Source organism: Nocardia nova NBRC 15556 (assembly GCF_001613005.1).
Classification (GTDB): domain Bacteria; phylum Actinomycetota; class Actinomycetes; order Mycobacteriales; family Mycobacteriaceae; genus Nocardia; species Nocardia nova.
In genome coordinates, this window is record NZ_BDBN01000018.1 from 56,872 (window position 1) to 114,174 (window position 57,303).

Annotated in this window: 55 protein-coding genes and 1 pseudogene (2 of these 56 cut by a window edge); 30 read left to right on the plus strand and 26 right to left on the minus strand. The window is 68.2% G+C overall.

The features are described 5' to 3' along the window. Positions 1-632, plus strand: partial view of a type IV toxin-antitoxin system AbiEi family antitoxin domain-containing protein gene (locus tag NN2_RS07690; protein ID WP_245658598.1) — the 3' portion only. Its footprint begins 22 nt before the window's first position; 632 of the gene's 654 nt are visible here — the last part of the coding sequence; its start codon lies off the left edge, out of view; it ends in the stop codon at positions 630-632. Continuing rightward, complete coding sequence (locus NN2_RS36150; RefSeq protein ID WP_082856803.1) at positions 622-1,371, plus strand: nucleotidyl transferase AbiEii/AbiGii toxin family protein; 750 nt, start codon at positions 622-624, stop codon at positions 1,369-1,371. The genes NN2_RS07690 and NN2_RS36150 overlap by 11 nt, the downstream gene beginning before the upstream one ends. A 163-nt stretch (positions 1,372-1,534) precedes the next feature. Here NN2_RS36150 and dhaL read toward each other — a convergent pair whose 3' ends face one another. The 5 genes from dhaL to NN2_RS07715 all read right to left on the minus strand — a co-directional run bounded on the left by dhaL (position 1,535) and on the right by NN2_RS07715 (position 6,376). Further along, positions 1,535-2,203 carry a dihydroxyacetone kinase subunit DhaL gene (gene dhaL, locus NN2_RS07695; protein WP_082856804.1) on the minus strand — a complete coding sequence of 223 codons (669 nt, stop codon included), beginning with the start codon at positions 2,201-2,203 and terminating at the stop codon, positions 1,535-1,537. Continuing rightward, positions 2,200-3,204, minus strand: a complete 1,005-nt coding sequence (locus tag NN2_RS07700) for a dihydroxyacetone kinase subunit DhaK (RefSeq protein WP_218022004.1) — start codon at positions 3,202-3,204, stop codon at positions 2,200-2,202. Before NN2_RS07700 ends, dhaL begins: the two co-directional genes overlap by 4 nt. Positions 3,205-3,320: 116 nt before the next feature. After that, positions 3,321-4,436, minus strand: coding sequence for a CHAP domain-containing protein (locus NN2_RS07705; protein ID WP_063011697.1), 1,116 nt, complete (start codon positions 4,434-4,436; stop codon positions 3,321-3,323). A gap of 19 nt (positions 4,437-4,455) precedes the next feature. Continuing rightward, on the minus strand, positions 4,456-4,938 hold the full coding sequence (locus NN2_RS07710) for a hypothetical protein (protein ID WP_063011699.1): 483 nt from the start codon (positions 4,936-4,938) through the stop codon (positions 4,456-4,458). Between the two features lie 25 nt (positions 4,939-4,963). After that, entirely contained in the window at positions 4,964-6,376 is a 1,413-nt protein-coding gene (locus tag NN2_RS07715) for an amino acid permease (RefSeq protein WP_218022005.1), read from the minus strand. A 184-nt stretch (positions 6,377-6,560) separates the two neighbouring features. On the opposite strand from NN2_RS07715, the gene NN2_RS07720 reads away from it, so the two are divergent. The 4 genes from NN2_RS07720 to NN2_RS07735 all read left to right on the plus strand — a co-directional run bounded on the left by NN2_RS07720 (position 6,561) and on the right by NN2_RS07735 (position 11,772). Beyond that, the gene (locus NN2_RS07720; protein WP_218022006.1) at positions 6,561-7,322 is read left to right on the plus strand and encodes an enoyl-CoA hydratase/isomerase family protein; all 762 of its coding nucleotides are present in this window, start codon (positions 6,561-6,563) and stop codon (positions 7,320-7,322) included. A 9-nt stretch (positions 7,323-7,331) separates the two neighbouring features. Next, complete coding sequence (locus NN2_RS07725; RefSeq protein ID WP_063011703.1) at positions 7,332-9,509, plus strand: acetate--CoA ligase family protein; 2,178 nt, start codon at positions 7,332-7,334, stop codon at positions 9,507-9,509. After that, positions 9,506-10,306, plus strand: coding sequence for a crotonase/enoyl-CoA hydratase family protein (locus NN2_RS07730; protein WP_063011705.1), 801 nt, complete (start codon positions 9,506-9,508; stop codon positions 10,304-10,306). The genes NN2_RS07725 and NN2_RS07730 overlap by 4 nt, the downstream gene beginning before the upstream one ends. Positions 10,307-10,401: 95 nt before the next feature. Further along, positions 10,402-11,772: an FAD-binding oxidoreductase gene (locus tag NN2_RS07735; RefSeq protein ID WP_063011707.1), complete on the plus strand. Its 1,371-nt coding sequence runs from the start codon at positions 10,402-10,404 to the stop codon at positions 11,770-11,772. A gap of 24 nt (positions 11,773-11,796) precedes the next feature. Here NN2_RS07735 and NN2_RS07740 read toward each other — a convergent pair whose 3' ends face one another. Both NN2_RS07740 and NN2_RS07745 read right to left on the minus strand, forming a co-directional pair. Next, the gene (locus NN2_RS07740) at positions 11,797-12,711 is read right to left on the minus strand and encodes a MurR/RpiR family transcriptional regulator (RefSeq protein ID WP_063011799.1); all 915 of its coding nucleotides are present in this window, start codon (positions 12,709-12,711) and stop codon (positions 11,797-11,799) included. Positions 12,712-12,876: 165 nt separating this feature from the next. Beyond that, complete coding sequence (locus NN2_RS07745; RefSeq protein WP_063011708.1) at positions 12,877-13,176, minus strand: hypothetical protein; 300 nt, start codon at positions 13,174-13,176, stop codon at positions 12,877-12,879. 306 nt (positions 13,177-13,482) lie between these two features. Between NN2_RS07745 and NN2_RS07750 the strand changes: the two genes are divergently transcribed. Next, entirely contained in the window at positions 13,483-13,737 is a 255-nt protein-coding gene (locus tag NN2_RS07750; protein WP_063011710.1) for a nickel-binding protein, read from the plus strand. Between the two features lie 115 nt (positions 13,738-13,852). On the opposite strand, the gene NN2_RS07755 is transcribed toward NN2_RS07750, so the two are convergent. Then, entirely contained in the window at positions 13,853-14,506 is a 654-nt protein-coding gene (locus NN2_RS07755; protein WP_174553933.1) for a hypothetical protein, read from the minus strand. Positions 14,507-14,525: 19 nt separating this feature from the next. Between NN2_RS07755 and NN2_RS37660 the strand changes: the two genes are divergently transcribed. After that, the gene (locus NN2_RS37660) at positions 14,526-14,699 is read left to right on the plus strand and encodes a hypothetical protein (RefSeq protein WP_167356733.1); all 174 of its coding nucleotides are present in this window, start codon (positions 14,526-14,528) and stop codon (positions 14,697-14,699) included. 203 nt (positions 14,700-14,902) lie between these two features. On the opposite strand, the gene NN2_RS07760 is transcribed toward NN2_RS37660, so the two are convergent. From NN2_RS07760 to NN2_RS07770, 3 genes are all read right to left on the minus strand, one after another. Then, complete coding sequence (locus NN2_RS07760; RefSeq protein WP_227462839.1) at positions 14,903-15,754, minus strand: carbohydrate ABC transporter permease; 852 nt, start codon at positions 15,752-15,754, stop codon at positions 14,903-14,905. Then, complete coding sequence (locus NN2_RS07765; RefSeq protein ID WP_063011803.1) at positions 15,755-16,609, minus strand: carbohydrate ABC transporter permease; 855 nt, start codon at positions 16,607-16,609, stop codon at positions 15,755-15,757. It abuts the gene before it with no gap. A gap of 116 nt (positions 16,610-16,725) precedes the next feature. Continuing rightward, positions 16,726-18,081 carry an ABC transporter substrate-binding protein gene (locus tag NN2_RS07770; protein WP_063011712.1) on the minus strand — a complete coding sequence of 452 codons (1,356 nt, stop codon included), beginning with the start codon at positions 18,079-18,081 and terminating at the stop codon, positions 16,726-16,728. A 217-nt stretch (positions 18,082-18,298) separates the two neighbouring features. Here NN2_RS07770 and NN2_RS07775 point away from each other — a divergent pair, with 217 nt between their 5' ends. After that, positions 18,299-18,682, plus strand: coding sequence for an Rv0313 family protein (locus NN2_RS07775; protein WP_063011714.1), 384 nt, complete (start codon positions 18,299-18,301; stop codon positions 18,680-18,682). Between the two features lie 51 nt (positions 18,683-18,733). Here the strand turns inward: NN2_RS07775 and NN2_RS07780 are convergent, their stop codons facing one another. Next, positions 18,734-19,225: an SRPBCC family protein gene (locus NN2_RS07780; RefSeq protein WP_063011716.1), complete on the minus strand. Its 492-nt coding sequence runs from the start codon at positions 19,223-19,225 to the stop codon at positions 18,734-18,736. A gap of 89 nt (positions 19,226-19,314) precedes the next feature. Between NN2_RS07780 and NN2_RS07785 the strand changes: the two genes are divergently transcribed. The 4 genes from NN2_RS07785 to NN2_RS37000 all read left to right on the plus strand — a co-directional run bounded on the left by NN2_RS07785 (position 19,315) and on the right by NN2_RS37000 (position 21,080). Next, complete coding sequence (locus NN2_RS07785) at positions 19,315-19,656, plus strand: ArsR/SmtB family transcription factor (protein ID WP_063011805.1); 342 nt, start codon at positions 19,315-19,317, stop codon at positions 19,654-19,656. Beyond that, a complete protein-coding gene (locus tag NN2_RS07790; protein ID WP_063011718.1) occupies positions 19,649-20,182 on the plus strand; it encodes an SRPBCC family protein in 534 nt (177 codons plus the stop codon). Before NN2_RS07785 ends, NN2_RS07790 begins: the two co-directional genes overlap by 8 nt. A gap of 142 nt (positions 20,183-20,324) precedes the next feature. Continuing rightward, positions 20,325-20,915 carry a GNAT family N-acetyltransferase gene (locus NN2_RS07795; protein ID WP_181063909.1) on the plus strand — a complete coding sequence of 197 codons (591 nt, stop codon included), beginning with the start codon at positions 20,325-20,327 and terminating at the stop codon, positions 20,913-20,915. A 12-nt stretch (positions 20,916-20,927) separates the two neighbouring features. After that, on the plus strand, positions 20,928-21,080 hold the full coding sequence (locus NN2_RS37000; RefSeq protein ID WP_156511259.1) for a hypothetical protein: 153 nt from the start codon (positions 20,928-20,930) through the stop codon (positions 21,078-21,080). Positions 21,081-21,099: 19 nt separating this feature from the next. Here NN2_RS37000 and NN2_RS07800 read toward each other — a convergent pair whose 3' ends face one another. Beyond that, a complete protein-coding gene (locus NN2_RS07800; protein ID WP_063011722.1) occupies positions 21,100-21,366 on the minus strand; it encodes a hypothetical protein in 267 nt (88 codons plus the stop codon). 63 nt (positions 21,367-21,429) lie between these two features. On the opposite strand from NN2_RS07800, the gene NN2_RS07805 reads away from it, so the two are divergent. Further along, entirely contained in the window at positions 21,430-21,570 is a 141-nt protein-coding gene (locus NN2_RS07805; RefSeq protein ID WP_156511260.1) for an Rv1535 domain-containing protein, read from the plus strand. 121 nt (positions 21,571-21,691) lie between these two features. Here the strand turns inward: NN2_RS07805 and NN2_RS07810 are convergent, their stop codons facing one another. Then, complete coding sequence (locus NN2_RS07810; RefSeq protein WP_063011726.1) at positions 21,692-22,123, minus strand: hypothetical protein; 432 nt, start codon at positions 22,121-22,123, stop codon at positions 21,692-21,694. 166 nt (positions 22,124-22,289) lie between these two features. On the opposite strand from NN2_RS07810, the gene NN2_RS07815 reads away from it, so the two are divergent. From NN2_RS07815 to NN2_RS07830, 4 genes and pseudogenes are all read left to right on the plus strand, one after another. After that, positions 22,290-23,318 carry an AraC family transcriptional regulator gene (locus NN2_RS07815; RefSeq protein ID WP_063011728.1) on the plus strand — a complete coding sequence of 343 codons (1,029 nt, stop codon included), beginning with the start codon at positions 22,290-22,292 and terminating at the stop codon, positions 23,316-23,318. Between the two features lie 57 nt (positions 23,319-23,375). Next, entirely contained in the window at positions 23,376-23,843 is a 468-nt protein-coding gene (locus NN2_RS07820; RefSeq protein WP_063011730.1) for a hypothetical protein, read from the plus strand. Further along, positions 23,843-25,429, plus strand: coding sequence for an FAD-dependent oxidoreductase (locus tag NN2_RS07825; RefSeq protein WP_063011732.1), 1,587 nt, complete (start codon positions 23,843-23,845; stop codon positions 25,427-25,429). The genes NN2_RS07820 and NN2_RS07825 overlap by 1 nt, the downstream gene beginning before the upstream one ends. Positions 25,430-25,482: 53 nt before the next feature. After that, positions 25,483-26,571: pseudogene (locus NN2_RS07830) on the plus strand (AMP-binding protein); the annotation flags it as partial. Positions 26,572-26,577: 6 nt separating this feature from the next. On the opposite strand, the gene NN2_RS07835 reads toward NN2_RS07830, so the two are convergent. Both NN2_RS07835 and NN2_RS07840 read right to left on the minus strand, forming a co-directional pair. Next, complete coding sequence (locus NN2_RS07835; protein WP_063011807.1) at positions 26,578-27,738, minus strand: acyl-CoA dehydrogenase family protein; 1,161 nt, start codon at positions 27,736-27,738, stop codon at positions 26,578-26,580. Positions 27,739-27,874: 136 nt separating this feature from the next. Beyond that, positions 27,875-28,525 (minus strand): TetR/AcrR family transcriptional regulator, encoded by a 651-nt coding sequence (locus NN2_RS07840; RefSeq protein WP_030516325.1) that lies wholly within the window; start codon positions 28,523-28,525, stop codon positions 27,875-27,877. A 174-nt stretch (positions 28,526-28,699) separates the two neighbouring features. Between NN2_RS07840 and NN2_RS07845 the strand changes: the two genes are divergently transcribed. After that, positions 28,700-31,588: a type II toxin-antitoxin system Rv0910 family toxin gene (locus NN2_RS07845; RefSeq protein WP_245658593.1), complete on the plus strand. Its 2,889-nt coding sequence runs from the start codon at positions 28,700-28,702 to the stop codon at positions 31,586-31,588. 85 nt (positions 31,589-31,673) lie between these two features. Here NN2_RS07845 and NN2_RS07850 read toward each other — a convergent pair whose 3' ends face one another. From NN2_RS07850 to NN2_RS07870, 4 genes are all read right to left on the minus strand, one after another. Beyond that, positions 31,674-33,113, minus strand: a complete 1,440-nt coding sequence (locus NN2_RS07850) for an FAD-binding oxidoreductase (RefSeq protein WP_063910711.1) — start codon at positions 33,111-33,113, stop codon at positions 31,674-31,676. Positions 33,114-33,175: 62 nt separating this feature from the next. Beyond that, a complete protein-coding gene (locus tag NN2_RS07855) occupies positions 33,176-36,061 on the minus strand; it encodes an AfsR/SARP family transcriptional regulator (RefSeq protein WP_245658594.1) in 2,886 nt (961 codons plus the stop codon). Between the two features lie 476 nt (positions 36,062-36,537). Continuing rightward, positions 36,538-37,296, minus strand: coding sequence for a Mut7-C RNAse domain-containing protein (locus tag NN2_RS07865; RefSeq protein WP_063011813.1), 759 nt, complete (start codon positions 37,294-37,296; stop codon positions 36,538-36,540). 79 nt (positions 37,297-37,375) lie between these two features. Continuing rightward, positions 37,376-40,648: an arabinosyltransferase domain-containing protein gene (locus NN2_RS07870; protein WP_063011736.1), complete on the minus strand. Its 3,273-nt coding sequence runs from the start codon at positions 40,646-40,648 to the stop codon at positions 37,376-37,378. A gap of 399 nt (positions 40,649-41,047) precedes the next feature. On the opposite strand from NN2_RS07870, the gene NN2_RS07875 reads away from it, so the two are divergent. Both NN2_RS07875 and NN2_RS07880 read left to right on the plus strand, forming a co-directional pair. Next, on the plus strand, positions 41,048-42,004 hold the full coding sequence (locus NN2_RS07875) for a TIGR03564 family F420-dependent LLM class oxidoreductase (protein ID WP_063011815.1): 957 nt from the start codon (positions 41,048-41,050) through the stop codon (positions 42,002-42,004). Next, complete coding sequence (locus tag NN2_RS07880) at positions 42,001-43,122, plus strand: CaiB/BaiF CoA transferase family protein (protein ID WP_082856807.1); 1,122 nt, start codon at positions 42,001-42,003, stop codon at positions 43,120-43,122. The genes NN2_RS07875 and NN2_RS07880 overlap by 4 nt, the downstream gene beginning before the upstream one ends. Before the next feature lie 108 nt (positions 43,123-43,230). On the opposite strand, the gene NN2_RS07885 is transcribed toward NN2_RS07880, so the two are convergent. Further along, the gene (locus NN2_RS07885; protein WP_063011738.1) at positions 43,231-44,277 is read right to left on the minus strand and encodes a ferredoxin--NADP reductase; all 1,047 of its coding nucleotides are present in this window, start codon (positions 44,275-44,277) and stop codon (positions 43,231-43,233) included. Positions 44,278-44,350: 73 nt separating this feature from the next. Here NN2_RS07885 and NN2_RS07890 point away from each other — a divergent pair, with 73 nt between their 5' ends. The 5 genes from NN2_RS07890 to NN2_RS07910 all read left to right on the plus strand — a co-directional run bounded on the left by NN2_RS07890 (position 44,351) and on the right by NN2_RS07910 (position 49,395). Further along, on the plus strand, positions 44,351-45,754 hold the full coding sequence (locus tag NN2_RS07890) for a class I adenylate-forming enzyme family protein (protein ID WP_063011739.1): 1,404 nt from the start codon (positions 44,351-44,353) through the stop codon (positions 45,752-45,754). After that, on the plus strand, positions 45,732-46,637 hold the full coding sequence (locus NN2_RS07895) for an acyl-CoA dehydrogenase family protein (RefSeq protein WP_063011819.1): 906 nt from the start codon (positions 45,732-45,734) through the stop codon (positions 46,635-46,637). Before NN2_RS07890 ends, NN2_RS07895 begins: the two co-directional genes overlap by 23 nt. Beyond that, the gene (locus NN2_RS07900) at positions 46,624-47,712 is read left to right on the plus strand and encodes an acyl-CoA dehydrogenase family protein (protein WP_063011741.1); all 1,089 of its coding nucleotides are present in this window, start codon (positions 46,624-46,626) and stop codon (positions 47,710-47,712) included. Before NN2_RS07895 ends, NN2_RS07900 begins: the two co-directional genes overlap by 14 nt. Position 47,713: 1 nt before the next feature. Further along, the gene (locus NN2_RS07905) at positions 47,714-48,493 is read left to right on the plus strand and encodes an enoyl-CoA hydratase/isomerase family protein (RefSeq protein ID WP_063011743.1); all 780 of its coding nucleotides are present in this window, start codon (positions 47,714-47,716) and stop codon (positions 48,491-48,493) included. Between the two features lie 89 nt (positions 48,494-48,582). Beyond that, complete coding sequence (locus NN2_RS07910; protein WP_063011821.1) at positions 48,583-49,395, plus strand: LLM class flavin-dependent oxidoreductase; 813 nt, start codon at positions 48,583-48,585, stop codon at positions 49,393-49,395. Positions 49,396-49,430: 35 nt separating this feature from the next. Here NN2_RS07910 and NN2_RS07915 read toward each other — a convergent pair whose 3' ends face one another. Continuing rightward, positions 49,431-50,180: an SDR family NAD(P)-dependent oxidoreductase gene (locus NN2_RS07915; RefSeq protein WP_063011745.1), complete on the minus strand. Its 750-nt coding sequence runs from the start codon at positions 50,178-50,180 to the stop codon at positions 49,431-49,433. Continuing rightward, positions 50,177-50,941 carry an SDR family NAD(P)-dependent oxidoreductase gene (locus NN2_RS07920; RefSeq protein ID WP_063011747.1) on the minus strand — a complete coding sequence of 255 codons (765 nt, stop codon included), beginning with the start codon at positions 50,939-50,941 and terminating at the stop codon, positions 50,177-50,179. Before NN2_RS07920 ends, NN2_RS07915 begins: the two co-directional genes overlap by 4 nt. Positions 50,942-50,994: 53 nt before the next feature. Between NN2_RS07920 and NN2_RS07925 the strand changes: the two genes are divergently transcribed. The 3 genes from NN2_RS07925 to NN2_RS07935 are packed head-to-tail and all read left to right on the plus strand — an operon-like array spanning position 50,995 to position 54,477. Next, positions 50,995-52,431, plus strand: a complete 1,437-nt coding sequence (locus tag NN2_RS07925; RefSeq protein ID WP_063011749.1) for a class I adenylate-forming enzyme family protein — start codon at positions 50,995-50,997, stop codon at positions 52,429-52,431. Then, positions 52,424-53,569: a thiolase family protein gene (locus NN2_RS07930; protein ID WP_063011751.1), complete on the plus strand. Its 1,146-nt coding sequence runs from the start codon at positions 52,424-52,426 to the stop codon at positions 53,567-53,569. The genes NN2_RS07925 and NN2_RS07930 overlap by 8 nt, the downstream gene beginning before the upstream one ends. Then, complete coding sequence (locus NN2_RS07935) at positions 53,566-54,477, plus strand: ArgK/MeaB family GTPase (protein WP_063011753.1); 912 nt, start codon at positions 53,566-53,568, stop codon at positions 54,475-54,477. The genes NN2_RS07930 and NN2_RS07935 overlap by 4 nt, the downstream gene beginning before the upstream one ends. A 17-nt stretch (positions 54,478-54,494) precedes the next feature. Here the strand turns inward: NN2_RS07935 and NN2_RS07940 are convergent, their stop codons facing one another. The 3 genes from NN2_RS07940 to NN2_RS07950 form a co-directional block, all read right to left on the minus strand. Further along, positions 54,495-55,313, minus strand: coding sequence for an SDR family NAD(P)-dependent oxidoreductase (locus NN2_RS07940; RefSeq protein ID WP_063011755.1), 819 nt, complete (start codon positions 55,311-55,313; stop codon positions 54,495-54,497). A gap of 172 nt (positions 55,314-55,485) precedes the next feature. Continuing rightward, positions 55,486-56,298, minus strand: coding sequence for an acyl-CoA thioesterase (locus NN2_RS07945; RefSeq protein WP_063011757.1), 813 nt, complete (start codon positions 56,296-56,298; stop codon positions 55,486-55,488). Positions 56,299-56,342: 44 nt separating this feature from the next. Beyond that, the gene (locus NN2_RS07950) at positions 56,343-56,996 is read right to left on the minus strand and encodes a TetR/AcrR family transcriptional regulator (RefSeq protein ID WP_063011759.1); all 654 of its coding nucleotides are present in this window, start codon (positions 56,994-56,996) and stop codon (positions 56,343-56,345) included. Positions 56,997-57,174: 178 nt separating this feature from the next. On the opposite strand from NN2_RS07950, the gene NN2_RS07955 reads away from it, so the two are divergent. Next, on the plus strand, positions 57,175-57,303 hold the start of the coding sequence (locus tag NN2_RS07955) for an acyl-CoA dehydrogenase family protein (RefSeq protein WP_063011823.1). The gene runs 870 nt beyond the window's last position; the window shows 129 of its 999 coding nt (coding positions 1-129); it begins with the start codon at positions 57,175-57,177; the stop codon falls past the right edge of the window.

Sequence of the window (57,303 nt, forward strand, 5' to 3'; positions counted from 1 at the left end):
GCCCTGTACTGCCGAGTGAGCTCTGGCGCGTCCCGCTGCGAACACTCCGGCCGCAGGACTTGACCGGTATCTATGCTCAGCCGCGTCCTGAGATCGCGCGGCTCGTGGATCGGGGCGTACTGCACCGCGTCGCGCACGGCTACTACATCGTCGTCCCGCCGGAGTACGTCGGCAGAGCCTGGCTGCCCGGCCTCGAGCCGGCTGCCGCGGGGATCGCGTCATCGATTTACGGCGCAGATCGGGCCATTGTCATGGGTGTCAGCGCGGCTCGCATGCTGGGCGCCGTGCCGCGTGCGTTGGCGACTGCGGTTGTCGCGGTTCCCAGCCAGCATCGGCCTATCTCGTTGACCGACCGTTCGGCTCACGTCCGGTTCGTCTGCCGTGACACCGACGTACTCGACGCCGAGCGCATCGACACATCCCTGGGCCCGGCGCTGGTTACAACGCCGGAACAGACTGTGCTCGACCTCGCCCGCCGGCCGCGGCTGGGTAATGCCGAGGGGGAGGTTCGTTCGGCGATCGAGACGCTCTACCGCCGTAGTGATTCGGCGATACTTACACAGCTGGCTGCGGACCAGCGTCTCGGTGCTGCGCTTCGACGTGTGGAGGGTTGGGTGGGGAATGGTAAATGACGAACTTGAAAGTGTCGCAGTTCAATTCGGCGTCTCCCCGGAGCAGGTCGAGCGCGACCACCTGATCTCTCATCTGCTGGCGGCGATCAGCCGAGGATTCGGTGATCGGCTACATTTCATCGGCGGTACCGCTCTGGCTCGTACCCATCTGGTGAACGGCAGACTCAGCGAAGACATAGATCTGGTTGCGTTGGACAACCGAACCGCACTGGCGGCGGAACTCGACGCCGCTTTGCCGCGATCAGTGGCGCGGACCTATGGACGGCTCGAATGGGTACCGCCGCTGAGCAATGTCCCGGATACTGGGGCGGCCAATCTTCGCTCCGCGTCCGGCATATCCGTCAAGATCCAGTTGCTGTCGCCACGCGGACGAGCGGTGTGGCCGACCGAGCTTCGCAGCCTCGAGCAGCGATACAGCGATGCGCCACCTGCGGAGCTGCTCGTGCCCACCTTGCCTGCCTTCGCCGCCGGTAAGACGGCAACATGGCACGATCGACGCGCTGCGCGTGACCTATGGGATCTCTGGGCGCTGAGCGACGCCGGCGCTATCGATAGCGTTGCGGGAGACTTGTACCGGAGGTGGGGTCCGACTGGTCGGCTCCCTAGTTCGCACCTGTTCGATCGTGCACCAGGCGAAGACGACTGGAATGCACAACTGGCGGGGCAGACTCGGTTGGCGATCAGCGCTGAGACGGCACTGCATACGGTGCGAGATGCCTGGGCTCGTATTGCGAAGTGACTCGGAAGCATCGGTTCTCCGAGCCATCTCGCCCGTCGTCCGACCGCGGATGAAGTGGCAGCCGCCCGTCCGGAGTCCGACTTGCGCATACATCGTTCGGCCGCTCGCGTCAGGGTTTCCGTTGCCGCCCGAATAGGCTCGGGAATTCGAAAATGGCTGTGCTTCAATGATTGCCTGGTGCCGGCAGGGATACCGCATCGAGCAGACGCTCGCGCTCCCCGTCCGACATCTCTGTTCCGGATACCGGCTCCGCGAGCACACACAGCAGCAGCGCCACGCCTACCGCGCCCGGGTCGGGGTGGCCGACGGCGCGTTCGCCGAGGTAACTCGCGCGACCGCGACGTGCCCGCAGGGTCGCCGTGGACAGGGCTCCGTCCACTGCGGCGCTTACCATCGCGGCGATATCGGCATCGCCATTCAGCGCCTCGGCGGCGGGAGCGAGCGCGTCGACCATGGTGCGATCGCCGACTTCCGCCTCGCCGACGCGCTGGATGGCGGCGAGACCGTCCTCGATACCGATCCTGAGGGCGTCGATATAGGAATCCGAGCGTGTCGCCCGGGCGCCGAGTGATTGGAACAGGAGTCCGAACAGCGGGCCGCTCGTGCCTCCGACCTCGTCGAGGAAGACCGCTCGCAGCGTATTCCACGGTGCGGGGGAGTCCGGTGCGGCGAGGCGGTCGGCGACCTCGGAGAAGCCCTCGCGCAGATTGACGCCGAAATCTCCGTCGCCGGTGATCTCGTCCAGCGTGGTCAGTGCGGGCTCGGCGGCGATGAACACCTCGTGCAGTCGGGCGACGGTGCTGTCGAGCGTCGTCAGTGCCTCGCTGGTCATCGTGCGGTGTCCTTCCAGGCGGGTGCGCCGGTCGGGGCGTGCCAGAGATCGAGCCAGCCGTCGGCGAGTTGGGTGAGGGTGATCGAGAAGCCGCTCATGTCCAGTGCTGCGACGAATGTGCCGACCTGGACCGCCGAGATTTCGCGACCTCGGGTGGTGAGGGTGCGCGCCGCGAGCTCGAGAACTGTGCAGAGTTCGAGTTCCGTCGTCGCACCGAGCCCATTGATCAACAGTAACAACGGCTTTCGAGGATCGCCGGGCAGTGAGGCGAGGATATCGGTGAGCATCCGGTCGACAAGTTCCGCGAGTGGTGGCCTGGTAATCGAGGTCGAGGCGCGTTCGCCGTGAATTCCGACCCCGTATTCGAGCTGATCCGGTTCGAGTTCGAAGGCGCGCGCCCCGGTATTCGGTGACGTGAGCGCCTCGGTGGCCACCGCGATACTGCGGCTGTGCTCGGCCACCTCGTGGCCGAGCGAGGTGAGCGAGGTGAGCGTGTCACCGCGGTCCGCGGCGGCGCCGAGGATCTTTTCGACAACGATGGTCGCGGCGGTCCCGCGTCGTCCCGTCGCCGTCTCATCCGATTCGGTGGCGACGTCGTCGTCGACGAGGACCCGGCCGACCTCGATACCGTCGGCGGCGAGCCGTTCGGCGGCGATGCCGAAATTGATCTTGTCTCCGGTGTAGTTCTTGACGATGTGCAGCACCCCACCGGCACGAGCGACGGCCTTGCTCGCCTCGTAGACCTGGCGGTTGTGCGGCGAGGCGAAGATCTTTCCCGGTACGGCCGCGTCGAGCATCCCCATTCCCACGAATCCGACGTGCATCGGCTCGTGGCCGGAACCGCCGCCGGAGACGAGGGCGACCCGCCGTGTCGGCGCACCGCGATCGTGGTGCACGAACAGTGGGTCGGTGGTTATCCGGACCCACGGGTTTCGGCGCACGAAACCTTGCAGCGAAACCTCGGGGCCCTGGCCTGGTTCGTGTAGGAACAGTGCGGGCACAGACATCCTCCTCGTCGATCGACGGCGCGATGTCCAGTATCACGGGGCCGGATGAAGTCGTGTTCCCAGGTGTTCGCTCGGACCGGCCACAGGCCCGCAATCGAGCGGCCTTGGGACTACGCCTCGACACCATTGTTCTGCGCCGGTGGATGAATGACCCCGTTCACGTAGCTGCTGCCCGGCGAGTACGTGTGCTCACGCACCGCGTCACCCGAATTGCCCTCGATCGTGTGAATCGTGCCGTTGGCATCGACCTTCTCGACCAGGCCGATGTGGCCGACTCCGTTCAGGACGATGAGGTCGCCCACCTGGGCGCGGGAGGCTTTGTCGGCGAGCCCGTGGCGTTGTGCGTCTGCCCAGATCGTGGGCACGCTGACGGCCAGCCCGTGACTGTCGGTGGCGGTCCAATTCAACGGGATGTGCGCCTGCTTCCAGGCCCAGGTGGCGAAAGCCGCGCACCACGGCCCGTCGATGTTGTAGGGCTTGCCCGGCAGGTGGTTGACGCCTGTTTCGTGGACGTTGAGCTGGCTCATGGCGGCCTGGATGGCGCCAGGGGCACCGGGCGCCAGCGGAAGCGGGACAATACTTCCCGGCCCTGCCGGCGTGCCGGGCGTCGACCACGGCGTCGCACCGGCGCTCGGCGTGCCGCCGGACGGATATGTCGCGGTGGGGCGGTAGGTGGGGACCGAGTTCTCGATGGTTCGCTTCTGGTGCTGGATCTGCCTCGCGGCAGACCCGACCTTGCCGTGCACATAGCTGACGGCGTCGAGGGCGGCGGTGATCAGGCGCAGTTCGTCAGCCGGTGCCAACGGTTGATGGCTCTCGTTCATCTTCGAGGCGTATTCGAGCGTGCCTTGGAGGCGGTGCACCTTGGCCATGCAGTCGGTGAAGGTCCCGTTCGAGGTGTCGAAGGTGGAGTAGTAGGCCTTACGGACGTCGTCGTTGTGGCCGCTGATCGCCACCTTGGCGGCGCGTATCTTCGCCAGCGTCGCGGCGTGGCTGTCGACCAGGGCGGCGTAGTCGTGTTTGTCGTCGAGTCCGTCGTGGAGCAGTCCTTGCTTGCCCATTTGGTACAGCAGGTCGGGCTGTTCGGACGGCTTTCCCGAGGCCAGCAAACCGATCGATCGGCGCAGCGCCGTCTGCACCGCGTCGAGAACGGCAATGAGGCCCTTGTGTGCTCCGGCCGGCGGAGTCAGGGTGATGTCGCTGAGTTGAAATGTGCTCGGGCTCATCGTGTTACCTGCGGGAGAGTCACGATCGGGGTCGGTCGGGGTGAGCGGCGCGCCACCTGAGCAACCCGGCGATCAGCGCGTCGACTTGGCTGCCCGACAGGATAACTGTGCCGCATCGCGCGGGTTCGGTGATCGAGAATCTGAGCTCGTCCTCCGATATCGCCGGTTGCTCGCAGCCGAGCAGCGGTGCTTCGGCCGCGATATACCCGTCGAGCATCGTCCCGATGTAGTAGGCGGGGTTGTCGTCGGGGCCGAAGGTGAGCCGACTGCCCAGCATGCGATCGACGATCGCGTGGATCTCGGGGATGACCTGTTCCGGCGGCCGGCCCGAATCGCGTGCGTGTTCCTCGATCATCGCAGCGAGCGGGCCGGTGGGATCGCTACTGGCGGAGACGATTTCATCGATACTGTGGCAGTTCCAGTCGATGTCGCCGTGCTCCATCCGGTCGGTGATTACCGACATCAGGCGGACTGCCAGGTCCTTGTCGGTGTGTCGGGGCATGCGGTCGGCCTTTCGGATACGGGTCTCACCCGCCGACGGTGTGGCTGGGCGTAGCGGAAGGGACAGATGTGGTTCGGCGATGTCGTTGATGGACCAACCCCGCGCATATCGCCGCTGCCGTCACGACTGTGGTCAGTGCCAGGGAGTTTCGCGTCGCGGAGGTGAAGGCCATGGCCGCCACGATGGTGACCAGCGCCGCGGCCACCAGATACGACAGGTAAGGGTGCCCCCACATTCGAACTCCGCGTTCGAAATCGACGTCGGCTCGCGCGTTGCGACGAGAGACGATTTGCGTGGCGCAAATGCAGAGATAGACCACGACGGCCACCGAGCCCGACGAGTTCAACAAGAAGGTGAACACCGCGCCCGTCGGCAGGAAGTAGTTGGCGCCGACCGCGACGAATCCCGCACTGGCGGCGGCGAGCACCGCCGCGACGGGCACGGCGGATGCTCCTGGGCGGCCGAGGAGCGCCGGCGCCTCCCCGCGCTGGGCCAGCGAGAACAACATCCGCGAGGACGAGTAGATGCCTGAATTGAGGCACGACAGTACGGAAGTGAGCACGATGAGATTCATCACCGTCCGCGCTCCGGGGAGCCCCAGTGTGGAAAGAACTGCGGTATAGGGACTCTCGGTGACCACGGCGGCATCCCAAGGCAGCAACGTGACCACGACGAGCACGGAACCCACGTAGAAAATCACGATACGCCAAGCGACACTGCGCATGCTGCGCCTGACCGCGCGGCCGGGATCGGCGGCCTCACCGGCGGCGATGGTGACCAGTTCGGTGCCGAAATAGGAGAAGAACACCGTCAGCACGGCCACCAGTACGGGGCCCCCGCCGCGAGGGAACAATCCGCCGTGTCCGAGCAGGTTCGTGGTGCCCGGTGAGCTGTGATGGGGCAGCAGCCCGAGAATCGCGGCACCGCCGATACCAATGAACAAGACGATCGCGGTGACCTTGATCAGCGCGAACCAGAACTCGAACCGAGCGAACGAGGTGACCGCGGTCAAGTTCACCGCGGTGAGGGCGGTCATGAAGCCCAGAGCGGCGAGCCAGGTGGGCACCGCGGGCGCGAGCTGGTGCGCGATCGCAGCGCCGGCGATCGCCTCGAAAGCCACTGTGACACACCAGTGGTAGGCGTAGAGCCATCCGACGGCGAGGCCCGCCCACGAACCCAGCTCCCGTGAGGCGTAGGCGGAGAACGAACCCGTGGCCGGGTGGGCGGTGGCGAGTTCGGCGAGCATCCGCATGACGAGCACCACCAGCAGTCCGGTGCACAGATATACGAGCACGATCCCCGGCCCGACGGCCGAAATCGTTGCACCACTGCCGACGAACAGTCCGGCGCCGATGACGCCGCCGATACCGATCATCGTCATCTGGCGGGTGCTGATGGCGCGTTGGAGGTTTTCCGACGTGGACAGCGAGGTGGGCACGGTGGCGCCTTCTTCCTGAACCTCTGGGCGGTGACCCAGGTAATCGCTTGCCCCCCTTATGAAACACGCCATTCCCACGGGATGCAAGAGAAGTTGCATAGAAACTGTTTTGTGCAACTATTGCTTGCAGCCGGCGTAGCCGTGCTCGAGCCGACGAAGGGACATACCGACCGTGACGACAGTGGTGACGACTCGATCCGACGATCTGATGACGCTGACCTTGAACCGCCCGGATCGACTGAACGCGGTCAGCGAGACGATGTACGAAACACTGATCGAGCAACTGACTCTTGCCGATTCCGCACCAGAGGTCCGCGCCGTCGTCATCACCGGCGCGGGACGCGCCTTCTGTGTCGGCGCCGACATGAAAGCCCACAGCTCCGGCACCCGCGACCGCTCCGACCGCGAGCGCTACCTGCTGCTGGCGCAGACAGTGTGTGAGCGGATACAGACGATGAACACCCCGGTAGTCGCCGCCGTCAACGGCTACGCGCTCGGAGCGGGCGCTGAAATCGCCGTCAGCGCAGACTTTCTCGTCGTCGCGTCGGATGCTCGGATCGGCTTCCCGGAGGTCGGCCTCGGCACCTTCGTGGGCGGCGGAGTCACACACCGCCTACCGCGGCTCGTGGGCCTGCGCCGCGCCACCGAACTGCTCTTGCTCGGTGAACGATTCAGCGGAGCGGACGCGCACGCGTGGGGTCTGGCGTATCTGGCGGTGGACAGTGGCAGCGTCGTCGCAGCGGCTCAGGCGCTGGCCGCCACGTTGGCCAGGAAAGCCCCGCTGTCTGTCGGCCGAATGAAACAGGCGCTGCGCCACAACGACTCTCTCGACGCGGCGCTCGAATCCGAACCACACCAGATTCTCGCGTTGATGCAGACGCGGGACTGGGCCGAGGGTGTCGCGGCTTTCACCGAGCGGCGCGCCCCCCGCTTCGAAGGAAAGTAGGAAAGCGCTGTGGTTCAAGCACATTCCGCATTGACCGCTGTACAGACCGCTCCCGCGCGATCGGCCCTCGCCCGCTTGTTCGAGCCGCGGTCGGTCGCGGTCATCGGCGCCTCCGCCGATCCTGGCAAACGCGGCTACCAGGCCGTTCGTGGACTTCAGGAGGCCGGTTACGCCTATCCGGTGTATCCGGTGAATCCCCGCGGCGGCCGCATCCTGGGTCTCGAGGTCGCGTCATCGATCGCCCAGCTTCCCTATGGCGTCGACGTCGCCCTCATCGCCCTGCCCGCCGCTGCCGTTCCCGACGCTCTGCGCCGTTGCGCGGCGGTGGGGATTCCCGCGGCGGTGGTGTTGGCCAATGGATTCGAGGAGACCGGTGCGGCGGGCGCGCAGGCGCAGACCGCATTGGCTCGAGCGATCGCCGAGACCGGCATCCGCGTCGTCGGACCCAACACGTCGGGCCTTCTCAACCTCGCCACGGGCGCGAATCTCGTTGGTGTACAGAATGTTCCGCCTGGTGCCATCAGCGTGATCACGCAGAGCGGGAATATGCTGCTGTCGCTGGTCAACGACCTTCGGACACTGCGGGGCACCGGAATCCACGCCTATGTCGGACTCGGCAACCAGGTCGATGTGAGCTACGACGAATGCCTCGCCGAACTCGCGCGTCATCCCGAAACCGGGGTGATCGCCATTCATATCGAAGGATTCACCGACGGGCGTGCGTTCCTCCGGTCCGCGGCGCAGGCGATCCGGGACACTCCCGTGGTGGTCCTTCGCGGTGGACGGTCGCAGGCCGGTCGGGCCACCGCGCGTTCACACACCGCATCCGTGGCCGGATCCGACGCTGTCGCCGCCGCCGTGCTGCGCCAAGCGGGCGTGGAATCGGCCGAACGATCCGACGAACTCGCTGTGCTCGCCAATGCCCTGGCCTCCACCCACCCGATGGCCCTCGGACGCGGCGTGGTCGTGCTGTCGGACGGCGGTGGACACGCCGCGCTGGCCGCCGACGCGCTGGCCGCCGCAGGTGTCGAACTCGCCGCCCTCGCCGACGACACCCGCGACGCACTGCGGCAACTCCTCGGCCCCGCGGCGGCGGTGTTCAATCCCGTCGATGTCGCGGGCGCCACGGACACCGATCCCGCTCTCTTCGCCGACGCGGTCGAGATCCTGACCCGTGATCCAGCGGTGGGGCTGGTGCTGATCGTCGGTATGTACGGGGGCTACCACCTGCGCTTCGATGCCGCACTGGCCGAGCAGGAGGCCGCCGCCACGGCGCGACTGCTGGAATGTACTGCCGCGCAGAAGGTTCCGCTGGTCGTGCACAGCTGCTACGCCGGTGAGCGGAATGTTCACCACGACCTGATGCGCGCCCGAGGGGTATCGGTGACCAGTTCCCTCGATCACGCGGCCCGTATCGTCGCGGCCCTGCGACGACGCGGCAGAATCCTGGCCACCGCAGCCCAGCGGTCGTCGTTCGCCCTGCCTCGTCCTGCACCGCGGCTGGTCTCGGATCGGCCGGTGCTCGACGAACCCTCCGCCAGAACCTTTCTCAGCCGGCAAGGCATCGATGTCGGCGAATGGACGGTGGCACCGACGATCGCCGACGTCGTCGTCGCCGTCCGGGAATACCGCCGGCCGTGCGCGTTGCGGATCGTATCGCCGGATGTGGTGCACAAATCTGACGTGGGTGGTGTGCGGTTGCATGTGGCGGCCGCGGACGCCGAGGCGACCGCCACGGCCATGATCGGGTCGGTGACCTCCGGCGTGCCCGGTGCGCGGATCGACGGGATCATCGTCACTCCGATGGCCGAGCCGGGCGTCGAGTTGCTCGTCGGCGCGATGCGTGATCCGGTCTTCGGACCTGTCGTCGCCTTCGGCAGCGGCGGGGTACTGGTCGAAGCACGGGACGACGTCACCTTCCGCGCCGCGCCGCTCACCGACGTCGAAGCCCTCGAGATGATCGAGGAAACCAGGGCGTCACGTCTACTCGATGGCCACCGCCACCTGGAAGCGATCGATCGGAAACAGCTGGCGCGCCTGCTGGTTCGCGTCGGCGCGATCGTCGCGGCGCACCCGGAGATCGCCGAACTCGATCTCAACCCTGTGATCGCTTCCGGCACTGCGATCCTTCCGGTCGACGTTCGCATCATTTTGTCCGACAACGACACCGAGGAGGCCGGACGGTGAGTGGGCCGGTGCGGATCGACCGCCGCGGTGACGTGGTGGTGTGGACTCTCGACAACCCGGCCACACGAAACGCGATCTCCGACCCCGAAACCATCGCGGCACTGGAGGACGCCATCGCCGAGGCCGACCATGATCTCGGCGTGCGCGTCGCCATTCTCACCGCGGCCGGCCCAGCGTTCTCTTCGGGAGGCAACATCAAGGACATGCGCGACCGGACGGGAATGTTCGGCGGCAGTCCGGCGGAGCTGTATCGCAATTACCGGCACGGCATTCAGCGCATTCCGAAAGCACTGTATTACTGCGAAGTTCCGACGATCGCGGCGGTGAACGGGCCTGCCGTGGGCGCCGGCTGCGACGTGGCGATGATGTGCGACATTCGGATCGCATCCACCGCCGCGACCTTCGCGGAAAGCTTCGTGCGAGTCGGCATCGTTCCCGGTGACGGCGGGGCATGGCTGCTTTCCCGCGCGATCGGCCCGGCCCGCGCTGCGGAAATGGCTTACACCGGCGAGCCGGTCGACGCGGCGACCGCGCTCGAGTGGGGCCTGATCTCCGCGGTTGTCGAGCCGGCGCTGCTTCTCGAATCGGCACACACCCTCGCGACGCGGATCGCGCGGCAACCGCCGCATGCGCTGCGGATGACCAAACGCCTGTTGCGTTCGGCCGAAAACCACAGTCTGGAAGGTATTTTGGATCTCTCCGCAGCGATGCAGGCCGCGGTCCACCACACCGCCGACCACGCCGAGGCCGTCGCGGCGATGCTGTCCCGCCGAGAACCCCGGTTCACCGGGACGTAGTCGATGATCCGTGAAATGTGTTGTTGCCGTTGCCTTCGGTGAACGCCTCAGCAGAGGTAAATGGCTCAGCGGACGCGAGTAGGAGAATCGGCGGGGTGCGAACCCTGGAACTGGTGGACGAGTTGGCGGCGATCGTCGGTCGAGCCCATGTGCTCACCGATCCGGACGTCGTCGCCGGACACGTAGTCGACTGGACCGGCCATTGGGTAGGGAGCACCTGCGCCGTGGTCCGCCCCGCCGACACCGCGGAGACCTCCGCGGTCCTGGCGGCCTGCCACCGGGCCGGGGTCGCCGTCGTTCCGCAGGGCGGAAATACCGGCTTGGTCGGCGGGTCCGTTCCGATGCGGGGCGAGTTGGTGCTCAGTACCGCTCGTCTCGACGAGATCGAGCGCGTGGACCCGATCGGCCGCACCATCGCCGCAGGTGCCGGCGTGACCGTCGCCCGAGCCCAGCAGGCCGCGCGCGCCCACGATCTCGACCTGGGAGTCGATCTGGCCTCGCGGGATTCGGCGACGCTCGGCGGGATCGTCGCTACGAATGCCGGCGGCATCCGCATGATCAAGAACGGCAACACCCGTCATCAGGTGCTCGGACTCGAAGCGGTGCTGGCCGACGGCCGAACAGTCCGTCGCTGGAAGGAATTGACCAAGGACAACGTCGGATACGACCTGCCCGGGCTGCTCGCCGGCTCGGAGGGCACGCTGGCGGTGATCACCCGCGTACTCATGCGGCTGGTCGTTCCGCCGCGGGAAACGCACGTTGCGCTCATCGGCGTCGGCACCGTCGGCGTCGCATTGCGCCTCATAGCCGAAATACAGCGTGCCGGAATCACAGTGGAGGCCGCGGAACTGATGACCCGGGCCGGTATCCATTTGGTCCGCACGCACTGCGCGCTTCGACCACCGCTCGCTGCCGACCCCGCGTACTACCTGCTGGTCGAGGTGTCGGGCCGGCCGGAAACCCAGGCAGCGCTGTTCGACGTGCTGGAAGCCGCCGGACCGAATGTGCTCGACGCGGCCGTGGAGCAGGGACCCGCGCATCGGCTCTGGCGGTACCGGGAAGGACACACCGAAGCGGTGAGCGCCGAATCATCCACTCCGCCGGTGAAACTCGATCTGTCCACCCCGGTGCGGGAAATCGAGCCGTTCCTCTCAGCGCTCGGCGAGGATCTCGCCGAATCGGCTCCCGCTGTGCGCGCGATCTGTTTCGGGCACCTGGGCGACGGCAACATCCACGTGAATCTTCTCGATGTCGCCGCCGACGACCGCGATGCGGTGACCGATACGGTGCTGCGGCGGGTGGCCCTCCACGACGGCAGCATCAGTGCCGAGCACGGAATCGGGCGGGCGAAGGCTCGATGGATCGGGCTCGGTCGCAGCGACGTCGATCTCGACATCATGCGGTCGATCCGAGCTGCCCTGGATCCGGCACGACTGCTCAACCCGCACATTCTTCCCGCGAAATGATCTTCATTCCTGCCGAGAAGTTGCTCAGCCGCGAGCAGACGTGGTCCCACTGCGGTAGATACCGAAACTGCTCAGCAGGTTCTCTTCCTCCAGCAGAGTCGATCGAACGCTGTGACCGAGGGTTTGGGCGACACCGGCGGCCAACGCCTGTGCCAAAGCGGTGAACGCGGTCATCGACCGGAGCACCGAGGCACTGGACGCATCGACGAGAAAACAATCGTGGGCGGTCGTCGCCAGCGGAGACCCGGCGTTATCGGTCAGCGCCACCACGTGCGCACCGCGGTCGCGTGCCCACTGCGCGGCGCGCACGGTATCGGTGCTGTAGCGATGAATGGAGATCGCGACGAAACAGTCGCCCGCACGCACGCGGCGCAGTTCGTCGGTGAGCGAGCCGGCCGCACCGTTGATGGTGTGCACATCCTCGCGCAGCATGCCGAGCAGATATCCGAGCAAGTAGGCCGGGGCATGAGATTTACGCAGACCCAGCACGTGGACGTGGGCATCGCGTGCCAGGTGTTCGACCACGCGGTGCCAGGTCGGCTCCTCGATACGGGCGAAGGTGCGGGCGATGTTCGCCTGATCCAGCGCTGCGGCCTGTTCGAGTACTCCGCTGCCGACGTTTCCGAGCTGCTCCATGCTGTCGAAGCGGCGCAGCAGTTGCGCCTGCTCCTGCAGATGTTCGCGGCACAGACGGATCAGCCCCGGGTAGCCCTGCAAGCCCAGGCCATTGGCGAACCGAACGACGGTCGCCTGGTTCACCCCGACCGCGGAGGCGAGCTCCGAGACGGTCATGAACGCGACGGTCTCGGGATCCGACATCACGCGCTCGGCGAGCTTGCGATGCGAGGGCGACATCGAATCCAGACGCCGGCGCAGTTCGGCCAGAAGTTCGTCGAAGCTCGCAGGGCCCGACGTCGACTGCTCACTTGTGGCGGCCATGGTCGCTCCATTCTCCGAACTGTCCGGAGGGTCGGCGGATCCGGACACCTGAACTCTAATGGGCCGCGGTGCAGCTATCGATCGCCGTTCGAGGCCGACTGCGGTCGCACCGCCAAGGTGGGGTCCGCCGGCGGGCTGGAGCGAAAGAGGTTCTGCCGCCGGGGATCAGGAGGCCGGCTTGGGCTGGGAAAGGTCCTTGATACCGGTGATCGCCGTGATGATGTTGTCGATGGTGGAGGTGCCGCCCTCGAGGGCCGAGCTGCCGGAGTCGAGCATGGCCGAGCCCGACGACAATCCGGCGGAACCGGAGGACGAACCGCTGTCCGCCGAGCCCGTGCTCAGCTGCGCGGGGGCGGTGGTGCCCGAGTCGGCCGAGGGTGCGGCCGCGGAGGCGATGGCGACCGGGCCGAAGAACAGCGCGGCGGCGGAGAGGGTGGCGGCAGCAAAGATCTTGCGAGAGACCATGTACGGGAGTTCCTTCCACAGATGAATAACGATGCCATCACGGCGCGTAACCCAAATATATGAAGGTGAAATGTGTAAATCCACTTTCGTTACTGTGTGAATGGTCACGGTTAACAGCTGGCGAACTGCGCCTTTCGTGCAGATCTCGGAATTGATCTTGCATTCTTTCCGTTAATTACATGATCAATTCTCCGGGCTTCCGGCCGATGCCTCGAATCGCGGTCCGCGGGCTGTCGGAGGGATCACGTGCGGCGTAATCTACGTCACATCGCCACTCGGCGTCGCCCACTCGACCAAGGAGTCCTGATGGTCCTCTTCATCGACGTGCACGAACATCTGCCCGAAGGCACGACGGTGCGGGACGTGGCCGCCGCTCATGCCGCCGACGTGGCGATCCAGGGAGATTACGGCGTGACGTACCAGCGCTACTGGGTCGACGAAGCGAGCCACACGGCGTTCTGCCTGGTCGATGCCCCGGACGCGGATACCGCGATCACCGTCCATCGCGAGGCGCACGGGCTCGTTCCCGACCGGATCTACCCGGTGGTCGAGGGCGACTGATCGTCTCCGCCGGAACGTCCACGCCCCGGCTCGGTCGGCCCGCGGCGTCCGAACGAATGCGGCTGAGATCGCCCGCGTCCTTGTGCCGACGCCCGGTACTTCGGATATCGGTGCGTCAGCGCCCGAAAACGTTCACTTCGATCTCACCGCCGAGGCGATAGCCCTCGGACAGATGCAGATTGTCGCCGCTCCAAAATCTGCCCGGGTCGTACCAATTCGGGCGCTTCTCCGGCAGCAATCCCATCGCTTGGTAGGTCAGGGCGACGATTTCCGCGCAGTAGGCGTTCTCCAGGCCGGCTTCGGTTTCGCGGTGCTTCGAACGCTTCGGTCGCGGTATCCGGCCCCGGAACCACCGGCCGGCCAGCGCGCTTGTCGAGGGAAAAGGCATGCCGTCCAGCCGTGCGACCGTCCGCAGGGCCGCATCCTCCATCTCGGGTGTCACAGGGCGATCGAGCTGGCGCAGCCAGGCTTGCTGCCCGTAATCATTGGTCCAGCGCAGGACCGCGGCCTGCAGGTCGTGCAGCTGGGCGCCGCGATGGTGGTTGCCGGACCAGACATCCGGCAGCGCCCGGCCGAGTTCGGCATGCCAGATGAGGGCCGGCAGGTCGTCGACGACCACCGCCATGCCGACATGGTTGACCGGGCTGTTGGTCAGGCCCCGGATCGCGCGATCGGCGCCGGAATGTCCACGGAACAACCACAAGTCGCCCGTCCGCGTGAGTTCGACCGCTTCATCCAAACCGATACTCGAGGGCGCTTCGCGTGGCACAGCGACTAGCCTAGGCCGTATGCGGTGGTGGAAAGTACTCGGCTTGGCAGGAGCCGCGGGTGTCGCGGCGACCGGAGTGGTCATCGTGCGCTCCGAGCGCAAGCGCCGGGCCTACACCCCGGATCAGGTCCGGGAGCGCCTGCACGCCCGCCTCGGCGACCAAGCCGAGCCGATCGGCGACGGCGAGGACTGATCCGGGACGGGAAGCGTTCGCCCGCAACAGTTTCCATTCCGTGGGCGCGCAGTGGTGAGCGAACTGTTCTTGTCGGAAGAAAGCCCCAGTTCGTAGGTCAGTAGTTACCGCCGGGCGGGTATTCGGAGAAGAACTGCTGCAGGAACGGGGTGGCGGCGTCGAGGCCCCACCGGACAGCGCCGAGTGGGCAATGGGTGACCAGGTCACCGCCCACCCAGTCCCGACATCGCAATCCCTCGCACGAACGACTTCTGCGCGAACGCGTAGATCACCAGCATCGGCGCCACCATCAGGATGGAGGTCGCCATGAGGATCGGCCAGTTGGTTTCGTACTGGCCCTGCAGGCGCACCAATCCCAGTGTGAGCGTGGAGATCTCGTCGCGCTGGATCATCACCAGCGGCCACAGGAAGTCGTTCCACACCGTCACCCAGGTGAGGACCGCGAGCACCATCACCGCCGGGCGGGCGTGGGGGAGCAGAACGCGCCAGTAGGTCTGCCAGACCGAGCAGCCGTCGAGAATGGCGGCTTCCTCCAGTTCGACCGGCAGGGTGATGAAGAACTGGCGCATGAGGTAGGTGCCGAAGGCGCTGCCGAACAGGCCCGGCACGATCATGGCCAGGGGGCTGTCCACCCAGCCGAAGGTGCGCATGAGGATGAACTGGGGGATGACGGTGACGGTCGCAGGGACCATCAGGGTGGCGAGGTAGGCGACGAACAAGACGTCGCGACCCTTGAACGGCAAGCGGGCGAAGGCATATCCGGCCAGCGAGCAGAAGAACACCTGACCCGCGGTGACACAGCCGGCGTAGAGCACGGTGTTGAAGAAGATCCGCCCGAACGGCATCAGGTCGAAGATGTCGCGGTAGTTCGACCACGCCGGGTGGGCCGGGAGGATGCTGGTGTCGGAGATGTTGCCCTGCTTTTTCAGCGAACTCGACAACGCCCACAGCAGCGGAAACAGCGCGCACCATGCCATCGCGACGAGCACCAGGTACAGCAGTATCCCGCGCCCGGTACGGCGGAGAACGGCACGATTCGCGGTCGCGGTCGCCACCTAGGCCTCGCTTTCGTAGGCATCGCCGCGGGTGAATCGCAATTGGAGCAGTGTCAATGCCAGCAGGATCGCGAAGATCACCCAGGCGAGTGCACAGGCGTAGCCGATGTCGTCGAAGGAGAAAGCGTTCTGGTACAGCATGATTCCGAGCACGTACGTGCCGGTTTCGGGACCGCCCTTGCCGCCGGTGAGGACATAGGCCTGATCGAACACCTGGAACGAGTTGATGACCGTGATGACGAACGCGAACGCCAGCGCGGGCCGGATCAGCGGCACGGTGATCGAGCCGAACCGGCGCACCGCTCCGGCGCCGTCGATACGGGCGGCCTCGTAGATGTCGGCCGGTATGCCCTGCATGGCGGCGAGCAGGACGACGGTGACGAAGGGGACGCTCTTCCACACACTGACCAGGCACAGCGAGACCATCGACCACCCGGGGTCGGTGAGCCACGGGACCGGACCGATGCCGATCCAGCCGAGGGCGGTGTTGAGCACGCCGTAGTCGGTGCTGAAGGTGAGCCGCCACACCACGGCCATCGCCACGGTCGAGGCGACCAGCGGCATGAACATGATGCTGCGAAAGATGCCGATACCCTTCAGTTGTCGATTCAGGGCCGCCGCGACGGCGATACCGATGGCGATGGTCGGGATCAGCGTGCCGACGGTGAAGATCACCGTGTTGCGCAAGGCCACCCAGAACAGTGGGTCGTGTGCGAAGAGCCGGCGGAAGTTGCCGATACCGATGAACTTCGGCGGACTGAACAGATCCCAGCTGTGCAGGCTCAGATACAGCGTGAACACCAAGGGGAAGGCCATGAACACCGCGACCGCGATCAGGTTGGGGGCGATGAACATTCGGCCCGCGGCGGCCTTGCGCCGGCTCAGCGGTGAGCGATGGTTGCTCACTGTGCCCGGTGAGGTCCGGGACACCTGCACCCCGTCGGCACAGCGAACCGCTGTGCGATTGTCGCTCACTGCGCCTCCAGGAGGTCGTTGATCTGCCGGGCGAGGCCGTGCTTGAACCACTCCGCGGAGGCGGCGCCGCGGAACACGTGGTCGTATCCCTGCTGGATCACCGCGTCGACACGTGGCCATGCGGGTGTGACCGGCAGGTTGTTGGCGTGGTCGCCGCCGTGGAACACCTCGAGGTTGTGCACCTTCGCATGTGCCTGCGCGAACCCGTCGGAGCCGAGCGCCGATTTCAACGCGGGAACGAACAGTCCCGATTTCGCGATGACCGCCTGACCGACCGGCCCGGTGGCGAATTTGACGAATTCCCAGGCCTGCTCCTTGCGCGGGCTGTCTGCGGCGATGGACAGGCCGGTGGTGCCGATATCGGACCGCGCGGCGGTACCGCGCGGGCCGACCGGTAGCACCGTGACGTCGAAATCGAGGTCTTCCTGGCCGGCGTAGGTGCTGTACATCCAGTGCCCGGACAACGCCATCGCGGCTTTGCCCTGGGCGAACATGTCCGACGAGGAAAGCGATTGCTGGAATTCGATTGTCGGCATCACCCGGTGCTTGGTGGACAGGTCGGTGTAGAACTGGACGCCCTCGATGAAGGCGTCGTTGTCGATGTTGGTGCGGGTCGGGTCGACGGACGGGGTGAACCATTCGATGCCGTTGTTCATCCCGAAGCAACTGGCGGAGTAGTAGACGGTCCAGGGATCCACGAACCCCCATTGGATGACGTCGCCGGAGCTGTCACGTTTGGTCAGCGCCTGTGCGGCGCCGAGGAATTCGTCGAAGCTCCAGGCATCCTCCCAGCGTGTGGGCGGAGGTGCGAGTTTGGCGTCGGCGAAGAGTTTGCGGTTGTAGTAGAGGAAGATTCCGGCCCACTGCTCGGGCAGCGCGTGCTGCGCGTTCTTGTAGCGGAACGTGTTGTACAGGGGCATCGAGCTGTCCTGCTTCAGCTCGGCCGCGTACACCGGGTCCTTGTCCAGGATCGTGTCGAGATTTTCGAAGATGCCGCGTTCGGCGAGGAAGGAATAGGACAGATCCCACGACATCAGCACGTCCGGGCATTTACCGCCCGCACAGTAGGTCAGGATCTGAGTCTGTGGATCAGGGCCGGACATCTGAGTCCGGATCTTGATGTCCGGGTGCAGCTTGCGAAACTCGTCGATGATCTCGAGCCGGACCTTCGCCTCGTCGGGTTTGGCCTGGAAGAAGAAGGTGAGCGCGTCGTCGTTGTCACCGCAACCGGCTATCGAGGGCGCGGCCGCCGCCGCCCCGGCCGCCGCCGCACCCCGCAGGAGCGTGCGCCGGTCGAACCTTCGAGTCGATGCCACCCGCGCCCCCGTTCGGCTGCAACAAGCGAACTTCATTGCAGAAGAACGTAATACCGCGGGGGCTGATTCGTCTGGAAAATACGCACGAGACCGGCCGCACGTGCCCTCCCGCTCGTGACCGGGCCGGGGCAGCCCGTGGACATGCGGGCAGATTCTCGACAATCCCAGGTGGGCAAACTCTGGTCAACCCCCTCGATGCCCACGCGCGGCATACTGGAGTCATAGCGCCGACGTCGTCCTCGGGAGGATCGAGATGGCAAACAACGGGCCTTTCGGGATCGATCCGGAAGAATTCGAGCGCGCTCTGCGCGAGGCGGAAGTCGAGTTTCGCGACCTGCTCGGTAAGGCCGCCGGATACCTCGACCGCAGCACCGTCAATTCGCTGACGTCGCTGTTCGGCCAGTTCGTTCAGCCGGATCGCGCGCGGACGCCGGAACCGGACGACGCGACGACCGGGGAGACCGGCAGCGGGGTGTGGGCCGTCTACAGCGTCGACGACGCCGGTGAGGCCCGGGTCGAGCAGGTCTTCCCGACCGAACTCGAGGCCTTACGCGCACATCGCGACAACACCGACGAACGCCGCAAGGTGCGATTCCTGCCCTACGGCGTCCCTGCCAGCGTGCTCGACCAGACCTGAGGGCGCAACGGCCGGCGGCGACCTTCCCGGGTGGCCGTCCCAGCGGTCTCCTCAGTGCGGCGTCGCCGCCGCATTCTCGACCGTCAAGGCGAGAGCCTGCGGGTCTTCGTCGGGTTGACCGGTGCCGGTGGTGATCAGGTCGTGCAGGCTCCGGTCGATGTAGAACGACCAGCCCTTGCGGCAGGCGTCGAAGCATTCGAACGCCGGGGTGAGGCCGACGTGGGTGAAGCGGAGTTCGGTGGTGTCGGCGCGGCGGGTGATCTCGAAACGGATTTCGGTGTCGTTCCATTCGGTCTGGTCGTCGACCAGGGTGAGCCGGGCGTCCAAAACGCGCCAGACGACGCGGTCGTGCGGGACGACCTCGGTGACCTCGATGGTGGCGCGATGCACGCCCGGAACCTCGTACGTGAAGACGTCTCCGGGCTTTTCGCTGCGTCCGGTGAGCGCTTTCGACCACCAGCCACGCACGTCGAGCACGGCGCCGAAGGCGGTTTCGGGGGTCCGGTCGACGGCGAAGGTCGTCGTGAAGTTCTGCTCGGTCATGGGGTGCTCCCTGAAGGGGTGGGTGAATCGGCCGCGATATTCAACCGATGGGTTGACAGTAGGTGCGGGAAGACGGAATAGTCAACCATGTGGTTGAGAATTCTTCGGAGCGGCTCGACGTGGTTTTCCACGCGCTGTCGGACTCCACGCGCCGCTCGATGCTGCGCACACTGGCGCGGCGCCAGTGCAGCGTGGGGGAGCTGGCTGCCCCGTTCGACATCTCGCTCGCGGCCGCGTCCAAGCACATCAAAGTGCTCGAGCGCGCGGGGCTGGTACGACGCAGCGTGCACGGGCGCACCCATCTGTGCCGGCTCGATCCGCACCCGTTGCGAGAGTGCGCCGAATGGGTGAACTTCTACGAGCGGTTCTGGAATCAGAGCCTCGACGCTTTGGAAGCAGCACTGCTACAGGAGGATTCGCGAGATGAGTGACTACGGGGAGGTCGTCGAACCGGGCACGGTCCGCATCGAACGGCTACTGCCCGGGCCCATCGAACGGGTCTGGGCGTATCTGACCGATATCGACAAGCGCGCGACCTGGCTGGCCGGCGGGCTGCTCGAACAGGTCACCGGCGGCCGGGTCGAACACATCTTCCGGATTCACGAGCTCACCGGCGAAGGCGATCCCGCCGCGGTGGCCGACCGCAGGCACGGCGAGGTGCTCGAATGGGATCCTCCGCATCTGCTGCGCCACACCTGGAGCAGCGGCGGCGGCCTCGCCGACTCGGAGGTGACCTTCGCGCTCGAGCAGGTCGCCGACAAGGTCCGTCTGACGGTCACCCACCGCCGGCTCCCGACCCGCGGCGAGATCCTCGATATCGCCGCCGGCTGGCACACCCACCTGGACATCCTGCACGCCAGGCTCGCGGCATCCGCACCGGATCCGTTCTGGCCGAAGTTCGATTCCCTTCGCGCGGAATACGAATCGCTGCTTCCGGATTCGTCGAATGACCGCTGATCTAGGCAACCGCAGGTGCCACGAGGCCGTAACCACCTTTGTCGCAACGCATCTGGTGCGCGCGAGCCGGTCGAGCGATGGCACGCCGTCGAGCTGGTTCCACACCGGTGCGCCCAGCGAGGAACTGAACGGAGTCCTCAGAGTGGGCGCTGCGATCCCGCACGAGATCGAGCAGTTGCGCACACTGTTCGACGGCGTACCGGCATGCTGGCATTTCTGGCCGGACGTCGATTCGCCGGAGATTCCGGAGCTCCTGCGGCGGCGCGGACTGGAGTTGTTCGAAACCGAGCCGCTGATGATGCTCGCCGATCCCGACCGAGCCGCGTACCTGGAACGCGGACGACCGGAGCCGATCGAGGACGTGGCCGGCGATGCCGGCCTCGCCGAGTGGGCGCGACTCTGGTCGGGTGTGACCGATGTCGACGATCTCGTGACCGGCCTGCGTGAGGGGATGGATCGGAGGTCCACCCGCTACCTGCTCTGGCGTGACGGCGGGGAGGTGCTCGGCTGTGCCGCCGTCGTCACCTGCGCCGCGGGCGCATCGCTCGAGCACATCGTGACCCGAGCCGATCATCGCGGAGAAGGCATCGGGACCGCGCTCACGCGGTATGCGCTGGCACTGGCCCTGGCAGCGGGTGCTCGCCGGGTCGTACTCACCGCATCACCGGACGGCGAAGGAATCTATCGACGCCTGGGCTTCGACACCGTCGGGCACGTCGAGCGCTATGCGTGATCGGCTGCCGCCGTGAGGCGGCTATCGCTGCCCGCAGTCCTGGCCGAAGCGATCTCCGGCCGGGAACTGACCGGTATCGGGCTGGTGCGCGATGTACGGCTCGCGGCGCAGTGGAACATCAGTACGGCCGCGCCCGTGCTCGTCGGCGGAATCTACGGCGGGTAGGCGCGTCCGAGGTGGGGAATCAGGCGTCTTCGAGGGCCTCGCCGATTTCGTGGGCCACGCGGTTGTGCTGGTTTTCCGCGAGCCAGTGCCCGCCGGCCAGTACCAGGGCGACGGGCCATTCGATGATTTCCGCGGCGGCCAGGGCGCCGAGTGCGCCGTAGTAGGCCAGTTGTTCGGGGCGGGGGATCGGTACACGGCCGAGCAGGGGGAGTTCCACCGCGAAACTGTGCGCGGCGATGACCTTGTCGACCGCGTTCCGGTGGCTGGTGTGCGTTTTGTCGGCCATATGTTGCCTTCCGGTCATGCGATATTCGGGGTCCCGACGCTTGGGTTCGCCACAGTGGCCGTCGTGAGGACAGCTGATGTAGGTGGCGGCCAGGATCCGTTGACGGGCGCGCTGACGCAGGTGCTGACCGTTCCCCTGCGTGAGTTGTACGCGGCGTTGTGGCGCCTGGGAGTCATCGACGTCGTCGGCGAATCATCGCGCTGACCGTTTCCACGCTACGCCGCGAGTCGAGGCCGACGACGGCACGTACGACGGCCGTCGACGCGCAACGAGAAGCGTGCGCCCACGGTCACGCGGAAGGCTGCTCGAGGTTCGCCGGCGCCGGTTACGCCTTGCTGGGTGCGCGGCGTGAGCGGGCCGCGGTCTTGCGGGCGGTCGTCTTTTTGCCACCGTCGCTGCGGCGGGCCGGTCGGTCACTGCGGGCCGGCTGCTTGCGCTGCGCGGCGGGAGCCCTGGTGGCCGACGACGGTTGCTGGTCCGGGTGCGAGGTGAGCCTCCGGAGTACGAGTGCGGTGCCGCCGACGCCCAGGAGCACGGGCCAGTCCACGACTCCCGTGGCTCCGATCGCCGCCAACGTGAGCGCGGCGGCCGGTGTCGAATGACTCCCGCTGCTCAGTCCGCTCCGCACCCCGGACACGACACCCTGCATCCCGCCGAGAACTCCGTTCACCGCGGCGCCGCCCACCGCACCGGCCGCGGATGTGGTCGCATCGGCCGTCCACGAAATCGCTTTTACCCCACCCTCGAGAAGGTCCATCGTCACTCCCTTTGAGTTCACCTTTTGGACATCTGCGAGCAAGCTGCAGTCTACTCGCGGCGGGCGGCCGCTCCGGGCGTAGCGACCGAGATGAAACATGCGCCCGGCACTCCTCGTGACGAGGGCGGTCGGTCATCACTCGGATCGTGATTTATCCTGGCGCGACATGAGCGATGTGATCCGAGCTGCCGCCCTGCGGGGTTTCGGGAGTGTGATCGAAGAGTGCGGAGGTGACCCTGCCGCGCTGCTCGCACATGTCGGAATCGAACCCGCGCTGCTTGACTCCGAAGACGCGCTCATCTCGCATCGCAGTCTGGCACGGCTGCTGGAACACGCATCCGCCGAATTGGATGTCCCCGACCTGGGGCTGAGAGTGGCCGAACGTCAAGACATTTCGATCCTCGGCCCGCTCGCGGTGGTCATGCTCCACTCGGCGACCCTGCGCGAAGCGGTCGAGAGTGCATCCCGGTTCATGTTCGTGCACAGCCCGGCGGTGTCGTTCACCCTGACCGATGATCCGGACGGGAATGCGGACGTGGCCGGTGTGCGGTACTCGCTGAGTGCGCCCCCGCCCACGCGTCAGGTCGTCGAAATGGCGCTGCTGGTGGCATATCGGGTAGGTCGACTCGAACTCGGCGCGGCGACGCCGCCGATCGGCGTGGACTTCCCGCATTCCCGGATCGCCCCGCCCGAGCGGTACGTGGAGTGTTTCGGGGCGCCGGCCCGATTCGGCCGTCGCACGGCCACCCTGAGATTGCCGGCCGAGGGGCTGGACTCCTCGCTGGCGGCGGCGAATCCGCTGCTGAGAAAGCTCGCCCTGGACTACCTCACTTCGCGCTACCCCGACCCGCAGCAGGTGTACGTCCCGCGGGTTCGTGGCTATCTCGACCAGGCTCTGGGCAGTGGGGCGATCGAGTTGTCAGCTGTCGCAGCCACTTTCGGTATTCACGCGCGAACTCTGCAGCGCAGGCTGGTGGCGGAGGGCACGTCCTACGCCGAGATTCTCGATGCGGTCCGCCGCGATGCCGCGCTACGCCACTTGATCGAATCCGACCTCGCCCTGTCCCGCGTGACCGCTGCGGTCGGACTGGCGGAGCAGTCGGCGTTGACGCGCTGCTGCCTGCGCTGGTTCGGCGCCACCCCGAGCGCCGTCCGCCGCGCGGGCGGCGTCGCCGAACCTGTCGTCCAGAGGTAAATCTCTGTCGTCGGTGGGCAATACCCCGCAGGTCGGCGAAACGCACACTTCCCTGTCATGGACAACACCCTCGCCCGGCGCAGCAGCGAAGAGTTACGCGCACTGTTTCGGACTGCGGCGTGCCCGGACCTCGCGGAGGTGACGGGACGTCTCGAGGCCGAGCTCGCCGGGCCGGCGCTCGTGCGTGCGCTGGCCCCGATAGCGTTCCGGCTCTTCGGTCTGGCGGACTGGTGGGGTAAGGATCTGCGACCAGCTCCCGCGGGGGACGGGCTGACGGGATACAACCTCGCCGGCCCGCGCGGCGAATCGGCCACCCTGCCGCTGCGCGCGACCATCGGTCCCTCCCGGCTCGACGGCGCGCCGGCCGTGGTTGTCAGCTATGCATCCGATGCCCCCTTCCCCTGGCGGCGGGTCGTCGACGATCTGCGCATCCTCGCGGACGGGACCGTGCTGGGCCTCACGTTCGGCCTGCCCTTCACGCCCCACGGCGGCTCGCCTTTCCTGCTGCGACGGGAGGTCCGGTGATGCGCGATTGGATCGTGATCGGATCCGGTTTCGGCGGCAGCGTCGCCGCGTTGCGACTGGCCGAGAAGGGATACTCCGTCACCGTTGTGGAGAAGGGCCGCCGCTACCGGGACGAGGACTTCGCCACGAGCGCATGGCAGGCTCCGCGCATGCTGTGGGCTCCGCGCATCGGCCTCAGAGGAATCCTCCAACTGCGGCCGATGAAGCACGTATCGGTGATCTGCGGGGTGGGCGTCGGCGGCGGGTCCCTGGTGTACGCGAGCACGCTGTACGTTCCGCACTCCGACGACTTCTACCGGCACGAGCAGTGGGCCGAGCTCGCGGATTGGCGAACGGTGCTCGCTCCGCACTACGCCACCGCCGAACGCATGCTGGGGGTGGTGGACTGTCACAGCGACGGTCGAAGTGAGCAGATGATGCGCGCCGTCGCGGCCGACCTCGGTGTGCCGGATGCCGTGCACCAGACCAGAGTGGGGGTGTATCTCGGCACTCCGGGCGAGACGGTGCCGGATCCCTTCTTCGGCGGTGCCGGACCGGAACGCACCGGGTGCCTACGCTGCGGCGAATGTCTGCTCGGTTGCCGCCACGGCGCCAAGAACAGCCTGGTCAAGAATTATCTCCACCTGGCCGAAGGGCTCGGGGTCGAGATCCGGCCCGAACGTACGGTCGTCGGTATTCGTCCGCTCGGCGCCACCGACGGCAGCGACGGCTACGCCGTCACCACCGAACGCTCCGGCGCGTGGATACGGCGTGACCGCCAGGTCGTGCACGCACGCGGAGTCGTGCTCGCGGGCGGAGCGATGGGAACGAGCGAACTGCTCACCAGAGCCCGCGCCACCGGTTCGCTACCGAGACTGTCGGACCGTGTGGGGCACCTCGTACGCACCAACAGCGAAGCCATCACCGCGGTCACCGCGCACGACCGCTCGGCCGATCTCGCCACCGACCTGACCATCACCATGAGTGTGCACCCCGACGAGCACACCCACGTCACCAACAACACCTACGCGGCGGCCGGTGACGCGCTGGCCTTGACCTTCGGCCCGTTCACCGGCGGCCGGCGGCGAACCCTGCAATTCGTGCGAGAGATCGCCCGGCATCCGTTCCGCTGGCTGAATCCCACACGCATCCGTGGCTGGTCCCGCCGCACCGTCGTCTTCACCGTCATGCAAAGCCTCGACAGCTCACTCCGGTTGCGTCCCAAGAGATTCGGTTCGGGGATGGCCACCGTCGTCGACGATGCCGGCACAGCCCCGGCGAGCTATCTGCCGATCGCGAACCGGTTCACCGAACTGGCGGCGCGACACATCGGCGGCTACCCCGAAAGCTCCGTCGCCGAATCGCTGATCAGCTCGCCCACCACGGCTCATATCCTCGGCGGCGCCGTGATCGGGCCCGACGCGAGCCGAGGAGTGGTCGACCGGTACCACCGGGTCTTCGGCTACCGCAATCTGCTGGTGACCGACGGGTCCGCGGTACCGGCGAATGTGGGCGTCAACCCGAGCCTCACCATCACCGCCATGGCCGAGGAGGCGCTGAGCCACATTCCGGCCAAACCCGCACTCCGAGAACCGGACTCGAACTAGCGGCCGTCACTCATCCCCGGGTAGAACGGGTCGACGTGGTACCGGCGGGGGCGCGGACCGTGGATGAGCTGATCGGCGCGGGCGATCGCCGGATGCCACCGGCGCCGGCGCGGCCGGGTGGTTTCATCATTCTCACCAGCGGTACCACGGGTCTGCCCAAGGGGGCGCCGCGCACCAAGGTGTCGCCGCTGGCGAGTGCGATGATCGCGGACCGTATTCCGTTCCCGCGCAAAGGCAGCGTGGTGATCGTGTCGCCGATTTTCCATTCGACCGGCTTCGGGACGTGGACGGTCGCCACCGCGCTGGGCAACAAGACGGTGCTGTTGCGCCGGTTCGATGCCGAGGCCACGTTGCGCGCGGTGAGCGAGCACCGCGCCGAGATGCTGGTCGCGGTGCCGACCATGCTGCATCGCCTGGTGGCGCTGGGCCCGGAGATCATCGAGCGTTACGACCTGTCGACGCTGAAAACCGTCGCGGTGGCGGGCTCGGCGCTGTCCCCGGAGCTGGCGACCCGGGTGCAGGACACCTTCGGCGACGTGCTCTACAACCTTTACGGTTCGACCGAGGTCGCGGTGGCGACGGTGGCGCAGCCGCACGAATTGCGCCTCGCCCCGGGCACGGTCGGTCGCCCGCCGGTGACGAGCAAAATCGCGTTGTTCGACGCCGAAGGGCACCGGGTGAGCGCCCGCAACGTCTCCGGTCGGGTGTTCGTGCGCAGTGGTGCGCCGTTCGAGGGCTATACCGACGGCCGTCACAAGCAGTTCATCGACGGTTACATGTCCACCGGCGATATGGGCCGGATCGACGAGCACGGGCTGCTGCACATCGACGGCCGCGACGATGACATGATCGTCTCCGGCGGTGAGAACGTCTACCCGCTGGAGATCGAGAATCTGCTCGCGGCGCGGCCCGATATCGACGAGGTGTCGGTCGTCGGCGTGGCCGACGAGGAGTTCGGAAAACGCTTGCGCGTCTATATCGTTCCAGCGCCCGGCGCCACCGTGGACGACGCGGAGGTCAAGGCGTACGTGAAGGCGAACCTGGCGCGCTACAAGGTTCCCCGCGATGTGGTCGTCCTGGACGAACTGCCGCGCAATGCCACCGGCAAGGTCTTGCGCCGGGTGCTGGAGGAGATGGACTGACGTTTCTCAGCTGTCGTAGCCGAAGAGCTTCGCCGCCAGATCCGTCATCACTTCGCTGGCGCCCCCGCCGATGCCGAGGATGCGCGCGTCACGGTAATGGCGCTCCACCTCCGATTCCCGCATGTACCCCATGCCGCCGTGCAACTGGACGGCCTCGTCGACGACGTGTTTGACGGCCGCGACGGCGGAATTCTTCGCCAGGCAGGCTTCGCCGACGACGAATTCGCCGGCCGTGGCGCGCACGGCGACCTGGCGGGTGAAGGTGCGGGCCAGCTCGATCCGGCGGCGCATCTCGACCAGCTTGTGCCGCACCACCTGCCGGGCGATCAGCGGCTTGCCGAAGCTCTCCCGACGCCGGACGTGGTCGAGGGTCAGATCGAGGCAGCGCTGCGCGATCGCGTACGCGTGCACCGCGATATTGACCCGCTCGGTGACGAAAGCCGCACCGAGCAGCGCGAATCCACCGTTCTCGGCGCCGACCAGATTGGCGGCGGGTACCCGGCAATCGGTGAAGGTCAGCTCGGCGGTGTCCGAGCACAACCAGCCCATCTTCTCCAGCTTCCGCGACACGCTGAAACCTGGAGTGCCGGTGTCGATCACGAGCAAGCTGATGCCGCTCGCGCCCGGTCCGCCGGTGCGCACCGCGGTGGTGACGAAATCCGCGCGTGTGCCGGAGGTGATGAACAGCTTCGCGCCGTTGACGACGTAGTGGTCGCCGTCGCGGACCGCGGTGGTGCGCACGGATCCGACGTCGGAGCCCGCCTCCGGCTCGGTCACCCCGAGCGAACCGATCAGGTCCCCGGAGAGGGTCGGGCGCACGTACCGGTCGATCAGGGTGGCGTCGCCGGCGGCGACGATGTGCGGCAGCGCGATCCCGTGGGTGAACAGGGCGGAGTGGCAGCCCGACGAGCCGCCGGCCTCGATGAACGCCTCGGTGGCGACGGTCATGTCGACGAGATCCCCGCCGTCACCGCCGTACGCCTCGGGCGTGCCGATGCCGTACAGTCCGGATTTCGCCGCGGCCCGGTGCAATTCGCGGGGCAGAGCCCCCTCGCGTTCCCACCGGTCGAGATGCGGCGCGACCTCGCGGCGAACGAAATCGCCCACCGCCTCGCGTAGCGCGAGACGTTCCGGCGTGCGGTAGGGGTCGGTGTAGGTGACAGTCATGATCACTCCTGAGATGTGCGGGATCGGATGCGCGCGTGAGGCTTTCGGGCGCTGGGCAGCGACCGGCGCCACCGCGGACAGGCGGTGGGACGGTGTATTCGGATGTCGTCGCGGGACGTCCCCGGACGGGTGTGGATCAGTCGATGGTTCCGGTGAGGATCGGCGCGACGGCGGCGCGGGCGACGCGTTCGGCCGCCGCGGGATCGGTCAGATCGATGGCATGGCTCGGTGTGGCCAGGTAGCCGATGATCAGGTGCACCAGGGCGTCGGCCTGGGCGTCGGGGTCACGGACCGGGATCTTGCCGTCCGCTTGGGCTTTGCCGATATTCGCGCGAATGGCGTTGAAGGCCAAGGTGATCGGTGACGGATCGCCCTGGCCGAGAGCCTGGATGAGTTCGGCTCGGCGCAGTGGGTCGGCATCGCGGAACAGGATGTGGTCGCCCAGTCCGAGCCCGGTGAGGAAGCCGAGCACCACCTGTTCGGTGGGATCGGTGACTTCGGTGAAGCGGTCGGCGAGGTCGGCGAGGATGCGGCCGATATCGCGAGCCAGCGCCCGTTCGAACAGCTGGTCCTTGCCGGTGTAGCGGCGGAACAGCGTCGTGCGGCCGACCCCGGCCTCGGCCGCGATGTCGTCCATGGTCGCCTCGCGGGTGCCGCGGCGCGCCAGGACTCGCAACGCGGCGTCGAGGACCCGCGCGTCCGTCGCGTCGTCGCTGGGCGCCGACTGCGGAAGCAGGGTCATCGCGCGGCTGAGCAGGCTGGACAGCGGCGCACCGGGTCTGGTCACGAGGTCATCTTGACACGTGGAACCACTATCCGTCTAATAGTTCCACGGAACTATTTCGCAAATAATAGTTCCGCCGATGGAAAGGGCTAGGTAGTGGCTGACGTGGGTCGACTTCCCCAGGTGATGCGCCAGGCGCGCGCTCGAGTACGTGCGGTACGCGCACTAGCCGACGCCGTGACGAGCGATCCGGCGATTCTGCGCGACATCGTCGGGGGAGTGCTGGGCAGGCCCGCCACGCCTCCCGCCGGCCCGGCCGTCTCCGAGGCGTACACCCCACCGGACGGGCTCGCGGACTTCGGCAAACGGGCCCACGCGAGCAAGCATCTCGACCGTCCGGTGGCCGAGGTCGCGGCCTATCTGACCGATCCGGGCCGGTTCGCCGAATGGCTGACCATGCACGCGGCCTTCCGCGGCGAGGCGCCGAGCGGTGTATACCCCGGATCGGAGTTCGCTCAGCAGGTGAAGTTCATGGGCATCCCGGCCGAAGTCGCCTGGACCGTGGTCGCGGTGGACGAGACCGCGCTGGTACTGCGCGGCGCCGGGCCGATGGGGTTGACCCTCGGCTTCTGGCTGACCGTGCGTGCCGAGGGGAACGGGGCGACCGCCTACTTCGACGCCGGGCTGTCGGGACAACCCGTCGACGGCCCGCTGGGTGCCTCGCTGGTGCGAAGCCTGTCGGAGGCCCTGCGGGAGTCACTGGACCGTGTGCCGGACCGTATCGCCGCGGCGGGGCCCTTCACCGGCGCGAAATCGGTGCGCAAACCCGTGCTGCACAAGGCGTCCGGTCGCACGATCGCACCGAATACTCCGGTTCTGGTCGGTGCCGGACAGCTGGTGCAGCATCAGCCGAACACCGCCGAGGACCCGGCGGCGCTGGCGGTGCGAGCACTGCGGCTGGCCGCGCGGGATGCCGGGGTGGGGCAGTCGCTGCTCTCGGCCGCCGACGCGGTGTTCGCGGTCGCCAGCGCCTCCTGGAAGTATCGAGATCTCGGCGCCCTGGTGGTGCGTTCGGTCGGCGCTGACGGAGCCGATACCGTGCAGTCCTCGACCTACGGTGGCGACGGTGGCCAGCTGCTGGTCAATGAAGCGGCACAGGCGATCGCCGACGGCACCTACGAGATCGTGCTGGTGACCGGCGCGGAAGCGGGCGCCACCATGGCCGCCGCGCAGCGCGCGGGCACCGAGGTGACGTGGCCGGAACAGGGCCCCGAGGTGGAGCCGACCCGTATCGCCGGGATCGACAAGGAGGCCAACAACGCCGCCGAAATCGCCGTCGGGCTGGGTGCGCCCATCTACATGTACGCGCTCATGGAGTCGGCCAACCGGCATCGGCTCGGCCGCGATCCGAAGCAGCATCTCGAGGCGATCGGCGAGCTGTGGTCGCGGTTGTCGGCGGTGGGCGCGGACAATCCGAATGCCTGGCTGCCGCAACGGTTCAGCGCGCCGGAATTGACCACACCGACCGCGGACAACCGGACGGTATCGGCCCCGTACACCAAACTGCTGTGCGCCAATTTGCAGGTGGATATGGCCGCCGGACTGGTGCTGTGCAGCGCCGCCGCTGCCGAGGCGGCCGGAATCCCGCAGGACAAATGGGTGTTCGTCCACGCCGGCGCCAGCGCGCACGACGAATGGTTCGTCTCCGAACGCGCGGAACTGGCTGCCTCCCCGGCGATCCGGGCCGTCGGCGCGGCTGCGCTCGAGCATGCCGGCCTGACCATCGACCGGATCGGTCCCGTGGACCTGTACTCCTGCTTCCCGGTCGCGGTGCAGATCGCGGCGCGTGAACTCGGGCTCGCCACAGACGATCCCGAACGCTCGCTCTCGGTGACCGGCGGACTGACCTTCGGCGGCGGGCCGGGCAACAATTACGGCACCCACGCGATCGCCACCATGGTCGCGCAGTTGCGCGCCGACCCTGATACCTTCGGGTTGAGCACCTCACTCGGCTGGTACGTCACCAAGCACGCGCTGGGCATCTATTCCGCCACACCGCCGCAGCGGCCCTACGCCCATCTGCGGCCGGTCGTCGACAATCCGCCCGCCCGTCCGGTCCGGACCGAGTACGAGGGACCGGCGGTGGTCGAGGCCTATACACTGCCCTACGGACGTGACGGCGAGCCGGAGGCGGTGATCATCAGCCTGATCGCCCCCGACGGCACGCGAGTGCTGGTGCGCAGCAACAGATCCGATCTCGTCGCCGAACTGCGCGACGGTGATGCGCTGGGCCGATCCGCCACGATCGGTGACGGCGATATCACCTTCGAGGGCACGCAACGCCACGAGTTGCCCGCGCCCCCACCGCCGCCCGTGCTGGTGGAGCGCCGCGGCCCCGTCATGATCATCACGATGAACCGCCCCGAGCTCCGCAACGCGGTCGATCACGCCATGGCCCTCGGGCTCGAAAAGGCCTGTGACGCGTTCGAAGCCGATCCGAACGTCCGCGTCGCCGTCCTCACCGGCGCGGGCGGCTACTTCAGTTCCGGTATGGATCTGAAAGCGATGGCGCGGGGAGAAGCCCCGCTGACCGAGAATCGCGGTGCTCTGGGTCTGGCCGGTAAGCCGCCGCGCAAACCGTTGATCGCCGCCGTCGAAGGCCCGGCCCTCGCGGGCGGCTGTGAACTGGCTTTGGCCGCGGATCTGATTGTCGCCGCGAGCGATTCGCAATTCGGCATACCGGAGCCCAAACGCGGCCTGATCGCCGCCGCCGGCGGCGTCATGCGTCTGCGGGAGCGCCTGCCGCGCAATATCGCGATGCAGCTGGCGCTCACCGGCGACCCCATGCAGGCGACCCGGCTGGCCGAACTCGGCCTGATCAATATCCTCGCCGAACCGGGCCGAGCACTCACAGCGGCTCTGGAACTGGCCGAGCGCATCGCCGCCAACGCACCGCTCAGCCTGGAGGGCAGCAAACGCATCGTCGACGAGACATCCGACTGGACCACGGCCGACGCCTTCGACAAGCAATACGACATCGCGTCCACCGCATTGTTTTCCGAAGACGCCGCCGAAGGTGTGCGCGCCTTCACCGAGAAGCGCGCCCCGGTCTGGAACGGCCGCTGATAGGAAACCCGGATCGACCTGCCGCACCCCTCGGGGTCTCTCGACCGGTGGCAGGTCTTTCCGGATGCCGCGTCCCCGCCGGCGGTCAGTGGGCGGCGGGCATGGTCCACCGGGCGGCCGGGTCGAACATGCCGGCCGGGTCGTAGCGGCGGCGCGCCTCGACCAGGCGCTCGCGCTGACCGGCGGTCCAGGCCGCCATGGTTTCGGCGGCGCTGCGGCCGTGCGGATCGCGGGTGAAGTTCGGTGTGGCCGCGCCGAGACTCCACGCGGAGAAGGCATCGATCACGGTGTCCAGTGCCGCGGGGACCGCCGCCGCGATCGGCGGTGCCAGCACGCCGACCGCGAGGACATTGAAAGCGGCCTGCCTGCCCGCAACCATGGTGGGCGACAGCGACTCTCGCGCGAGCGCGCCACCGAGAGCCCGGATCTCGGTCATGGTGATCGGCAGTCCGCGTGCGGGACCGGCGGCCTCCAGCAGCGCGTCGATGGCCGCGTCGGGCAGTTCGCGCAGCAGGGTGGACCGATCGGCAGCGGGCATGGGGTCGACCGGGTCGTTGTGGATGGACGCGAGTGCCGCATAGGGCATCTCGGCGATCGTGTCCAGCATCGGTGATGCCACCGACCGCAGCGGCTGCAGCAGCGCGGCACCCTCGGCAGCGTCGCCGACATGGGCGTAGCGCAGGTGCAGCACCGTCGCACCGCGCAGCGGCTCCGGAATCTCGGGCAGCGGAGGAAGATTCAGGACAGCCACCGAGCTGGTCACGGCCTCCGGCACGGTCGCCACCCAATTCCGCCAGGCTCGCAGCACCGTCGCCGCATCGTCCATCCGATAGGTGAGACCGCCGGCGTACAGGCTGCGAATCGGGAACAGCCGGAAGGTCATCTGCGTGACGATTCCGAAGGCCGCGCCGCCGCCGAGCAGCGCCCGGAACAGATCGGGCTCGGCCTCGGGCGTGACCCGGCGCAGCGTCGCATCGGCGGTCACCACCTCCATGGCGGTCACATGATCGGCGGCGAACCCGTAGGTGCGCGCGATCGGGCCCAGACCGCCGCCGAGGGTATAGCCGACCACACCCACACTGGTCGATGACCCCGCCAGCGCGGCCAGTCCGAACGGGGCGGCCGCATCCAATACCTCCTGCCAGCGCACGCCCGCGCCGACCGTCGCGGTGCGCCCGTCCGGATCGATCGCTATCGCGTCCAGGAGCGCGGTGTCGATCAGGATGCTGTGCGGCGGCGTGGGGCTCGCCCCGTGCCCGGTGGCCTGCACCGCGACCGTGTAGCCGGCGGCGTTCGCGACGCTCACGGCGGCCGCGACATCGGCGGCGCCGGCGGCCACGACGACGGCCGCCGCCCGGTGCTCGGTCGCGACGTTGAACCCGGTTGCCGACAGGCGATATCCGTCCTCGCCGGGGGTGTGGACCCGACCGGCGACCGCCGCGCGCAGGCCCTCGGCGAGGGCGACACCGGTCAGTGGTTGCCGCCCGGTTCCGGTCGGCGCGGGCGGATCGAAGACGCTGGACATGTGACTCCTGAAGTCGCTGATGGTGAACGTCTTCAGCACACCGCGCCCCGCTTAGCGCGAACTTAGCTCCCGCTCAGCGTCCTCGTCGGCTCGGCGCCCACCGCGCTCACCAGCGCGTTCACCTCGGTCCGTGTCATGGCCGCGCCGGCCGCCAGACCCGCGTCGAAATCCCGCTCGGACAGCGACGCCCGCACCGCGGCGGCCTCGCGCGGAGCATCCATCGGATCCATCGCCTCCGGAAGGAATCCGATCCGACCGCCGAGTGCGCGCACGGCGCCCAGCAGGCGGGCACCGTCGTCGGCACGGCCGCTGCGCGCGGCGATCGCGGCGGCCAGATGGACCATCACCAGCCACGAGGTGACGTCGCCGTCCGATTCCAGCGCCGTCTGCATGGTGCGCAACGCCGTGCGAGCATCGGTCGGATCGCCGGTGTCCATCGCGCATCGAGCCAGCGTCCACGACGCGGAGGCGACCGGCCAGCGGTGGCCGCATCGCTCCGCGACCGATACCGCCTCCCGCAGCGCGTCCCGTGCCGCGTCGAGGCGGTTCACGAATCGCAGGATCATGCCCTCGATCATGAGCGCCTCGGCCAGCTGCCACGGGTGGCCGGCCGCACTCACCTCGGCGACGGCGGCACGGGCGGCGGCCGCCGTCGCGGGCGTCGCCGTGACCACGGCGTGCATGTAGGTGGTCCACGTCCGCATCCACGCGGCGGTGGCCTGGTCGCCCGCATCCGTCGCCACCCGGGCGGCTCGCTCGGTCGATTCCGCGCCCCGGACCGGATCGCCCGACAGGTAGTACAGTCCGCCGAGACCTGCCAGAGCGGCCGCCAGTGTCGCCCCGTCGGCCTCGTGCCCGCAACGCTCACACGCGGAGAGCGCGCCCGTGATCGCCTCGATGCCCTCCTCGATGAAGCCGCGCCGGTACCAGAACCAGTAGAGCGTTGCCGCCAGCCGCAAGACGTAGCCCGGGTCGCCGTCCGCGAATGCCGAGGCGATCGCGCTGCGGTGCTCGGCGACATCGGCGGCGAGCGCCTCCAGCATCTGTGCCGACCGCGCGTCGCGCAGGTGGGTGGCCGCCAGCTGCGATCGCTCCAGGACGCAGCGTCGATGCGCCGCCCGCACCCGAACCAGCTCGTCGGCTTCGCAACGGGCGAGAGCGAATTCGCGGATGGACTGCAACATTCGGTACCGGCGCGGCGAGGACGCCGGCTGCACTCGCAGCAGCGATCGACGGACCAGACCCGTCAGCGTTTCGAGAACCGCCAGCGACGAGGGCGCGCCGTGCACGGCGGCTGCGGCGTCGATGTCGAAACTGCCGGCGAAGACGGCGATCTCACGCAGCAGCCGGGCTTCTGCCGGGCCGAGCATGCGATAGCTCCAGTCGATGGTGTCGGCCAGCCGGCGCTGGCGGGCCGGCGCGGTGCGCGCGCCGCCCGCCAGCAGGGTGAACCGGTCGGCCAGTCCGTCGGCGATCTGTTGTTCGGACAAGACCCGCAGTTGCGCGGCGGCCAGTTCCACCGCGAGCGGAATGCCGTCGAGATCGGCGCAGATCTGCCGCACCGGTTCGCGCACCCGCTCGTCGAGCGTCCAGCCGTCGACCACACCCGCCGCCCGCGTGGCGAACAGTTCGACGGCGTCGGCCTCGTCCAGCGGCAGGACCTCGACGACGCGTTCGCCGTCGACGGCCAGCGCCTCCCGGCTGGTGGCCAGGATTCGGATGCGCGGGCATCGGCTCAACAGGACGCTCACGACGGCGGCGACCCCGTCGAGCAGATGTTCGCAATTGTCCAGCAACAGCGTGCATTCCCGGTCGGCGAGGACGTTCGCGAGCCGATCCGGCGTTGCCGCACCGCGAACCTGGACAGCCGCGGCCACGGTGGCGGCGACCAGTTCGTCGGATTCGACCGGTGCCAGGTCGACCCACCACGGCCCGTCGCCCGCGGGCAGTCGCCGGCAGGTTTCGAGGGCCAGCCGGGTCTTGCCCACGCCGCCGGTGCCGACGAGCGTCACCAGCCGGTGGGTGCGCACGGCTCGTCCGATGTCGTCGAGTTCGCCGCTGCGGCCGATCAATTGGGTGCGCGGTACCGGCATCTGTGGAGCCGACGCGACCGAGCCTTGGGCGGCCGTCGTGCGTCTCGCGGAGCCGGAGAGCAGATCCTCGTCGTGACGCAGGATCGCAGTCTCCAGTTCCCGCAGCCGCACACCGGGCTCGATGCCGAGCTCGCTGTCGAGCAGGCGGCGGATGTCCCGCAGGGCGGCAAGGGCCTCGGACTGCCGCCCGGCCCGGTAACGGGCCAGCGCCAGCAACTCCCATACCCGCTCGTCGAGGGGGTGCGCCGACACCAGGTCCTCGGCGTCGGCCAGCGCGGCATCGGCGCGACCGGTGTCGAGTCGCAACTGCACGAGTGCCTTGCGGGCGCGCAGTTCCAGCGTGGTCAGTCTGACGATCTCGGGGCGCACGAATTCCACATCGGCCACGTCCGCGTAGGGCGCACCCCGCCAATCCGCCAGCGCCGCCTCGTACGACCTGAGACCGGCATCGAGATCACCTGTGGCACAAGCGGATTCGGCGTCAGTGACGTGCTGTGCGAATCGATGCGCGTCGATCCGGTCCGCGGGCAGATCCAGCAGGTAGCGGGTGCCGCAGCGGGCGATCACGCTCCCGCCGCCGCGGCGGCGGTCGGGCTCGAGCCGGTTACGCAGCGTCGAGATGCCGAAATGCAGCGAGTTCACCGAGGGGTCCCTGGCGTCGTGCCACACCTGCTCGAGCAGTCGGTCGGCGGACACCTCGTGCGGGAACGCGGCGATCAACGCCGCCAGCAGTGTCCGCTGCCGCAAGCCCCCGAGATCGACCGGCCGGCCGCCGACGGTGGCCGCCAACCCGCCCAGTACCCGCAGCCGCAACCGCGCACCGCTCGAATCATCCGTATCCGGGGGATCACCCACGAGTCACCTCACTACAGCTCTCGCCCGGCAATCTAACCCGGCCCCGCCCGATGACGGCCCGGCAGGGAGCATTCCTCGGCATGTCGAGTACCGACGGTCACTTGTGATCGATGCGGCGCCGGGCGGAGAATAGGCGGGTGATAGTCCCGACTCCTGCGAAAGAACTGTGATGTCTCGAAGGATTGGTCTTGCCGTCGCGACGGCTGTCACTACGTTGACCCTGGGGGTCGCCGCCCCCGCGATCGCTTCGGCCGCCGCCCCGGCGGCCGGTACGCCGGGGACCAGCGACACAGCCCAGGCGACGCAGATTCAGTGGCTCTCCGTTTGCCTCAACCTTCCGGTCGGATCGGCGAGCGTCAGCTTCTGCATCTAGCGTGAGAGTGTGCCCGGCACCGGCGGCACCGGTGCTGTAGAAGCCTGCTTCCGTCCCGGTGGAGGAATTGCGTCGTGTCTACGCCGGGGCGGTGTGGTTGCCCCTATCGATCCGGTCCGACCGCGGCTCGAATTCTGGTGACGAGGTCGTCGAGCCGCCGCTGGTGCGAACCCTCCCAATAGATCCGGCGGCATTCCCGGCATTGTCTGAAGGTGTCGTAGTACTTGCGGGTGAGTGGCTCGAGCCGGTCGGCGACATCCTGTTCAGCCACGTCGGTCAGCAGGCCCCCGCAGGGCAGGCAGCGGCTGAACGGCCTCAGCCGATCGGTCAGATCGAGCCGGCGGATTACCTCGACGAGCTGATCGACGGGCCGATTCGAACGCACGAATACTCCGTGGGTCACGTTGCGTCGCTTCAGGAGCCCGCGGTCGCGGGTGAGGATGATCCGGTGTTGTTCCGCGGCGGCCGTTGCCAGGGCGGCATCGTCGGTGTCCGACGGGCTCCGGGCGTCGAGGCCCATCAACCGCATGAGCCGGGCGAGCCCACCGAGATTGACGTCCACGATGAAGCGCGGATCGCGCAGCGGGCGGGGACGGACCCGTGTCGCCGGCCCGATGTCGAGGGTCTCGAAGACCGGGTAGGCGGCGAGTCGATCGCCCGGCCGCGGATGATGACCGAAGTCGACGGATTCGCCGTTCACCAGCATGAGGTCGACCTCGGTATGCGGGATGCCCGCGGCCTCGACGATATCTTTCACGGTCTGATGCGGACGGATCGGCCGCGGCTGCGCCGCGTACCGTGCGGCCGGGGGCACGAAGTCGTTCAGCTCGGCGTACACCCGCAGTTCGACACTCGCGGTCATGGAGACCATTGTCGTCCGGCTGCGGGCGCGCTGTGCGATACGCGCGAAGTCCGATCGCGGGCGGGCTCCGCGGAATCGGTCACCAGGTGTAGATATGCCCGGGTGACCACATACCGCCGTGGGTCTCCTGGGTGACCGCCGGGGTCGCCGGGACGGCCGAGGGATCGATCTTGCTGAGGCGTTGCAGTTCGCCCCAATCCTGGTCCCAGTCGTAGGCGAGGTAGGTGGCCAGGGTTTGCGAGCGCAGCAGTTGCTGACTCCAGCCCAAGGGTCCGCCGCCGGCGTGGCTTTCCCACATCGTGGTGTCGGCGGCGCCCAGGCGGTTGGGCAGGATGCGCCAGTTCGGTACCTGGGCGATGCCGTCCTTGTGGTCGAAGGGGCGCTGGCAGGGGAACTGCAGGCCCACGGCCCAGTCCAGTAGAACCGGCTGCTTCGAGCCGACCAGATCGTTCAGGGTGTGGGTCTTCGGGATGCGCGGGGGAGTCAGCGCCACCCAGCGCTGCGGATCGAGGTTGTGATCCTTGGCCACGATGCGGATCACGTTGGCCGCGGCGGGAATTCGATCCAGGGGAACCCGCAGGTTCCGCCACGACGGCGCCGGGCCGATGTCGATCGGGGTCACCCGTCCGAGTGCGTGTGCGCTCGTCGCGGAGTCGGTGCTGCCGTATTCGATCTCCACCGGTTCACCGCCGACGTATCCGTTGTTCGGACCCACCGCCTGGATGCGCCCCGCCGCCGCGATCGAGACGATATCGCTGCGATCGTGCTGCGCGGGCAGGCGGTACCAGCCGGTGACGAGATCGGCGGGCTCCTCCTCGCCGTAGGTGCCGAGTTCCGGTGTGGTCGCCGCGTCGAGACCGTAAGGCAGTGGAGCACCGCCGGTCTGGGTGGCCGACTCGCCGGTGCCGGGTTTGTCGCCGAACGATTTGGCGATACTGCTGGTCTCCTCCTTCTCGTCGGGTGACATCACGTCACCGACGCCGTTCGGCACGAATCCGCGAGCGCCGTTGGAGAAGGTGGAGAACTGGTCGCCGACGAGCGGCTGCATCAGCGAGGCGTTGGGGTCGGTTTCGACCAGGACCTTGTTCGCCAGCCCGCACGGATTGCCCACTACCGCATGGATATTCGAGGAAGCCAGCGAGAATCCCGGATATTGCGTCACCGCGCCCGCGGTGAACGAGAACACCTCGAACACCACCAGGATCGCCGCGGCCGCCATCAACGGCGGGAACTTCGCCAGGCGCCAGGCGCGCGGGGAAACCCGATGCGGTGTGCCGGGTTTCGGCGCCCGCACATGCCACCAGATCGCCAGCAGCAGGCACAGCGCGGCGATGATCAGGAATATCCGGCTGAACCCGACGCCGAGCACCGCAGGTGGCTCGTTCCACCACGGGACACCGAAACTCGAGACCCACCACCACTGGTTGACACTGGTGAAGATCTGCGCCATCGCCAGCGCCACCACCGCCGCGAACAGGGCGCGATTGCGCGGCGAGCGCATCACGCGGGGCCCCACCGCGACCGCGGTCAGTACCGCGACCGCTCCGGCCAGGCCGGCGTAGACACCGTTGTGGTGGGTGAATTTCGTCGGGCAGGTCGCCATCAGCACCATGGCCCCGAATGTCACGCCGAGCAGCCGCCGCGCCGGCCCCGGGGCGGTGAACGGAATGCGCCCGCCCTTGCGCAGCAGGACGAAGACGCAGACCAGCAGGCTCAGCCACATCGCGACCATGCCGAAGCGACGGGCGATGGAGCCGTCGGCCGACGGCATGAACAGCCACTGATAGTTCAGGTAGTCGTTGTACCAGGGGTCCGAGGGGCCGACGATGTTGTGCACGCGCTGCATCTCGAACATCGCCGAGAGCGGTTCGACGGCGAAGGCGAAGGCCAGCACCAGCATTCCGGCCGCGGCCAGCGGTGCCAGCAGCGCCCCGTACGCCCGGATCCACGCGCCGGTCGGCACCGTGTTTCCGTCCTGCGCACCGGCGAGTTCGCGTGCTCTCGGGACACCGAATCCCACGGCCGAACGCAGGCCCGCGAGCAGCGGCGCCAGGCAGATGATGCCCGAGGGCGCGGCGGTGAAACTGAACGCGGCGACCAGGATCGCGAGGGCATACGGCAGTAGCCGGTGCGTCGCGATGGCGCGCTCCACCAGGCACCAGGTGAGCAGCACGCAGACGGCGACCACCGGCTCGGGCCGCAGCCCGTTGTTGTAGGGCAGCCACACGGCCAGGAAGGCCAGCGCGCCCGTCCACACCGCCACCTTGTCGTGGCGCACCGCCACACCGAGCCGCGGGATCACCTCACGGCTCAGCGCCAGCCAGGTGACCACGGCGGCCAGCAGCGTCGGCAGTCGCATCCACGGGCTCGCGACGCTGATCTCCGACATGTGCGCGATGATGTCGTACGGCGGCGTGCCGACCGGATTCTCCGGGACGCCGAAGAACCGGAAGTAGTTGGCCATGTAACCGGACGCCAGCGAGGTGCGTGCCATCCCGAACTGGTAGCCGTCGTCGGAGGTGGTGGCCCCGATGAAATGCCACAGCAGCAGCGTGGCGAAGACGACGACGTCCACGCCGGTGAACCTCCACCACCGCTGTGGTAACAGCCGCCGCACACGCCGGCCGTCGGTGCGGTCCAGCCGGTACAGCGCGAGCAGCGCTACCAGTGTGAAGACGACAGCCAGTACTTCGGCCGCGCGCTTGAGAAAGGTCGGCGTCACCGAGAACCGGCTGTCGACCTGCACGACGACCTTGGCGCCGTCCGCCGTGGGGAGATCGCTGAAGATGCCGACCACCTGTGGCCGCCAGTCACCCGGCGGCAAGGTGGCGCCTTCGATATCGGTTCCGGTGACACCGACCTTGGTCGACGACATATCGGCGTGCACGGTCAAGGTGCCGTCGGCGACCGCATCGATCGGCACGTTCAGCAGCGATTGATTGCGCAACACGACCTCGAGTTGCGCGGGCTTTCCGTCCTGCACCGGTCGCACCCGCGCGACGAACCCGTATTTCTCCAGTTGCGGCGCACCGGCGGGCAGCGTCGATGCCAGCACGCCGCCGTGTGCGCTCAGTTGCGCCATCGACCGGCCGGGGATCGTGGCATCGAAGGTCAGCGGTGCGTAGGTGACCAGTGGGGCGTCGACACTGCGGGCCGAATCGGCCTGCGGCCACGACAGGGTGGTGTGGTCCACCTTCACCGGCAGCAACGGCACCGCGAGGGCGCACAGCGCGCCCAGCAGCCCGGCGAGGAAGGCGATCGGTCCGGCCCAGTCGCCGCGCTGTCTACCCGAGGTCCTGGGTGTCGCGCCTGCAGTAGGCGCACCGTCCGCCCTCACCATCGTGTCGACCACGGTCGCCGATGCTAGCGTGACGCTTCTGTTATCCGCGATTTCGTCTCTTGTTCTCAGTCTGCACTCAGGAATCGGCGGGCGAGGCGAGGTCGCGTCCCGAGGTCGCCGACGACCCCGGCCGGTGAGTTGCCGGTGGGTAGGTCACCGTTCGCGAATCGGACATTCGATCCCCGTTCGTGGCAACGGCTTTCAGCGCATCCCGAGTCGGATGGCCGCCCGGTCGGGCGCGCGGAGGCGGGAGGGTTTGCGCAGCGGTTGCGAAGGCGCCGCTCGACGCTGCGCCACCGGTTCGATAACGTATGACCGCGCTAGCGGTATTGGCATTCTCCTTTTTCGCAAGTACCGTATTCATCAGTGGGTGACGCGGTCGCCCGGCGTAGCGGCGGGTTGGAGGTCTTCGTGCGTGTCGGAGTGATGATCGGACCGGAGAAGGGGGATTCCGCGCGCAAGCTGAGCCGGATGCTCGACGACATCGCCTGGGCCGAGGAGGCCGGGCTCGACACCGCGTGGATTCCGCAGATTCCCAGCGATTTCGACGCGCTGATCACGGTCGCGGCGATGGGATTGCGGACTCGCCGCATCGAATTGGGGACCGCCGTGGTGCCGTTGCAGGCGCAGCATCCGATCGCCCTGGCACGCCAGGCGCTCTCGGCGCAGGCCGCCGCGAGTGGGCGATTGGCGCTGGGGGTGGGCCCCTCGCATCACTGGATCGTGCGCGACATGCTCGGCTTGCCGTACGAGCGCCCGGCGGCCTACACCCGTGACTACCTGGATGTGCTGGCGGCGGGACTGACCGGCCCGGGGACCGTCGACGTCGAGAACGACACGTTCTCCGTGCACAATCCGCTCGATCTGGGTCCGGTCGCCCCGGTGCCGGTGCTGGTGGCCGCGCTCGGGCCGGTGATGTTGCGCATCGCGGGGGAGCGGGCCGACGGGACCATTCTGTGGATGGCCGACGAGCGCGCGATCGCCGATCATGTGACGCCCAAGATCACCAAGGCCGCCGCCGACGCGGGCCGGACACCGCCGCGCATCGTGGCGGGACTTCCGGTCTGCCTGTGCCGGGATTCGGAGGTGGAGGAGGCGAAGGCGCGTGCCAATCGCATTCTCGGCGAGGCGGAAATCTCGCCCAATTATCAGCGCCTGCTCGAACAGGGCGATGCTCGCGACGTCGGCGACATCTGCGTGGCCGGTGACGAGGCCGCCATCGCGGCCGGATTGCGCCGTTTCGCCGAGGCGGGTGCGACCGATGTCTCGATCCGGCTGCTGCCGATCGGTGACACTCGCGACGAACTGATCGCCTCCAAGCGCCGCACCCGCGAGATGATCGCCGGTATCGCGCGGGAATTACGATGAGCACCGACGCCTCTGCGGCGTCCGGTACGGGTCCGGACCGGCGAACCGGAGCGTTGGCGGAGCGCACCAGTGCCGGTCCGCTGGCGGGGATTCGCATTCTCGAGGTCGGCACCATGCTCGCCGGTCCGTACGCGACGATGATGCTGGCGGATCTGGGGGCCGAGGTCACCAAGCTGGAACCGGCCGGCGGCGACATCTCCCGGCAGGTCGGCGACAGCTATTTCGCGAGCCTGAACCGCGGCAAGCGCAGCATTCGTCTCGACCCAGGCAGTGCGGCCGGCCGGGCACGCCTGGGTGAGCTCGTCGCGCATTCGCATGCGCTGCTGGTGAATTTGAAACCCTCGGCGATTCACCGGCTCGGCCTGACGTACGCCTCGCTGCGGGAATTCAACCCGGCGATCGTCTGCGTCGCGATCACCGGATTCGGTCTCTACGGCGGCGACGATCCGGCCTTCGACTACATCGTGCAGGCCGCCACGGGGGTTGCCGCCCTCACCGGCGATCCGGCCGGACCGCCGACCCTGCCCGGCTATTCCTCCGCCGACAACTCCACCGGCCTGACCGCGGCGCTGGGTCTGCTCGCGCAGATCGTGTCCGGCCGCGGTGGTCAGGTGGACGTCTCGCTGCGTGATGTGATGTTGTCGCAATTGAACTATCACGCGGCGGCGTATCTCAACGAGGGCAAACATCCGCAGCGGCGCCCGTTCGGCGCGCATTCGTATTACGTTCCGGCACAGCTGTTTCCGACCGCGAACGGTTACCTGGCGTTGTTCGTCACGCACGACCGCTTCTGGAAGGCCTTCGCCGCCGAGGCCGGGGTGACGGGCTTCGACACCATGGCCGAACGCGTGGGCCGGCGAGCCGAGGTGCTCGCCGCGGTGACCGCCGCACTGGCCCGCGACGACGCCCGGGGCTGGGAGGCGCGGCTGCGCCCCCTGGGCATTCCCGCCGCCGCGGTCCGCACATTGCCCGAAGCGCTCGACGCCACGCCCGACGCCGTGGCCGTCGCGGGGACGTACCGTTTGGTGGCATCTCCCATCCGAATCGACGGCTACACACCGGAATACGGCCCGCCCCCCCGGCTGGGTGAACACGACAACCAGGAGCCGGTGCGTTGAGTCGATAGGCGCCGACCAGCGTCGGCCTCGGCGCTGCTCACACCGATACGGCCACATCCCGGCGGGAACCGAGGCGGCCGACCGGGGACGACCGCCCGCGGACTCCGCTCATTCGTAATGCACCGTCACCGACTCGGTGTCCGGCACCGCTTGGCAGGTGAGGACGTAGCCGTCCTCGACCTCGTCGTCGGCGAGGGCGTCGTTCACCCGCATCGTGGCGCTGCCCTCGCTGAGCCGGGCCATACAGGTGGCGCAGTTGCCGGATTCGCAGGAGAACGGCGGGGTCAGGCCCGCGCGGCGGGCGCTTTCCAGCAGGGTCTCGCCGGCGTGGCGCGGCACCGTGGCCTTCTTGCGATTGAGGAAGATCGTGATCGTGCCACCGCCAGCGCCGGATTCGGTTGCGGGCGTGGCGGTATCGGAGGTGGTTGCGGGTGCCGGCTCGGTCGCCGAATCTGCGAGTTCGGGGACCGGTGCGCCGAACCGTTCGCTGAAGATCACCCCCGGGCCGGGCAGGGCCGCCTCCACCATCTCCATGAATTTCTCCGGTCCGCACACATAACTGTCGCCGTGACCGTCCGCGCCGACGAAGTTGCGCACCGCCCTCGGGTCGAGCAGCCCGGCGGCACTGTCCAGATGCCGGATCACCTGGAGCCGGCCCGGATAGCGCTCCGCCAGCTCGGGCAGTGCCGCGCCGAAGATCACCGATTCCGCGTCGCGGTCCGCGCACAACAGCCGCACGCGGCGCTCGGTGGTCGCCAGGGCGCTCTTTGCCAGCGAGAGCACCGGCGTGATCCCGCTGCCGCCGGTGAAGCCCAGGAGCGGAACCTCGGTGTCGCGCAGGCAGAATCGGCCGGCGGGCCGGCCCATATCGATCACGTCACCCTCGGACACGTTGTCCAGCAACCAGTTCGAGACCTTGCCTCCCGGCACCCGCTTGACCGTGGTCATCAGTTCGGAGTCGGTTTCCGGTGCGCTGGACATCGAATAGGACCGATACAGATCGGTGCCGTCGACCCGGACCCGGAAGGTGCAGAACTGTCCGGCGCGATAGGTGAGCGGGCCGTCGTGCGGGGCCAGCACGAAAGTCCGCGCATCGGCGCACTCCTTCACGATCCGGGTCACGGTCGCGGGCCGGAACATCGGGGGACTCGCCATGGAACGCCTCTCCTGGTATTAAGATTCTTATACAAGGAGAATAGCGTTCTCCTGAACGAGATGGGATTTTCTCATGACCGAGCCGACGGCGATCGTGTTCGACGATCGGCACTACAGCCTGTCGCAGCTCGACGAGCTGGCCGGCGGACTGGCCGAGAACCTGCACGCGCGCGGCGTTCGCGCGCGCAGCCGGATCGCCGTGATGTCGTCGAATCGCCCGGAATTCGTGCTCGCGGTGCTGGCGGCGTGGAAGCTCGGCGCGGCGGTGGTCCTGCTGAGCCCGGCGTGGCGGCGAGCCGAGGTCGAGCACGCGCTCGCGATCACCACACCCGGATTCGCGGCCGGCGACCATCCGGTGCTGGCGGAACTGATGCCCATGCTCGATCTCGACGACCCGATCACGCCCAGCCGCGCGGAATTCGACCCGCCGGATCCGGAATCGGATGCGGTGCTGGTGTTCAGCTCCGGCACCACCGGCCTGCCCAAGGCGGTGCGCCACACGCACGCCTCGTTCGCGGCCGCGGTGCGGGACTGGCAGCAGGTGCTGGAGCTGGGCAGCGACGACCGGATCCAGATCCTGACCCCGCCGTCCCATATCCTCGGCCTGCTCAACATCGTCACCGCGCTGCGGGTGGGCGCCTGGATGCGGCTACATCGCCGCTTCGACCTGGAGTCGATGCTGCGCAGCATCGAACGCGACCGCATCACCGTGGAGATGGCGGTGGCGCCGATCGCGCTGGCCATCGCCTCGCATCCGCAACTGGAATCGTTCGACCTGTCCTCGCTGCGCTACATCATGTGGGGCGCGACGCCGGTGACGGTGAGCGTGGCCGAAACCGTGACCCGCCGCACGGGCGTGCGCTGGCTGCCCGCCTACGGCGCCACCGAACTGCCGGTGCTGGCCTGTAATCCGATCGAAGGCGCCCGGCTGGACACGGTGGGACGCGCCGCGCCCGGGGTATGCCTGCGAACGGCGTCGCTCGAGGACGGAAAACCTTTGCCGCCCGGGAAGATCGGGGAGATCCAGGCGCGGTCGCCGTCGCTGATGGCGGGTTATCTGCCCGATGGCGCGGACGCGGGGGCCGTCGTGGACGGCTGGTACCGCACCGGCGATGTCGGCTGGATCGACGCCGACGGCTGGGTCCGCATCACCGATCGGGTGAAGGAGATGATCAAGGTCCGCGGCTTCCAGGTCGCGCCCGCCGAGATCGAGTCCGTCCTGCACGGGCATCCCGCCGTCGCCGATTGCGCGGTCTTCGGTGTGGCCGACGGCGCCGACGGCGAGGCGATCGTCGCCGCGGTGTCGGCCGCCGCGCCGGTGACCGCGGAGGAGTTGTCCGCTCTGGTCGCCGATCGCCTGGCCGGATACAAGCGGCTGCGCCGGGTGGTGTTCGTCCCCGACATTCCGCGCCTGCCGTCCGGCAAGGTGCTGCGCCGAGTCCTCGAGGAGCGCTATGGACGTCCGTCTGACCAGTGAACAGCGCCAATTGCGTGATGCCGCAGCCAAGTTGGCCGACGATCTGGGGCCCGGCTCGGTAGCGGAACTGGCCGACCGGGAGCGGATCACGCGGCTGGACAAGACCGTCGAGCTGACCGGATGGCGAGCCCTGCGCTCCGACGGCGCGTCGGGCGTGGAAGTGGCGCTGGTGGCCGAGGAATTCGCGCGCGGACTGGTCGACGTGGCGTTTCTGGGTCCGGTGCTGGCCGACGATCTGCGCGGCCATCCCGCCGGGGACGAGGGTCGCTGGACACTGGGGGTGCGTGGACGGGCCGTCGACGCCGCCGGATGTAATCGGGCGGTGGTGCTCGCCGACGGTCAGGTGCTGGCCGGCCGGCTGGGTCCCGCCGCGCCGTCGGCGGATCCGACCAGGGCGGCGGCCGAGCTCGACGGGCGGCTCGAGCACATCGGGGAACTGTCGCCGGATCAGGCGTCGCAATGGCTCGCCCTCGCCCTGGTCGGCACCACCGCGGACCTCCTGGGCGCCGCCCGGGGCGCGCAGCGGCTGGCCGTCGACTACGCGAAAGTCCGTGCCCAGTACGGCAAGACGATCGGCTCCTACCAAGCCGTGGCGCATCTGCTCGCCGAATCGCAGGCCTTGATCGAGGGATCGGTCAGCGTGCTGCGCTACGCCGCCTGGGGAGTGGACGAACTGTCGCCCGACGAGGCGGTGCGCGCCGCCCGCATCGCCAAGATCTACGGTGCCCGCGCCGCGCGCACCGTCTGCGAAACCGCCATCCAGGTGCACGGCGGCATCGGCAACACCTGGGAATGCCTGGCGCACATCTACCTTCGCCGCGCCCTGGTCTCGACCGAACTGTTTCCCGTCCGTCTGGAGGAGATCGCCCGTGGACTTTCGTGACTCACCGGCCGAGGCCGAATTCCGGGATCGGTTGCGGCGCTGGCTGTCCGAGGTCGCCGGCGACTTCCCGACCTCGGGTGACGAATACTGGGCCCGTCAGGGCGAGTGGCATCGCGCCCTGTACCGGGCCGGTTTCTTCGGATCGTCGTGGCCGAAGGAGTTCGGCGGACACGATCTGGCGCCGGTCTACGACGTGATCGTCGACGAGGAACTGGCCCGCGCGGGCGCCCCGCCGCGGCCGAGTCTGGGCTATCTGATCCAGGGCCTGGGCCGCCACGGCAGCAGGGAACTGCAACAGCGATTCCTGCCCGGCATGATCGACGGCACCGAACGCTGGTGCCAGGGCTTCAGCGAACCGGGAGCCGGTTCGGATCTCGCCGCCCTGACCACCACCGCCACCCTCGAAGGCGACCACTATGTGATCCACGGCCACAAGATCTGGACCAGCTACTCCGATGTCGCGGACTGGTGCCTGCTGCTGGCTCGCACCGATCCGCAAGCGCCTCGGCACAAGGGGATTTCGGCGTTCATCGTGTCGATGAAGCAGCCGGGTGTGCAGCAGCGGCCGCTGCGCATGATCAGCGGTATCACCACCGAATTCGGGCAGGTGAGTTTCGACGGCGCCACCGTGCCGGCCGATCGAATGGTGGGCGCGCCCGGTGAGGGCTGGAAGCTGGCGATGACCGTCGTCGGTCACGAGCGGGAGCCGTCGACTCTCGGCTATTCGGCCCGCTACGCCAAGACGGTGCGCGCGCTGGCCGACCGCGTCGACGGGCCGCTGCCCGACGAATTGACCTGGGCGGCGGTGCAATCGGAGATGTTGCGGCTGCACGTGCGGCGACGGCTGTCCGAACAACTGGACGGCGTCTCGCACGGCCCCGACGGCTCACTCGACAAACTGCTCATGACGTGGGTGGACCAGGCCGTCGGCCATGCCGCGCTGACCGTCGCCGGCACCGACGACGCCGATATGTTCGGCACCTACCTCTACAGCCGCGCGCAGAGCGTCATGGGCGGCACCTCGCAGATTCAGAAGAACATCATCGCCGCCCGCATACTCGGATTGGGAGCCTGACATGTACGACCTGCCCGCCGAAGTCGACGTCCGGGCCGAGGGCCCGATTCGCATCATCACCTTGAACCGCCCCGACGCGCTCAACGCCGTCGACGACGCGCTGCACACCGGGCTGGCCCGGCTGTGGCCGCGACTCGGCGAGGATCGGGAGGCCCGCGTCGCGGTACTCACCGGCGCCGGGCGCGCCTTCTCCGCCGGCGGCGACTTCGCCTACCTCGGCGAATTGAGCCGCGATGCCGAGTTGCGCGCGAAAACCATTGCGCACGGCCGCGATATCGTGCTCGGGATGGCGCGGTGCCGGGTGCCGATCGTGGCCGCCGTGAACGGGCCCGCGGTCGGCTTGGGCTGCAGCCTGGTCGCCCTCAGCGATATCGTCTACATCGCCGAACAGGCCTATCTCGCCGATCCGCACGTGCAGGTGGGACTGGTGGCCGCCGACGGCGGCCCGCTGACCTGGCCGCTGCACACCAGCCTGCTGCTGGCCAAGGAGTACGCGCTGACCGGTGACCGGATCCCGGCCGAGCGGGCGCGGGAGATGGGTTTGGTCAATCACGTGGTCGCCGATCCGGTCGCCGAGGCACGCGCCTGCGCCGAACGGATCATCCGGTTGCCCAGGCAGGCAGTCGAATCCACCAAGCGGATCCTGAACCTGCAGCTCGAGCGCGCGGTGCTGGCCACTCTCGACTTCGCGCTCACCGCCGAGGACCTGACCTTCCAATCGGAGGATCTGCGCGCCAATCTGGCCCGATTGTCGGCGCCGAAGAACGGCGCGAAGAAGTAGCCGTGGCAGCGGTAGGTGGGGTGGAGGCAGGCCGGGCAGTGGCAGGCGGGGCGCAGTGGTATCTGTTCCTGCCGCAGATCCGGTTCGATATGGCCGAGATCGTGGCGCGGGCCCGGGCGGCGGAGGCCGGCGGATTCGACGGGATCGCCTTCATCGATCATCTGCGGGCGCCCGGCGCCGAACAGCAGCCGCTGTGGGAGGCGATGACGGTCGCCGCCTGGGTGGCCGCGCGCACCGAACGGTTGCGCATCGGCCACCTGGTGCTCTGCGACGCGCTGCGCCATCCCGCGATGCTGGCGAAACAAGCGGTGGCGTTGCAGGAGGCCAGCGGTGGCCGGTTCGAGCTGGGGCTCGGGTCGGGGTCGGTGCCGAAGGAACTGGCCGACTTCGACATCGGCCACGAGAACGGCCCGGCCCGCCGGGCCCGGTTGGAACGCACGCTGGCACTGCTGCCGCGGTATTGGTCGGGTGAGGGGGACCTCGGCCTGGCACCCGCACCCACGTCGCGGATTCCGATCGTGATCGGCGGGTCCGGTCCCGCGACGATGGCGCTGGTGCGTCGTTACGCGGACTGGTGGAACCTGCCGGCCAACCAGCTCGACCGGTTGCCACGGTTGCGGTCGAGCGCCGGGCGGGCGCGCGTATCGACCCAGCAGCTGGTGGGTTTCGTGGGACGCCGCGCCGATGCCGACCGGGTGCGCGAGATGAGCCGGCGCCGATTCGGTTATCTGGCAGGCGGTTTGGTGTGTGGAAATGCCGAGGAGCTGATCGCGCACTTCGCCGCTGCCGCGGAGCAGGGTGTCGAACGGTTCTACATCTGGTTCACCGATTTCGCGCACCCGGAGACTCTCGCCGAATTCGGTGACGCGGTCATCGGTGGCATGCGCCGCGCCCGGTCGTAACGACCGCCGGAGCCGCCGCGCTGTGTCGACGACGGCTAGCGTTGCGCCAGCAGCACTTCCGACTGTTGGACCGATCCCGTGATGCCGGTCGCGTCCTGCCGCGCGAGCAGTACCGCGGCCTCCGCCATGGTTTCCGGCGGTTCGACCATCTCCGCCGGAATCCGCTGTCCGCCGCCACCGGCCCGCCAGCCCTCGGTGAGAACCACCCGCGACGGGCACAGACAGTTGACGGCGATATTGTCCGCGCGCAGATCGGCCGCCAGTCCCAGATACATGCGCTCCACGGCGGCCTTGGTGATCCAATAGGCGTTGGCGCCGCGGTCGAGCATGCCGACGCCGGTGGTCGTGATGGCGATCATCGAACCGCCGCCGCGAGCACGCAGCAGCGGAATCGCCGCCCGGGTGACGTGGAAGACGCCGGTGAGGTTGACGTCCAGACAGCGCTGCCAGCGGGCGTCCGGGGTCGATTCGATCGGGCTCAGTGCCAGTACCCCGGCATTCGCCACCACGATGTCGACCCCGCCGAATTCGGAAACCGTTGCCACCAAGGCTGTCTCGACGGATTCCGCGCTGGTGACATCGCAGGCCACCGGCAGGGCCCGGCCGCCGGATTCGGTGATCCGCTGTGCCACCGAGTGGATGGTTCCGGGCAACCGCCCCGGTTCCCGCGAGCGGGCGGCGACGGCCACCTCGGCCCCCGCCGCCGCCAGGCCGTGCGCGATCGCGGCGCCGATACCGCGGCTGGCACCCGCTACGAACGCGACTTTGCCTGTCAGAGAGGTCATTTGGGCGGGAAGCGCAGGGCGCCGTCGAGGCGGATCACCTCACCGTTGAGGTAGTCGTTCTCCACGATGGACTGCACCAGTTGCGCGTATTCCGTGGAGCGGCCCATCCGCTTGGGATGCGGAACCTGTTTGCCCCAATAGGCTTCCAGCTGATCGGCGGCCTTACCGTAGGCGGGGGTGTTGAACGTGCCGGGTGCGATGGTGACCACGCGGATGCCCAGCGGTGACAGGTCACGTGCGGCGACCAGCGTCATGCCGACCACCCCGCCTTTGGCCGCCGAGTACGGCAACTGCCCGATCTGGCCCTCGTAGGCGGCGATCGACGCCGTGTTCACGATGACACCGCGCCGGCCCTCCTCGCCCGGCTCGGACTGGGCGATCGCCGCGGCCGAGAGTCGCAGCACATTGAATACGGCGGTGAGATAGAACTCGATCGTGGTGCGGAACCCGTCGAGCGCGAGCGGGCTGCCGTCCTTGCCGACCAAGCGGCCACCGCTGGCCGGCCCGCCGTGCGCGTCCACCGAGATGCGCAGCGGGCCCAGCGATTGCGCCTCGGCGATCGCCGCCTGCACCGACTCCTCGCTGGTGGCGTCGGTGTGCACATAGCGGATGCCGAGTTCGGCGGCCAGCTCCTTGCCCTTGTCGTCGGCGACATCGGCCACCACCACCTTGGCTCCCGCGGCGTGCAGCCGCCGCACCGTCGCTTCGCCCAGCCCCCCGGTGCCGCCCACCACGATCGCGGCGCTACCGCTGATCTCCATGACGCTGCCCTCTCTTGAAATCAACACTCTCTTACTGAGAGAATAATGTTCTCATGAACATTAGCATGATCCTCGAGATGGCGGCCTCGGCCGGAAACCGGCCGGTGATCACCGTCGACGGCCGTTCGCTCACGGCGTCGCAATTGCTGCGACTGGCGCGCCGCGCGGCCGCGGAGTTCGCCGACAGTTCGGCCGTGCTGTATCTGGGCACAAACCACCTGGCCTATCCGGTGGCGCTGTTCGGCGCCGTGCTGGCCGCGGTGCCGTTCGTGCCGCTGAACTATCGGCTCGGCGAACAGCAGCTCTCGGCACTGCTGGCGCGGCATCCGGGTGCGCGGGTGCTGCGCCCCGGGGATCTCGACGCCCTGGTGGAAACCGATGCGGCACAGCCCGATCAGGAACCGCAGCCGGCCCCGTGGGACGGCGAGGCGGTGGCCGCGATCATCTATACCAGCGGCACCACCTCCGAACCCAAGGCGGCGCTGCTGCGACACCGGCATCTGATGGCCTACCTGCTGAACACGATGGAGTTCGGCACGGCCGCGGAATCCGACGCATCGCTGGTATCGGTCCCGCCGTACCACATCGCGGGACTCACCAATCTGCTCTCCAATCTCTACACCGGCCGCCGTGTGGTGTACCTGCCGGCGTTCGAACCGCAACGATGGCTGGAAACCGTTCGGGCCGAGCGGATCACGCACGCCATGCTGGTGCCGACCATGCTGGCCCGCATCGTCACCGCGGTCGACGGCGCCGACGCGGCCACGCCGACGCTCGCGAGCCTGGCCTACGGCGGTTCACGGATGCCGCGGCCGGTGCTGGAACGGGCGCTGGCGATGTTCCCCGAGACCGGTTTCGTCAATGCCTACGGCCTCACCGAAACCGCTTCCTCGGTGGCGGTGCTCGGACCGGAGGATCATCGCGCCGCACAGGCCGCGACCGATCCCGCGATCCGCGAGCGGCTGAGCTCCGTCGGCCGGGCGCTGCCGGGCGTCGAATTCGACATTCGCAGTGCCGCAGGGGAATCGCTGCCGATCGGGCAGACCGGACTCGTGTACGTGCGGGGCGAGCAGATCTCGGGAGAGTACGGTGCGCGCACCGCGCTGGATGCCGACGGCTGGTTCGGCACCCGTGACCTGGGCAGGCTGGACGAGGACGGCTATCTGTTCATTGAGGGCCGCGCCGACGACACCATCATCCGCGGCGGGGAGAACATCGCACCGGCCGAAATCGAGGATGTGCTGCTCACCCATCCCGGGATCAGCGAGGCCGCGGTGATCGGGGTGCCCGATCCGGAATGGGGGCAGCGCCTGGTCGCGGTCGTGGTGGGCGCCGGTGATCCCGAAGAGATCAAGCGGTGGGTGCGGGAGCGGATGCGGTCCTCGAAAACCCCCGACGCGATCGTGTTCCGCGCCGAACTGCCCAAGACCGAAACCGGAAAACTGTTGCGCCGCAACCTCGTCGCCGAATTGGAGAGCTCCCATGCCTGAAGCCGTCATCGTCTCCGCCGTGCGGACCCCCATCGGAACCGCGCGCAAGGGCACGCTGCGCGACACCAACGCCTTCGACCTCGCCCACCATGTGGTCGCGGCGGTCGCCCGCGATATCGACCCGAGCCGGGTGGACGACGTCATCCTCGGCGAGGGCCGCTACGGCGGCGGGGTGCTGGCCCGCCACGCGGCGGTGACGGCCGGGCTCACCACAGTACCGGGACTGGCCGCCAACCGGCACTGCGCGGCGGGAATGGCCGCGGTGCAGAGCGCGGCGGCCGGAATCCGTTCGGGGATGGACGAACTCGTCCTCGCCGGTGGTGTGAATTCCGATTCCACCGGGCCCCGGGTGCGGTTCCGGGTCGGAGCGGACGAATGGATCGACCCGTGGGTCTCGCCGTCGCATCCGGACCGCCCGGACGCGCCCAATCTGGATATGTCGATCACCGTCGGCTGGAATACCGCGGTCAAGGCGGGAATCTCGCGCGAGGAGATGGACGCCTGGGCCCTGCGTTCGCATCGCAACGCGATCGCCGCCATCGACGAGGGCCGGTTCAAGGAGGAGATCGTCGCGATCGAGACGCCGCACGGCGAATTCTCCGTCGACGAACATCCGCGCCGCGACACCAGCCTGGAGCGGCTCGCCGGATTGAAGGTGCTGCATCCGGAGATCGAGGGGTTCTCGATCACCGCGGGTAACGCCTCGGGATCCAACGACGGCGCCGCCGCGCTGGCCATCGCCTCGGATCGGCTGGGCCTGCCCGCGCTGGGTGTCATCCGTTCGTGGGCCTCGGTGGGCGTGGACCCCGCCGACACCGGCCTGGCGCCGATCGAGGCGATCACCAAAGCGGTTGCGCGGGCGGGTATCTCACTGTCCGAGGTGAAGCTGATCGAGATCAACGAAGCCTTCGCCTCGGTCCCGCTGGCCGCGGTCAAGGCGCTGGACCTGGATCCCGAGCGGGTGAACTACAGCGGCAGCGGCTGCTCGCTGGGGCATCCCGTGGCAGCCACCGGCGCCCGCATGATCGTCACCCTGGTCCACGAATTGCGCCGTCGCGGCGGCGGATTCGGTATCGCGGCGCTGTGCGCCGGGGGTGGTATGGGATCGGCGACCGTGATCGAGGTGCCCGCTCCGTGACCACCGCCGGGCGTGAGGCCAAACGGCTGCTCGCCGCCGCCCGGGAGGGTTCCCTGCGAGCCACCGGGCGGTTGCTGAGCATGGTCGAAAACGGCAGCCGCGACGAGGTTCTCGCGCTGCTCGGCTCGGTCGCCACGCCTCGGGTGCTGGGCGTCACCGGCCCGCCGGGCGCCGGAAAATCGACCACGGTCGCGGCGCTGGTCGGCACGTATCGGGCGCAGGGTGCGAGGGTCGCCGTCCTCGCGGTCGATCCGTCCTCGCCCTACAGCGGCGGCGCTCTGCTCGGAGACCGCATCCGCATGTCGGCCCATGTCGGCGACCCCGGTGTGCTGATCCGCTCGGTGGCCACCCGCGGGCATATCGGCGGCCTGGCCGCGGTGGTGCCGGCCGCGATCCGGCTGCTCGCCGATCTCGGCTACGACCGGATCGTGGTCGAGACGGTCGGGGTCGGGCAATCGGAGATCGAGGTCGCGGCGGTCGCCGATCCGACCGTGGTCATCCTGAATCCCGGTGCGGGAGACGCGATTCAAGCCGCCAAGGCGGGGCTGCTGGAGATCGCCGACATCCTCGTGGTGAACAAGGCCGACCGGCCCGGCGCCGACCGGACGGTGCGGGAACTGCGCGGCGAATCCTCGGCCCCCATCCTGACCCTTGTCGCGGAGAACGGCACCGGTGTGGCCGAACTGGCCGAGGCCATCGACGCGCACCAGCGCAGCGACAACCCCGAACGCCGCGCCGCCCGCGCCCGGGCGCAGATCCTGTCGCTGGTGCACACCCGCGTGCGAGCCCATCCCGACCTGGCACGGCTGGCCGAGGAAGTCGCCCGCGGGAGCCTGGATGCCTACACGGCCGCGGAGCGGCTGGTGCCGCGTTCGCCCGCGGTCCCGGCACCGGCCATCCGGTGGTGAGGTAGTTCCCGGCCGGCTCAGTGTCCGCCGCGGCGAGCGTAGAAGATCTTGCCGACCTGCAGATACGCGAGCCGGTCCGCCAGCCGAGAACTGAGCCGGCGGGTGAGGTTGTAGACGTGGGCGTCCTTACCGATGACCACCCGGCCTCGCCCGCGCATCGTCGCGTCGATCATTCGTTTCGCGACCCGTTCCGGACGTGCCGCGAATGCTCTGGCCACGGGTTCGGGTGCTCCCAGTTGCGCCGCGCTCGCGCGCACGAGATCGGTCCACACCGTCCCCGGGAGAGCCGTGGTCACCGTGACGGCGGAGCGCCGCCCGCGCAGATCCTGGGACAATCCGTACCCGAACATCGCGAGCGCGGCTTTGGAGGCCCCGTAGAACGTCGAACCCGGAACGGGCACGATCGCCGAGAGGCTCGAGGTGTTCATGATCGTGGCCTCCGGGCGCTGCGACAGGTGCGGGAGGAATGCCCGGCACATCCATACGGAGCCGAAGAAGTTCACCCGCATCAAGGTGTCGATGCGGTCGTCGTCGACCTCGGCGACGGTCTGCATCTGCTGGGCGATTCCGGCGATGTTGAACAGGCCGTCGACATGGCCGTGCGCGGCGATCACCGCATCGGGGAAGGCCTGCACCGCGTCGCGATCTCCGATGTCGAGGCGGTGGGCCGAGAACCGGGATCGGTCGGTGACCAGGTCCGCGGTCGCGGCCAGTGCCTGCTCGTCGAGGTCGGCGCCGGCGACGATCGCTCCTCGTCGCACCAATTCGAGGGCGACGCAGCGCCCGATGCCGTTACCCGCGCCGGTGACGACGAATACCTTGCCAGCGACCTGCACCGGACGAACTCCTTCCGCCCCTCCGCGCACCGCGCTCGAAACCCATCGAGCGGAAAGAGGGTTCTAGAACAGGTTCTATCACTTCGCGGCGGCCGGGAAACAGCCGGCCATCGGCTTACGCGACGCGGAGAACCGGCCCGATGCCGGATGGGCCGACCGGGAAAGGGCTCGGCTAGGGGAACCGCACCATGGCTTCCTGGGCGAAAGACGCGACCAGCGAACCGTTCTCGGTGAAGACGTCCCCGCGGCCGAAGCAGCGGCCCTGTGCCATCACCGGGCTGTCCTGGCGCAGCAACAGCCAGTCGTCGGTGCGGAACGGCCGATGGAACCAGAGGGTGTGGCTGGTGACCGCGGAGCGGAACGCGGTGCCGTTGCCGCGCTGGCACACCCCCTCGATCGGGCGCAGTGCCGTGCCGATCAGGGTGAGGTCGGTGGCGTAGCCGGTCAAGGCCGGTGCGAGCGCGGCGTCCGCGGCCGGTGTGCGCATCCAGAACTCGAATTCCGGTGCGGCCGAACCGGTGTCGTCGAGGTCGACGTTCGTGCGGGTCTCCCACGGGATGATGTCGAATCCGGCCTTGTGCTCGGCCGACAGCAGCGGGCCGATCGGTGCGGTCACCTGTTGCTCGGGCCCGTCGTCGGCGGCGTGCAGGGAAATGGCCGCGGTGGCAACGATTCCCGATGCCTGCTCGGCCAGTATCGTCGCCGAGGCGAAGGTCCGTCCCTGATGCTGGACCTGCACCCGGTACCGCAGCGCCTGGTCCGGTTTACCCTCGCGGGGAAACAGCGCATGCAGCGATTTGACGGACTTGTCCGGACAGGCCAGCTGGGCGGCGCGCACGAATTGCGCCAGCAGCTGGCCGCCGAAGATCCGGTAGTACCCCAGGCTCTGGTTGGGGCCGGAGAACACCGCGGTATCGCGGTCGTCCTCGGCCGGAACCGAACGCAGGTCGAGACAAGCGAGAAGGTCGCTCCACAGATCGGGCATGGATCCGAGTGTAAGCGACCTTCTCGATTACGAGAATGAAATTCTCAGTCTTGCGCAAAGCCGTGGGCGCAGAAGTTCCACACCTCTTCGGCGGTGATGGGGTGGGTGGTCTCCTCGTCGGTGCCGCCGGTGGACTGCGCGGTGAACATCACCGTCTGCATGACCATCGCCGCGGTCCGGCGCGCGTTGAGATCCTTGCGCAACCGGCCCTGTGCCTGGGCCTTCTCCATCAACTCTGTGATCAGGCTCAGCAGCGGCGCGTGCGCCACCTTCACCTGCGCGGGATGCGAAACCAGTAGCTGCGGCGCGAAATCGGTGAACAGCGGCCGCTGCGCGGTCGGATCCGGGCGGCTCAGTTCGAACAGCAGCTCGATGGTCACCCGGAGCTGGTCGATCGGATCGTCCTGCCCGTCGGCGGCAGCGCGCAGCTGGTCCGCGGTGCGGCTGAGCGCATCCTCGAACAGGGCCAGCAGCAGTTCGTGTTTACCGTCGAACTGCAGGTAGAAGCTGCGCAGCGATTGTTTGGAGCGGTCCACCACTTCCTGCACGGTGAAGTCGGTGGTGCCCTTCTCGGTGATGATGGCCTGCGCCGCGTCGAGGAAGCGCTGTACTCGCTGTTCGGCACGCAATTTCGCGGTCCGGATCGAGCGCTCGACGGCGCGTTGCTTCCAGGCGGGCTCTTCGCTGGGGCTGCTCACGGTCGGCTCGGTCCTTGGTTATGTGTGCAGAACATGAATGCACTGTACCGGAGAATGTCATGTTCCCGGGCACCGAGGGCGCGTGTTCGGGAACGGCACGAGAGACTGTTACTTTCTGTTGTGGAGAATGATATTCTCGCGTCGGTAGGCAGTCTAGTGGCCAGAGAGGCGGTCCGGGATGCTTTTGGAGTTCGACTCCGAACAAAGACTCTGGCGCGACACCGTGCGCGAGGCGGTCGGCAGACAATGCCCGGCGACGCTGATCCGGGAGATCGCCGACAAGGACGGTGACCCGATGCCCTTGTGG

Coding starts and splice junctions, on each gene's coding strand:
- NN2_RS36150 (WP_082856803.1), top strand. CDS start 622: ATGGTAAATGACGAACTTGAAAGTGTCGCAGTTCAATTCGGCGTCTCC.
- dhaL (WP_082856804.1), bottom strand. CDS start 2,203: ATGACCAGCGAGGCACTGACGACGCTCGACAGCACCGTCGCCCGACTG.
- NN2_RS07705 (WP_063011697.1), bottom strand. CDS start 4,436: ATGAGCCCGAGCACATTTCAACTCAGCGACATCACCCTGACTCCGCCG.
- NN2_RS07710 (WP_063011699.1), bottom strand. CDS start 4,938: ATGCCCCGACACACCGACAAGGACCTGGCAGTCCGCCTGATGTCGGTA.
- NN2_RS07740 (WP_063011799.1), bottom strand. CDS start 12,711: ATGGCCGCCACAAGTGAGCAGTCGACGTCGGGCCCTGCGAGCTTCGAC.
- NN2_RS07745 (WP_063011708.1), bottom strand. CDS start 13,176: ATGGTCTCTCGCAAGATCTTTGCTGCCGCCACCCTCTCCGCCGCCGCG.
- NN2_RS07750 (WP_063011710.1), top strand. CDS start 13,483: ATGGTCCTCTTCATCGACGTGCACGAACATCTGCCCGAAGGCACGACG.
- NN2_RS37660 (WP_167356733.1), top strand. CDS start 14,526: ATGCGGTGGTGGAAAGTACTCGGCTTGGCAGGAGCCGCGGGTGTCGCG.
- NN2_RS07765 (WP_063011803.1), bottom strand. CDS start 16,609: ATGTTCATCGCCCCCAACCTGATCGCGGTCGCGGTGTTCATGGCCTTC.
- NN2_RS07770 (WP_063011712.1), bottom strand. CDS start 18,081: ATGAAGTTCGCTTGTTGCAGCCGAACGGGGGCGCGGGTGGCATCGACT.
- NN2_RS07775 (WP_063011714.1), top strand. CDS start 18,299: ATGGCAAACAACGGGCCTTTCGGGATCGATCCGGAAGAATTCGAGCGC.
- NN2_RS07780 (WP_063011716.1), bottom strand. CDS start 19,225: ATGACCGAGCAGAACTTCACGACGACCTTCGCCGTCGACCGGACCCCC.
- NN2_RS07790 (WP_063011718.1), top strand. CDS start 19,649: ATGAGTGACTACGGGGAGGTCGTCGAACCGGGCACGGTCCGCATCGAA.
- NN2_RS07800 (WP_063011722.1), bottom strand. CDS start 21,366: ATGGCCGACAAAACGCACACCAGCCACCGGAACGCGGTCGACAAGGTC.
- NN2_RS07810 (WP_063011726.1), bottom strand. CDS start 22,123: ATGGACCTTCTCGAGGGTGGGGTAAAAGCGATTTCGTGGACGGCCGAT.
- NN2_RS07815 (WP_063011728.1), top strand. CDS start 22,290: ATGAGCGATGTGATCCGAGCTGCCGCCCTGCGGGGTTTCGGGAGTGTG.
- NN2_RS07820 (WP_063011730.1), top strand. CDS start 23,376: ATGGACAACACCCTCGCCCGGCGCAGCAGCGAAGAGTTACGCGCACTG.
- NN2_RS07825 (WP_063011732.1), top strand. CDS start 23,843: ATGCGCGATTGGATCGTGATCGGATCCGGTTTCGGCGGCAGCGTCGCC.
- NN2_RS07835 (WP_063011807.1), bottom strand. CDS start 27,738: ATGACTGTCACCTACACCGACCCCTACCGCACGCCGGAACGTCTCGCG.
- NN2_RS07850 (WP_063910711.1), bottom strand. CDS start 33,113: ATGTCCAGCGTCTTCGATCCGCCCGCGCCGACCGGAACCGGGCGGCAA.
- NN2_RS07865 (WP_063011813.1), bottom strand. CDS start 37,296: ATGACCGCGAGTGTCGAACTGCGGGTGTACGCCGAGCTGAACGACTTC.
- NN2_RS07880 (WP_082856807.1), top strand. CDS start 42,001: ATGAGCACCGACGCCTCTGCGGCGTCCGGTACGGGTCCGGACCGGCGA.
- NN2_RS07885 (WP_063011738.1), bottom strand. CDS start 44,277: ATGGCGAGTCCCCCGATGTTCCGGCCCGCGACCGTGACCCGGATCGTG.
- NN2_RS07890 (WP_063011739.1), top strand. CDS start 44,351: ATGACCGAGCCGACGGCGATCGTGTTCGACGATCGGCACTACAGCCTG.
- NN2_RS07895 (WP_063011819.1), top strand. CDS start 45,732: ATGGACGTCCGTCTGACCAGTGAACAGCGCCAATTGCGTGATGCCGCA.
- NN2_RS07905 (WP_063011743.1), top strand. CDS start 47,714: ATGTACGACCTGCCCGCCGAAGTCGACGTCCGGGCCGAGGGCCCGATT.
- NN2_RS07910 (WP_063011821.1), top strand. CDS start 48,583: ATGGCCGAGATCGTGGCGCGGGCCCGGGCGGCGGAGGCCGGCGGATTC.
- NN2_RS07915 (WP_063011745.1), bottom strand. CDS start 50,180: ATGACCTCTCTGACAGGCAAAGTCGCGTTCGTAGCGGGTGCCAGCCGC.
- NN2_RS07920 (WP_063011747.1), bottom strand. CDS start 50,941: ATGGAGATCAGCGGTAGCGCCGCGATCGTGGTGGGCGGCACCGGGGGG.
- NN2_RS07925 (WP_063011749.1), top strand. CDS start 50,995: ATGAACATTAGCATGATCCTCGAGATGGCGGCCTCGGCCGGAAACCGG.
- NN2_RS07930 (WP_063011751.1), top strand. CDS start 52,424: ATGCCTGAAGCCGTCATCGTCTCCGCCGTGCGGACCCCCATCGGAACC.
- NN2_RS07945 (WP_063011757.1), bottom strand. CDS start 56,298: ATGCCCGATCTGTGGAGCGACCTTCTCGCTTGTCTCGACCTGCGTTCG.